Consider the following 56,568-nt stretch of genomic DNA (forward strand, 5'->3'; position numbering starts at 1 on the left):
CGGCGGGGTACGCGTGGGTCTGCGCCGCCTTCACCGCGGCCCAGACCGGCTGGCCGGGGGCCAGTCGCAGCTGCGCGGCGGCGGCCGGCGTGACGTCCGCCGACACCCCGATCGGCCCGTCGAGTTGCACCCGCAGGTCGTCGCCGTGCCGCTGCACGCCGGCCACCGTCGCCGCCCAGGTGTTGCGTGGGCTGCCCTCGGGGCGTGACGGGTGCAGGGCCACCGCCGAAGGCCGGAAGGCGACGAAGACCTCCCCGTCGAGCCGGTCGGCGACGGTGAGGGTCAGCCCGTCGGCGACCCGGACCCGGTGCCCGTCGGCGTGGCCCCGGTGCAGGTTCAGCCCGACGAGCCGGGCTACGTAGTCGGTGCGCGGCCGCGCCGTGACGCTCGCGGCGTCGCCCTCCTGCACCACCCGGCCCTCCTCGACGACGACGAGCCGGTCGGCCAGCACCAGCGCGTCCAGCGGATCGTGGGTGACCAGCAGCGTGGCCCCCGGGTGCGCGGCGAGGTGCCGGTGCAGCTCGGCCCGGGTGTCCAGCCGGGTACGCGCGTCGAGCGCGGCGAGCGGCTCGTCCAGCAGCAGCAGCGCCGGCTCGACGGCGAGCGCGCGGGCCAGCGCGACCCGCTGCGCCTGCCCGCCGGAGAGCTGCCGGGGACGGCGGTCGGCGTGCTCGGCCAAGCCGACCCGCGCGAGCCAGTCGTGGGCGGTCCGGCGGGCGGCGCGCCGGTCCGCGCCGTGGCGCCGGGGCCCGAAGGCCACGTTCTCCAGCGCGCTCAGGTGCGGGAAGAGCAGATAGTCCTGGAAGACCACGCCGATCGGCCGGTGCTCGGTGGGCGTCCAGGCGCGGCTTCGCGGCCGGTCCAGGTCGACGCCGCCGAGGGTGAGGTGCCCGGCGGTCAGCGGGAGCAGGCCGGCGAGCGCGCGCAGCGCGGTGGTCTTGCCCGCCCCGTTGGGGCCGAGCAGCGCGACCACCTCGCCGGCGGCGACGCGCAGCGGCACGTCGAGGCGGAAGGCGTCGCGCTGCACCACGAGGTGCGCGTCGAGCAGGGGCGCGTTCACGGGCTGGTGATCCAGCGGTCGCGCAGCCCGGCGAGGATGGCCACCGAGACGGTGAGCAGCACGAGGCTGAGCACCACGGCGGCCTGCACGTCCGTCTCCAGCGCCAGGTAGACCGCCAGCGGCATGGTCTGCGTACGCCCCGGATAGTTGCCGGCGAAGGTGATGGTGGCGCCGAACTCGCCGAGCGCCCGGGCCCAGCACAGCACCGCCCCGGCGGCCAGACCGGGAGCCACCAGGGGCAGGGTGACGTGCGTGAACGTCGTCCAGCGGCCCGCCCCGAGGGTCGCTGCCGCCTCCTCGTACCGGCCGTCGGCTCCGCGCAGCGCCCCCTCCACGGCGATCACCAGGAACGGCATCGCCACGAACGCCTCCGCCAGCACCACCCCGGCGGTGGTGAACGGCAGGCTGATCCCGAAGGTCGCGTCCAGCCAGCCGCCGAGCAGGCCGCGCCGGCCGAAGACGAGCAGCAGCGCCACCCCGCCGACGACGGGCGGCAGCACCAGCGGCACGGTGACGAGGGCGCGTACCAGGCGTCGGCCGGGAAACTCGACGCGGGCCAGCAGCCAGGCCAGCGGCACCCCGAGCAGCAGGCAGAGCAGCGTGGCCAGCGTGGCGGTCAGCAGGGACAGCCGCAGCGCGGTGAGCACGCCCGGCGCGGCGAGCCGCTGCGGCAGGTCGGCCCACGGCGTACGGGCCAGCAGCCCGACCAGCGGCAGGACGAGGAAGACCAGGCCCAGCACGGCCGGCAGCAGCAGCGCGACGGGCACCCCGGCGCCCCGCCGGCGCAGGCGCCCGCCGTGGGTACGCGTCACGGGGCCTGGAACCCGGCCCCGGTGAGCACCGCGCGCCCCCGCTCCGAGCGGACGTACGCGACGAAGGCCCGCGCGCCGTCGGGGTTGGGCGCGTCCCGCAGCGCGACGATCGGGTAGTCGTTGACGGCGCGGGCGGACTCGGGGAACTCGACGGCCGTCACGTCGGCCGCGGCGGCCAGGGCGTCCGTGCGGTAGACGAGGGCCGCGTCGACCTCGCCGAGCCGCACCTTGGACAGCGCGCCCCGCACGTCCTGCTCCAGGGTGACCGGGGTGAGGGCGATTGAGGCGGCGTCGAGCGCCGTCCGCGCCGCCGCCCCGCAGGGCACCTGCTCCGCGCAGAGCGCGACCTTCACGCCCGGGCGGGCCAGGTCGGCCAGCCCGGCGATGCCCCGCGGGTTGCCCTTCGGCACGGCGACGACGAGCTGGTTGCGGACGAAGACCACCGGGTCGCCGTCGGCGTTGCCGGCCTCGGCGACGGTGGTCATGGTGCGCGTCGCCGCCGAGGCGAACACGTCGGCCGGGGCGCCCTGGTTGAGCTGGGCGGCCAGCGCGGCGCTGCCGGCGAAGTTGAGGACCACGGTCGTGCCCGGGTGGGCCGCCTCGAAGTCCCGGCCGATCCGGGTGAACGACTCGGTCAGCGAGGCCGCGGCGAACACGGTCACCGTGGCGTCCATCGACCCGCCATCGGCGGTGGTGCCCGTGCCGCATCCGGCCAGGGCCACCAGGGCGGTGATCGCCGCCGCCGCCGCGACCGTCCGCGCCCGCCCCGCCGCTCTCACGACCCCTGCCTCCCCCGGGAGGCCCCGGACGGGGAGGCGCGTTCCACCACCACCGTGGTCGACTTGATCACCGCGACGGCCAACGAACCGACGCGCAGGTCCAGCTCGTCGACCGCCTCCCGGCTCATCAGCGAGACGATCCGGAACGGCCCGGCCTGGATGTCGACCTGCGCCATCACGGTGTCCTTGACGACGTTGACCACGATGCCGCGCAGCCGGTTGCGGGCCGAGGAGGCGCCCGACCGGTCATCCGGCTCGGCGGCCTGTCCCCGGGCGAACGCGGCCAGCTCGACCCCGTCGATGGCCCGGTGCCCGTGCTCGTCGCGGCCGGCGGCGAGCCGCCCGGCGTCGACCCACCGGCGCACGGTGTCGGCGCTGACGCCGAGCAACTCGGCGGCCTCCCCGATGCGGAACGTCGTCACCGGGCCAGCCTAGCGGCCGGCAGATGCGAGGAGAAGAGTGGCCAAGCCGTCGCGGATGCGGCCCGGAGAGGGTCATGTTCCTCGTGTCCGCGCGGCGGAGGCCGCCGCGACACGGCCAGCCGTCCGGATGCTGTCGTGACCTGGCGTGATGGACCACAATGGAGGGCTCGGGCGGGGGACGGCGACCGGGAGGGCCGAGTTGGGTCAGGACGACGAGGGCGGCGGCAACCCGCCGGCGCCGGAATCCGTGGTGGCCGACACCGCCCGCCGGTCGAGGTCCCGGCAGGTGCGCCTGGCGGCCCTGCTGCTCCTGCTGGTGGTGGTCGTGGCGGCCACGGTGCGGGTGGTCGTGGCGACCGGCCCGCCCACCTGGGACGAGCTGCGCGAGCGGGCGGGGCTGACCAACCGGGACAGGCTGGTCATCGGGGTCAAGGACGACCAGCCGGGCGTGGCGCAGAAGCTGGAGAACGGTGCGTTCGAGGGCTTCGACATCGAGATCGCGTACATGATCGCCGAGGACCTGGGGTTCGACGCGCCGGAGGTGACGCTGCTGGCGATCGAGAGCGAGGACCGGGCCCGCCGGCAGGCCCGCGACGCCGGCGGCAGCTTCGTCACCGTCGACCTGGTGGTCGCCTCCTACAGCATCACCGAGCAGCGCCAGGGGCAGGGCGTGGTCTTCTCCTTCCCCTACCTGGAGACGGAGCAGTCGGTGGTGACGCTCGCGTCCGACAGCCGTAAGGTCGCCAGCCTGCGCGACCTCGACCGGGCGAAGGTCTGCACGCTGGGCACGTCCACCTCGGAGCGGCGCCTGCGGGACGCCGGCGCGAGCCCGATCGGCCGCAACCGGATCAGCGAGTGCATCCAGGCGCTCTACGACAGGCAGGTCGACGCGGTCACCACCGACGCGGCGATCCTGGCCGGCTTCGTGGGCCCCCGCCCGCCGGGTGAGCTGCCGCCGGCGGTGAAGCTGCGGGGGCGCCAGGAGTTGCAGCACTGGGACATCGGCGAGGAGGCGGCGGAGAAGTGGGGCGTGAACACCGGCCCCAATCCGGCGATGCGGGACTTGGTCAACCTCTCCCTGCAGCAGTCGGCGGAGGGGCCCGACGGCTACCGGTGGAAGGCGGCGTTCGACCGGTACCTGGCCTCGGAGCAGCAGTACAGCAACCTGCAGCAGGTGGCGGTCGGCCGGCAGCCGGAGCCCGAGGAGAAGGTGGAGGTGCGGCAGTGGCCGTGGGAGAGATGGGCCCTGCCGTCTCCGAGCCGGCCGCGATCGGGCGCGCCGACCGTCGCCCGGGCACCAAGCAGGCGCAACAGGCGCAGCAGTGGCTGCTGACGCTGCTGCCCGCGTTCCCGGTGCTGCTGCTGGTGCTGCGGCTCTGGCGGCTCAGCCGGCAGGACATGCCGACGATGCTGCTGCTGGTGCAGTACGTCAGCCCGCTCGGGCTGCTCAGCGCCCTGCTGATCGCGCTGGTGTGGGCGTTCCCGCTGGTGGTGCTGGTGCTGACCGTCCTCGGCCGGCTGCTCCAGGTCAGCGCGCCTGACCGGTTCGACCCGGATCGTTCGCTGCTCGCCTACGGCACCGTGCGTACCCCCGGTTGGGTGCTGGTGGCAGCGACCGCGCTGGCGGCGCTCACCTGGCAGCTGCGGTTCCTGCCGCTGCTGATGATGCTCGCCCTCTGGCTGCTGGCGCTGCGGACCCGGCTTCGGTACCCGGACCGACGCCGCCTGCTCCTGGTCACCACCCTGGTGCTGCCGGTCGTGGCGGCGACCGCGAGCTATGCCTGGCTGGCGCCCGCCTTGCCGGCCGCGATCCGCGACGGCGAACTGGCCACGGCCCTGCTGCTGGTCGTGCCCCCGCTGGGAGCGGTGGTGCTCACCGGCCCGGTGCCGCGCCCGGTCGCCCCGGCGCTGACCCACAGCCTCGCCTACGCGGTGGCGGCGGTGGTGCCGCTGGTGACGGGGGTGGTCTTCCTGCGGGTGCCGCTGCTGCCCGCGGTCGCCGTCGAGGTCGGCCCGGAGGCGGGCCCGGTGCGGGAGGTGGTACGCGGCCAGGCGGTCACGGTGACCGACCGGATGACGATCGTGCTCGACGGGCGGGGCGAGGTGCGCTTCCTGCCCAACGACCAGGTACGTGGGCAGCTCCTCTGCCCCGACCCGGGGCGGATCCCGGTCACCCGCGTGGACGTGTACGGCTGGCACGTGGAGGAGACGGCGCTGGACTGGATGATCCCCCGGCAACCGGTGGGGCGGGCCGACCCGCGCTGCCTGGGCCGGGTGCCGGCCGGGGACCCCGCCGAACCGTCCGCACCGCAGTCGCCCGAGCCAGCCGAACCGGCCGCGCCGCCGTCGCCCGGGTCCGCCGGGTCGTCCGCGCCACCGTCCTCCGGCCCCCGCTGACGGCCGGCGGGCGGGGCGGGCCCTCGACGCCCCGTCCCGCCCGCCGACCGCATCCGTCGGGGTCAGCAGTTGCCATCCGTGGCCGGCGTCGGGGGAAGCGACGGATGTGGTCAGCCCCGCCGTGCGGGGGAGGCGACGGGAGCGGTCAGCCCTGTCGCGCGGTGCGGCCCTTGAGGTGGCGGCCCAGCTCCCGGGCGATCTCCCGCTCGGCGTCGCGCTCGGCGAGCGCCTGCCGCTTGTCGTACGACTTCCTGCCCTTGGCCAGGGCCAGCTCGACCTTCGCCCAGCCGCCCGAGAAGTACATCGACAGGGGCACCAGGGTCAGGCCGCCCTCGCGGGTCCGCTCCAGGATCCGGGCGATCTCGACCCGGCGCAGCAGCAGCTTGCGGGTGCGCCGGGGCGCGTGGTTCGTCCAGCTGCCGAAGCCGTACTCGGCGATGTGCAGCCCGTAGAGCATCAGCTCGCCGTCGCGCTCCTGGGCGAAGGCGTCGACCAGCGACGCCCGACCCTCGCGCAGCGACTTGACCTCGGTGCCGGCCAGCACGATGCCCGCCTCGTAGGTCTTGAGGATCGTGTAGTCGTGCCGCGCCTTCTTGTTGGAGGCGATCAGCCTGCGCTCGGTCTGCCGGGCCGCGTTCACCCGGTCGAGGATATCGGCTGCCGGCCGGGGCTGGCCGGCCCGGCGCCGATGCGGCGGCCGGGTCCGGCCGAATCCGATGGCGCCCGCGGTGCCCGGCGGGGGAGACTCCGCCAATGGATCACCGGGCGATGGTGCGGCTGAGCAAGCGGATGTCCCTGGCGTTGCGGCACGAGCCCGCCCGGTTCGGCCTCGCGCCCGACCGGGCCGGCTGGGTGTCGGTCGACGACCTGCTCGCCGCGCTCGGGATCGACCGCGTCGACCTGGACGCCGTGGTGGCCGACAACGACAAGCAGCGCTTCGCCGTGGAACGCGGTGCCGACGGCGTCGAGCGGATCCGGGCCAACCAGGGGCACTCGATCCCGGTCGACCTGGAACTGGCGCCCAGCCCGCCGCCGGCGCGGCTCTACCACGGCACCAGCCGCGTCGCGCTCGACTCGATCCGGGCCGCCGGCCTGCACCGGGCCGGCCGGCACCACGTCCACCTGTCGCCGGATCTGGCGACCGCCCGACGGGTCGGTGCCCGCCGGCCGGGCGAGCTGGTGGTGCTGACCGTGGACGCGGCGGCGATGGCCCGCGACGGGCACGCCTTCTATCGCAGCGCCAACGGCGTCTGGCTCACCGACGCGGTGCCCGCCCAATACCTGGCCGACTGAGCCGTCCGGCTCAGCGCGCGTGCCGGGCGAGGAATTCGGCGAGCACCCGGGTGTGGGTGGAGAAGGCCAGCTCCGTCGGCTCGGTGAGCACCAGCCACTCGGTGGCCTCCTCTGTCGGCGCCGACGGCGGCAGCGCCTCGGCCCGTCGCTCGGGCAGCTCGCCGAAGACCATGATCGTGCCGCCGGCCGGGGCGCCGTGCACCGCGAGGAGCCGGGCGTCGGCGGCCTCGGCACGCAGGCCGGTCTCCTCCCACAACTCCCGGACCAGCGCCTCCTGCCACTCCTCGCCGTACTCGATGAAGCCACCCGGCAGCGCGAGCTGGCCGCGGGCGGGCTCGATGTCGCGGCGGACGGCCACCACCCCGAGGCCCCGGGCCGTGCGGACCGGCAGCACCGCCACCGCGACGGGCAGCGGGTTACGCCAGACCGTCCCGCCGCAGGCCGCGCAGACCCGCGGCCAACCGGCCGCCGCCGGATAGGCGGCGCCGCAGAAGGAACAGTGGGAGTACGCCACGGCGGTCATGCCGCAGCACGTTACCCGGCGCACCGGTGGCCGCCGCGACCTGCCGCCCGGGGCGTGCGGCGGCGGCTCCCGGCGGTCACGGGCGGCCCGCGCGAAGTGCGTCCCGGGCCGCCATGAGGGCGAAGCCGAGCAGGTTCGCGCCCTGCCAGCGCGCCGGATCGTCCGCGCGCGGGTCGTCGGCGGCCAGGCCGATGCCCCAGACGCGGTCGAGCGGGCTGGCCTCCACGAGCACCCGTTCGCCGGTGCCGAGCAGGTACGCCCGCAGGTCGTCGTGCTGGTCGAACTTGGCGACGCTGCCCGCCACCACGACCTCGAAGCGCCGGGCCTCCCAGGTCGCCTGGTCGAAGCCCCGCACCTCGCGGCCGAGCGACTTGGCGCGTTGGGGGTGCCCGGCCGCCAGGATCCGTTCGGCGACCGCCGCGTCGCCGAACAGCATCGCCTTGTGCCACATCATCCAGTGCTCGGCGGTGGCGTACGTCCGCTCGCCGTCGGTGAACGGGGCCGGCCACCACTGGCTCAGGCAGCCGGGCCCGACGCTGCCGTCACGCTGCGGTCGGTGACCCCAGAAGCGCAGGTAGCGGATCTTCTCGCCGGCGTGGACGGCGGCGACGAGCTCGGTGACGGATCGCGGCGACATGGCGGCGAGTCTGCCCGAGGGGTCCGACGGAACGCGCGTGCTTTTCCGGCCGGCCGCCGGCGCGGGCGTCGGGGCCGCCGCGCCGCGCGGTCGGGTGCGCGGGGCGGTCGGTGCCCGCCGCGCCGGGCGGGGCGGTCAGGCCGGCGGCGCCCCGGTGTAGAAGGCGGTGGTGCGCTCCGCGGCGCCCCGGGCGGCCTCGGCGTCGGTGCCGTCGGCGACGCTCGCCTCGCCCCACCGCTCGCTGCTCGCCGTCACGAACTGCCGGCCCTGCTCGGACACCGACCAGGCCTCGCCCTCCTCCGGCGTGACCCCACTGCCGTCGGCGGCCAGGTACGAGGCCAGGCCGAGCAGCGCCAGGTCCCAGCCGACCCCGACCGCGCCCGGACCGAACTGGTCCCAGCGTTCCTGGTCGACGTGCGCGACGTGCTCCAGCTCGAACCGGGTCCGGTCGTCCCCGACCGGCGTCAGCCGCACCTCGATCCAGCTCACCTCGCCGCCGAACTCCCAGGTGGCGGCGAAGGCCTTCGGCGGGTCGCAGCGTTCGATCGTGCCGCCGGCGTTGCCCTCCAGTTGGTAGCGGCCGTCCAGCCGCAGGTCACCGGAGATCGGCATGAACCAGCGGGGGATCCGTTCCGCGTTGGTGCAGGCGTCCCAGAGGTCCTCCAGCGGCGCGTCGTACGTCTGGCTGATGGTCATCACCCGGGCCTCGCCGGCCTCCAGCACCCGCCGGCCGAGCTGGCGGCGTACGGCGTTGATCTGCTCGGTCGCGTCGATCATCGGTCTCTCCCGTGGTCGGTCGTGTCGTCTGTCGTGGGCGGCTGCTCGCGCAGCCGCCGTTCGCGCTTGCCTCGGGCCAGCTCGGTGGCGAGGGCGTGCAGGGGCGGCGTCCAGAACCGGCGGAAGTTCTCGAGCCAGCGGTCGACCTCCCGCAGCGGCCGGGGATCGACGGCGTAGAGACGCCGGGTCCCCTCCGCCCGCACGGTGGCGAAGCCGTTGTCCCGCAGCACCTTCAGGTGCTGGGAGACGGCCGGCTGGGAGATCCCGAACTCCCGCCGGATCACGTCGCACAGCCCGCCGGCGGTCGTCTCGCCGTCGGTGAGCAGTTCGAGGATGCGGCGCCGCACCGGGTCACCGAGTACGTCGAAGGCGTGCACGGAACCCTTTATATCAGTCACCCCTTATTTAAGCGACCCATGATGGGTCGGCGTGTCGCCGACGCCCGCGCGGAAGCGTCGGGGATACGACTCTCCACGGGTCGGTGCGAAGATCCGCACGACGCTACCCTGGCATCGACGGACATATACTTTCCGTACGATCGTGGAACCCGTGAGCGGAGGCGGGCGTGCCACTCTTCTTCCTGAGCTACGCCCATGAGGACAACCGCAACGGCCAGGTGCAGGAGTTCTTCGGCGATCTCAGCGAGGCGGTGGCCCGACTGGCCGGCGTGGGCTGGGACCAGGCGGGATTCGTCGACGGGCAGATGCCGCTCGGCGCGACCTGGTCGCAGGAGCTGGCCGACGCCCTCGCCACCAGTTCCTGCCTGGTGGCGCTGACCTCCCCCCGCTACGTGGTCAGTGACTACTGCGGGCGCGAGTTCCGGGTCTTCGCCGACCGGGTCGACGCGCACGAGCGGGAGTTCCGTCACCGTCCCCCCGCCGTGCTGCCGATCCGCTGGATCCCCTGCGACCGCGTGCCCGGGGCGCTGACCGGCTTCCAGCACAAGAACTTCCCGGCCGGCGCCGTGTACGCCCAGGACGGGCTGCTCACCCTCAAGCAGCGCCGCCGGCACCACGACGAGTACCAGGACTTCGTCGACGCGCTGGCCAAGCACATCGTGCAGACCGACCGCGACCACCGCCTGCTCCGGCCCGCCCGACGGCCGGTGCTCGCCCAGGTCACCAGCGCCTTCGAGACCACCCGCCGGCGGCCGGCTCCCGGGTCGTCCGCCGCCCGGTCGCCCCGCTCGACCAGCGCCCGGCACGTCTGGTTCGTCCTGGCCGCCGGCAGCGCGGCGGAGCTGGCCGGCACCCGCAGCGGGGCGGAGGAGCGCTACGGCGCGCTGGCCCGGGACTGGCGGCCGTACCGCCCCGAGCTGGAGGCGCCGATCGGCAGCTACGCCGGGGCGGTCGCCACCACCAAGAGCTACGGCTGGACGGTCGAGGACGCCGTCGACCTCGTCGAGGTGCGGGAGTGGGCCCGGGCGCACAACCAGATCGTCGTGCTCGTGGTGGACGTCTGGTCGGCCGGCCTGCCGCGCTACGAGCTGACCCTCGTCGGCTACGACCGCGACCCCGACACCACCACCCCGGTGCTGGTGCCCTGGACGGCCGCCGACGACGCGGCGGCCGACGGCAACCAGCGGCTCTGGGAGACCCTGGCGCGCGTCCTGTCGCACCACGTGGTGCGCAACGATCCCGCGATGTGGCGACCGGAGATCGCCACCGCCGGCCGCTTCCACGCCGAGCTGGAGGACGCGCTGGTCGTGGCCCAGAGCCGCATCTACCGTACGGGCACGGTCTACCAGGAGCCGCCGTCGGACGGCCCGGTGCACCGCCCGATCCTCGAAGGTCCCTGATGGAGGCGGGCAGCCGATGGCGGTGAACGACACGGCACGCGGACAGATCGTCACGTTCTACTCGTACAAGGGCGGCACGGGACGCACGATGGCGCTGGCCAACGTGGCCTGGATCCTGGCCAGCCAGGGGCTCCAGGTGCTCGTGGTGGACTGGGACCTGGAGTCGCCCGGCCTGCACCGCTACTTCCATCCGTTCCTGCGCGACTCCGAGTTGCGCGCCACCCCCGGGGTCATCGAGATGATCTGGGATTACTCGATGGCCACGATGCAGCGCAACCCCGGCGACGACCCGCAGGAGCTGCTCGCCGGGCACGCCAAGATCCAGCGGCGGGCGGTCTCGCTGAACTGGGAGTTCCCGCACGGCGGCGTGATCGACTTCGTGGCGGCCGGCCAGCAGGACTCGGCGTACTCGCGGCTGGTGAGCACCTTCGACTGGTCGAACTTCTACGAACGCCAGGGCGGGGCGGCCTTCTTCGACGCGGTCCGCGCGCAGATGCGCGCCGAGTACGACATCGTGCTGATCGACAGCCGTACGGGCCTGAGCGACGTCGCCGGCATCTGCACCGTGCAACTGCCCGACACCGTCGTCAACTGCTTCACCATGTCGACGCAGAGCATCCGGGGCGCGTCGGCCGTGGCCCGCTCGATCCGCGCCCAGCGCCCGGACGACCCGCCGCTGCTGGTGCCCGTGCCGACCCGGGTGGAGGACGCCGAGCTGCGCAAGCTGGAGACCGGCCGGGACCTGGTCCGGGCCGAGTTCGCGTCGTTCCTCGACCACCTCTCCGACGCCGCGCGGGCCCGCTACTGGAACACCATCGAGGTGCCCTACCGCGCGTTCTACGCCTACGAGGAGATCCTCGCCGCGTTCGGTGACCGTCCAGAGCAGGCGGGCACCCTGCTGGCGGCGTACGAGCAGCTCGCGTCGGTGGTGACCGGCGGCCGGGTCACCCGGCTGGAGCCGATGCCGGAGGAGGAGCGGCGCCGCTCGCTGACCGCGTTCGAGCGGTCCCGGCTCACCGCCGAGCAGACCGTGCTGGTCGGCTACGCCTCGATGGACCGGCTCTGGGCGGAGTGGATCAGCGACCAGCTCGAGGAGGCCGGGCTGCGGGTGGACCGCCGCGCGGTCGACGTGCCGGTGCGCGCGGGTGGCCGCACCGAGTTCGACCGGGCGCTCGCCGCCGCCAGCCGGGTGCTGGTCGTGCTGACCCGGCACTTCGCGGCCACGCCGCTGGCGGGGGAGGCGTGGAAGGCCGCCGCCAGCCGGGACCAGGTCGCCGGCACCGGCGTGCTGGTGCCGCTGCGGGTCGACGAGTCCCGGCTCGCCCTGCCCTACACCGACCGCACCCCGGTCGACCTCAGCGACGTCGACGCCGGCACCGCCCGGACCCTGCTGCTCGAGGAGGTGGGCGCACCCGCGCACACCGTGACCGGGCGGGCGGTCGGCCGGTTCCCCGGAACGTTCCCGGCGGTGTGGAACGTGCGCCAGCACGGCACCACCTTCGTCGGCCGGGCGGCGCAGCTGGAGGCGCTGCGCGACCGGCTGACCGCCTCGCCCGCCTCAGGGGTGCAGGTGATCCACGGTCTCGGCGGGGTCGGCAAGACCCAGCTCGCCGCCGAGTACGCGCTCCGCTTCGCCCGCGACTACGACGTGGTCTGGTGGATCCCCGCCGACAGCGAGGAACGGATCCGGGGCGGGCTGGCCGACCTCGCCGAGGCGATGGGGCTCGGCGCCGGCGGCGGTGGCGAGGCGGTCCGGCGGGTGCTCGACGCGCTGCGCCGGGGCGGCCCCGGCCGGCGCTGGCTGATCGTCATGGACAACGCCGACGAGCCGTCGCGGGCCACCCGGGCGCTGCTGCCGCAGGGCCCCGGGCACGTCCTGCTCACCACGCGCGACCAGACCTGGAGCGAGTACGCGGGCGCCACCGAGCTGACCGTCTTCGACCGGATGGAGAGCGTCCAGCTGCTGCGCGACCGCGTCCGCGGCCTCACCCAGGAGGAGGCGACCCAGGTCGCGGAGAAGCTCGGCGACCTGCCGCTGGCGGTGGAACAGGGCGCCGCCTACCTGCGGGCCACGGCGCTGCCGGTGCAGCAGTACCTCGCCTCGCTGGACACCCCCGGCCTGCTGCGCATCCTGGAGGGCCGGCAGTCGGCCGGATACTCCAAGACGCTCGCCGCGACCTGGCTGGTGACCCTGCGCCAGCTGCGGCAGGAGAAGCCCGCCGCCGCGCGCCTGCTGGAGCTGTGCTCGTACTACGCGCCGGAGCCGATCCCGGTCGCGATGCTCACCGGCGAGCGGTTCGCCGTCTTCATGGCCCCGTTCGACCCCACCCTCACCGACCCGATCCTGCAGGGGCTGGTCACCGCCGAACTGGGCCGCTACGGCCTCGCCCAGGTCGACGCGGAGAACAACACCGTGCGCATCCACCGGCTGGTGCAGCTCGTCATCAAGGACCAGCTCGACGACCCCGCCGAGACCCGTCGCGAGGCCCAGTCGCTACTCGCCGCCGCCAGCCCCCGCGATCCGGACAAGCCGGCCAACTGGCCGCGCTACGCCGAGCTGTGGCCGCACGTACGTCCCTCGGCGCTGCACGAGTCGACGGCCGAGGAGGCCCGCCAGCTCGTCGCCGACACCGTGCGCTACCTCTACCGGCGCGGGGACTACGAGTCCGCACGCTCGCTGGCCGAGGACGCGTTGGAGCGGTGGCGCGACACCGACGACGACGACCCCACCAAGCTGCGGATGCGGTTCCACCTGGCCAACGTCCTGCGCGCGCAGAGCCTCTTCGACCGGGCCTTCGAGATCGACCAGGACGTCTACGACCGGCAGCGGCGGATCTTCGGCGAGCACCACCTCTACACCCTGATGACGGCCCGCAGCCTCGGGGCCGACCTGCGCGCCCAGGGCCGCTACCACGACGCCGAGCAGCGCGACCGGCGCACCCTGGAGCTGAGCGTCCGCAGCTTCGGCGAGGACAGCGGCCGTACGCTGACCGCCGAGAACAACCTCGCCGTGTCGCTGCGGCTCGTCGGCCACTTCCGGGAGGCGGCCCAGCTCGACCAGCACATCTACGAGCGGCGCCGGGAACGCTTCGGCGACGAGGACCCGTCCACCCTCGCCTCCGCCAGCAACTACGGCCGAGGGCTGCGCGACACCGGGGAGCTGTGGCGCTCGCACAGCGTCCTGCAACGCACCTCCGCCAACCAGCAGAAGATCATCGGCCCCGACCACCCGGAGACCCTGCGTACCGCCAAGGAGCTGGCGCTGACCCTGCGCCAGCTCGGCCGCTTCGCCGACGCGCACCGGGTGCTGGAACGCACGGTGGTGCGCTACCAGCGCACCCTCGGCGGCGAGCACGCCGACACCCTCTCCTGCGAGATGGCGCTGGCGACCACCTGGTCGGCGGTGGGCGACAACCCGACCGCGCTGCGGATGGCGCGGCGGCTGCGTGACGCGTACACCGAGGTCCTCGGCGCCGACCACGCCATCACCCTGGCCTGCCTCAACAACCTCGGCGTGTTCCTGCGCAAGGGCGGCGAACACCCCCAGGCGCTCGACCTCGCCCAGCGGGTCCGCGACCAGCTTCTCGCCAGCCTCGGCGAGCGGCACCCGCACACCCTGCTCGCCACGCTCAACCTCGCCAACGACCTGTTCGCGCTCGGCGAGCGCGACGCCGCCCTGCTGCTGGACACCACCGCGTACGTCGAGCTGATCCGGGCCCTCGGCGCCGAGCACCCGGACAGCGTCTCGGCGGCGCTCAACCTCGCGGTCAGCAGGATCGCCACCGAGAGCGAGGCCGACGCCGGCCGCGCCCTCTACGACGACGCGTTCGGCCAGCTGGTGCAGCTGTTCGGTGGCGACAACCCGCGGGTGGTCCAGGCCCGCCAGCGCGACCGGTTCAACGGCTACATCGAGCCCGCCCTGCTCTGAGCGCCGGTCTGGTCCGGGCGCCCGCCCTGCGCCGGGCCCGGTCGGGAGGGCGCGCTAGTCGGGGCCGTCGGCCAGCCAGGTCGCGACCGCCAGCGGGTCGGCGCCGGGCAGCCGCCGGCACAGCGCCCGGACCAGGTCGGGGCGGGTGGTCAGCACCCGCGCGGCGGCGGTACGCCCCAGCCGCCCGGCGGCCAGCGCGACGCCGACCAGCGCGTCGGCGTCCCCGGGGTCCCCGGCGAGCCGGCGGCGGTATCCGGCCAGCGCGCCGCTGGCGTCCCCCGCCGCGTACGCCCGGTCGGCGCGGTCCACCTGCCCCGTCGCGTCCGCCCCGCCGCTGCCCGTGCCGCTGTGCTGCGTCGTCGCCAGCAGCCGCCGCCGCACCGCCGCCTCCGCGCCGGTGTCGCCGGTCGACGCGGGCCGGGCCGGGCCGGGCACGACGGCGGGTGCGGCGATCGGTGGCGGCGGCCGACCCCGCCGCCAGGCGTACGCCACCTCCGCCACGCCGTCGTCGTCGGGGACCAGGTTGGCCAGCGCCCAGCGCACCGCCCCGCCGTCCGCGACGTCGCGCGCCGCCGCCTCGACCCGCGCGTCGCCGGTGGGCTGCCAGCCGCGCAGGGTGCCGGCCATGCCCGCCACGAAGGCCCGCCCGTCGTCGGTCAGCTCCGCGCTACCGGCGAGCTGCGCGACGGCCCGCGCGGTCTGCACCCGCCAGTACGCGTACTCGAACGCGCAGCGGACGTCCTCGTGTCGTCGGCAGCGCCACACCTCGGCCACCCCGAGGTGCGCGTACGCGCCCTGCAACAGCGCGCCGACGGGGCGGGGGTCTGATCGCCACGGCGCCCGGTAGCGGGCCGGGCCGCCCGGCGCGTGCAGCGGCAGCAGGTCCAGCAGCGCGCCCAGCTTGGTGTGCTGCAACTCGTGCACCAGCAGCAGCGCGAGCGTCTGCGGGTCGGCCGGCACGGAGAGCGCGATGGCACCCAGTGCGGTACGGCTGGTGGCGCTGACCGGGTGCCCGGACGGCGGCGGCGTGAGCGGCACCAGCGTACGCAGCAGCGCTGCCAGCCCCCGGGCGTGCGCCGGCAGCCGGTCGGTCAGCCAGTGCCACGCCTGCCCGGCCAGCCGGTCGAGGCGGTCCGCCGTGGCGTCGTCCAGGCGGTTCGTCGGCGGCCGGTGGTAGCGGCTCCGGTGCGGATCCTGGTCGTCGACGAGCACCTCGGTCGGGGGCGCGTCGGGGCCCGGGGTGAGCCGGCGGCTCGGCAGCCACCCGCGTGCCGGGGCGTGCCCGTCGCCCGACCCGTCGGTGGCGTGCACGGCGCCGGCCGGCCCGTGCACCGACAGCCCCGGCGGCGGTCGCCCGTCGCCGGCCGCGCCGGGGTCGTAGCGCCGACCCGTGCCGCGGACGATCGCGGTGCCGGCGCCGAGCCCGACCGCGCCGCCCACCGTGGGCAGCAGCAGCACGCCTTGCGGGCAGGGCACGGCGAGCGTGAAGGCAAGGCCCGCGCGCAGCGCGGCGGCCCCCGCCAGCCCGGCCAGGTAGGCCGCGTCGGGGCGGCCGTGCAGGGCGTCGGTGGCCCAGCCGGTGACCGGCGGGTGGGCCAGGACGTGGGCGACGGCCGCCGGATCCGCCCGCTCGGCGCGGGTGAGCAGGGCGAGGCACCGCGCGGCCGGCGAACCGGTCCCGCCCGCGCGGGCGGCGGCGACGGTCAGCAGCCGCCGCCGTCCGAGCTGACCGGCGCGCAGCACCTCGAGCGTGGCGTCGTCGCCGTGGCCCGCGGCGAGGCCGGCGAGCTGGGCGGGGGAGAGCAGCACCGACTCACCGCCGCCGGGCCGGGGCGGCGGCGGGCGGAGCGGCCAGGGCGCGGCGGCGCAGTGCGTCGACGTCCGCGGCCACCACCCGTCGTACGTGGTCGATCAGCCGGTAGAGGTCGGGGCAGTAGACCGACGGGTGCGCGAAGCCGGCGCCGGCGTGGAAGCGGTGCGCGTACAGGCCGCCACCGCAGGCGCTGAGCACGGGGCAGGCCCGGCACGCGGGGGCCAGGGCGGCCGGACCGGTCGGCCGGCCCGCCAGCGACGGGTGCCGCAGCGCCTCGTCGAAGGAGTGGCGGAAGACGTCGAGGCCGGTACGCATCGACGCGTCGTCGGTGGTCTTCAGGGTGTCGGTGCCCTCGATGGTGCCGTCGGTCTCGATCGTCATGACGTCCGGCTCGGCGAAGCCCACCGCACGGGTGCCGCTGCGGCCGCCGAGCACCAGCGCGATCAGCGACTCGAACAACCGGATCCCGGTGCGGCGGGGCGTCGTGGCGTACCAGCGGTCGAAGACGGCCACCAGCCAGTCGCCGTACGGGGTGTCGGTGCCGCCCGGCCGGCGCCCGGGCGGGGGAGTGCTCCAGTTGCCGTGCGGCAGCAGCAGGTCCAGGCGGGGCGGGTCGTACGCGAGCAGCGACTCGTAGACGCCCACCGGGTCGTTGGCCAGGTCGACCGTGCAGAGCAGTCCCGCCCAGCGGGACCGGTGCCGTGGGCGGCCGAGCAGTCGCAGCGCGGCGGCCACGTCGGCGAAACTGCCCCGTCCGTCGGGGTAGCGGCGGTGCAGGTCGTTGGCGGCCCGGCCGCCGTCGAGGCTCACCCCGACGTCGATGTCGTGGCGGTGGCACAGCGCCAGGAACTCCTCGTCCAGCAGCACGCCGTTGGTCTGCACGCCGACGTCGAGCGCCGCGCCCGGGGGCAGTGCCGCCCGCAGGGTGCGTACGGTCCGGTCGAGGGTCGCCGGACCGGCCAGCAGCGGCTCGCCGCCGTGCAGCACGACGCGTACCCGGTCGGGGCCGTGCCGTGCCAGGTGCTCGCCGAGGCGCCGCGCGACCTGGGCCACGGTGCCCGGCGCGATCACCCGGGGCCGCTCCCGCCACCGCTGGTCGGCGCTGCGGTAGACGTAGCAGTGGTCGCACGCCAGGTTGCAGCGGCTGTGCACCTTGAGCACGAGCTGCCGGACCCGGGCCGGCGGCGCCGCTTCGGCCACCGGGGCGGGCCCGCAGGACCCCGCCGCCAGCGCCAGGGGGCCGTGCCGCGTCGGCGGATCGGCGTGGTCAGGGTGGGGCGGGGCGGCCGACGTCGGGGCGTCGGCGGACACGTCAGAAGCTCGACTCGAACGCCGACACGTCGAGCTGCCGGCCCGGCTCGTCGCCGGCCACGAGCGTGGCCAGCACGTGGGCCAGCACGCCGTCGCCGGCGCCGGCGAGCAGGTCGGCCAGCGGTATGTCCCCCAGCCGCACCAGGGCGGCCCCCGCGTCCACCGACGGTGGCGGCAGCTCGGTCTCAGCCACGGTGGACCGTCCGGCGACCGTGTGTCCTGCCGCGCGTCATCGCTGCGCTCACCCCGCCTTTTCTACACCATCGGGTGCCTGCCCCGACGGCCCGACACCGCACCCCGGGGTGGGCGTCGGCGGCATCCCGACGGCCCCGGCCGAGTGACCCGCCGCCGGTGTGTCCGGTGACCGGGACGCGTCCGGCAGCGCGCGGTGACAGGTGGTGGACCCGGGTGGCACCGGCACTGCCCGGGACCGCGATGACCGGTGACATCCCGCCTCCCGTCGGCGTCGGTGTCCGAAGCATAGGGGCGCGGCGGCCTCCGCAGCGACCACCCTCCGTAAACCCGACTCAGGGTCTGTCGTACCCGTGGTCCATGATCCTTGTCGTCACAGCGACGCCGGCGACCCCTCCGGCGTGCGGATGGTCATGGGCGGCGCCGGCAGCGGCGGACGGGAGGTCGGACAGTGGCTGACGCGGAACGGACCGCGTGGCGACGGCGCAGCACGGTGCGGGTGGTGCCGCCGGCGCGGCCCCGCAAGCTGGCCAAGGTGCCCTTCCTGGAGCTGGCCGACGGGCGGTTGCAGGGCGTGGTCTCCAGCGGGTCGGACGTCGACCGGGTCTACGTCTCGTCGATCGCCTCCGGCACCCACGCCTACCACTGCAGCACCAACAACAACCGCCCCTGCGGCGGGCTGCGCGGCGTGCCGTGCAAGCACCTGCACGCCCTGGCCGACGAGGCGCTGCTCCAGTACGGCGCCGACCGGGTCGCCCGCTACCTGCGGGTCGACGTCGGAGCGGGAGTGGCCACGGCCCGGGAGCTGCTGGCCGCCCTCGACGGGCGGCACGAGCCGACCCCCGCCGCCGTCGTGTTCAGTCGCTTCCTGCGCCACCTGTCCTACCTGGAGCTGCCCGGCAGCGCGGTCCCCCTGCCCGAGCTGCACTGGTTCCCGGCCACCGGGGCGGGCCGCTGATGCTCGGCACGCAGCTCGCCGTCCTGCGCGACGGCACCCCGACCGGCCTGTCCGACGCCCTCGACCTGGTCGCCGGCCTCGACGACGCCCTGCTGCGCGGCCTCGCCCGGGTGGGTGAGGACGACGCCGCCGCGCTGGCCGCCCTGGCCGGCGCGCTGACCGCCACCCCGCTCGGCGACCGGCTCGCCGAGGCGGTGGCCAAGGTGACCGCCGGCTCGGTGGCCGAGGAACACCTCCTCGCCCTCGCCGGCGCCCGGTGCGCGCTGCTCGGCGCCGCCCACGACGCGCTGCTCGGGCAGCTCGACACTGCGCTGGGCCGAGCCCGAGCCCCCTGGGCTCCCGGCACGGCCGAGCCCTCGGGCGCCGGGTCCGCGGCCAGCGCCGGCGCCCGCGCCTGGCTGCACGAGGTGGCGGTGACCGGCTGGGGCGGCGTCGACCACGAGCTGGTGGCCGCCGCGGGGGCGCCGGTCGAGGCCGCCCTCGCCGAGCCCCGCCTGCGCCGGCTGGCGGTGCTGCTCGACGGGCTCGCCGCCGAGCTGCGCGCCTGCGTGCCGGTCGCCACGATGGCGCAGCCGCCGCTGCGGCGCTGGGCCGACCTCTGGGCCCGGGGCGTGCTGCTCGCCCAGGACACGGCGGCCGCGTCCGTCCCGACCGCCGTCGAGGAGGTCTCCGGGCGGCTGCTCGTGCTCGGCGTCGACGTGCACGAGCACGACACCGCCGTGCAGGCGCAGGTGCACGCGATCCTCGAACCGGCCGACGGCGGACCGCCGCGCCTGGTCCGCTGCGCGGTCGGCGCGGTCAAGGTGGAGACGATCGTCGGGCCCGCGCTGTGGCGGCTGCTGGACGCCCATCCCGTGCTGCTGGCCGCGCTGGCCGAGCGGCGCAGCCTCACGGTCACCGGTCTGCCGCTGCACGGGGCGGACCTGCTCTGGCACGACGACCGGGTGCGACCCGGCGAGCCGGCCGACCCGTTCGCCACCGCCCGGGTCCTGATGCCGACGGCCGTCGCGGCGGCGTCGGCGCCCCTGGAGCGGCACCCCGTCGGGGTCGCCGAGCCCGTGCTGGTGGAGGGCTACACCGTGCGCGACGACGACGGCACGACGACCTTCGAGATCGACGGCCAGCCGATCGCCGTCGAGGTCGACCGGCTGCCGTCCTGCGGCCCGCTCACCCCCGAGCTGGTGGCCGCCTCGTCCGCGTGCCTCGGCCTGATCCGGTGGGACGACGGGCGGTGGTCGCTGCAACCCCTGGCGGTGCGGGCCACCGTCAAACGCCGACCGATCGAGGCGCACACCGGCGACTGGGCGGGCGGGGTCACCGACCCGAAGATCGCCAAGGCCGAGGCCAAGGCGGGCGACGCCGTGGCGGTGCTGCGCGAGCGCGCGGGACGGTTGCTGCGCCGATGAGCGACTCCCCGACCCCCGCGGACCTCGCCGACGCCAACCGACGCCAGGTGCTCTACTGGCGGCTGCTGGCCCGGCTCTTCGACCCCGACGAGCAGCCCACCCTGGAGTCGGCCAGCATGGCGGTCGTCGAGGACCTCGGGCTGCCGGCCGCCCTGCTGGATCCGGCGGTGTCGGTGGACACCGTCGTCCAGCGCTTCCCGGCCGTCGCCGACGAGCTGCGCGGCCTGCTCAGCCCGACGCCCGACGCGCCTGCGGCCGCCGACCTTCCCGACGCGCCGGCTGCCGGCCTTCCCGCCGAGCCAGCTTCCGGGGCCGCCGCGTCGGCTCCCGAGCCGCCTGACGGGCCCGCGCCCGGCGTCGCCAGCGCGTCGGCACCCGGCGAGGCCGCCGCGCCGGGCGCCGACCCGGCCACCGAGCCTGCTGCGGGTGGCGACGGGCCGCCGGGTGCGTCGGGTGCGCCCGGCGGTGCCGAGGTACGCCGCGCCGCGCTGGTGTCGAAGCTGCTGCTCAACGTGTTCGCCACCGGCCACGGGGCGGTCGACGCCGGCCAGCTGGCCCGGTGGCAGTCCGACGCCGGCTGGTTCGAGCAGGCCCTCGGGATGGAGCCCGGCGGGCTGCGCCGGCAGGGCGGCGGTGACGGCCTCGGCGGGGTGCTGGCCGGCATCGAGGGCGACCTGGTCCGCCGGATGCACCTGCGGGAGGTGCTGGCCGACCCGGTGCTGGCCAGCCGGCTGACGCCCAGCATGTCGCTGATCGAGCAGCTGCTGCGGGACAAGGCCAACCTCTCCGGGGTGGCCCTGGCCAACGCCAAGGCGCTCATCCGCCGGTTCGTCGACGAGGTCGCCGAGGTGCTGCGTACCCAGGTCGCGCAGACCAGCGTCGGCGTCGTCGACCGGTCCGTGCCGCCGAAACGGGTCTACCGCAACCTCGACCTCGACCGCACCATCTGGCAGAACCTGACCAACTGGAGCCCGGAGGACGAGCGCCTCTACGTCGACCGGCTCTACTACCGGCAGACCGCCCGCCGGGCCACGCCGGCCCGGCTGATCGTGGTGGTGGACCAGTCGGGCTCGATGGTCGACTCGATGGTCAACTGCACGATCCTCGCGTCGATCTTCGCCGGCCTGCCCAAGGTGGACGTGCACCTGATCGCGTACGACACGCGGGCGCTGGACCTCACGCCGTGGGTGCACGACCCGTTCGAGGTGCTGTTGCGTACCAAGCTGGGCGGCGGCAACGACGGCCCGGTCGCGATGGCGCTGGCCCGCCCCAAGATCGTCGAGCCGAGGAACACGGTCATGGTGTGGATCTCGGACTTCTACGAGTTCAACCGCTCCCAGCCGCTGTTCGACGGCATCGAGGCGGTGCACCGCTCCGGGGTGCGGTTCATCCCGGTCGGCTCGGTCAACAGCTCGGGCCAGCAGAGCGTCAACCCCTGGTTCCGGCAACGCTTGAAGGACCTGGGCACGCCGGTCATCTCCGGTCACATCCGCAAACTCGTCTTCGAGCTCAAGAGCTTCCTCACCTAGGAGAACAACCCCTCATGTCCGAGATGCTCCGTGCCCCCGCCGAGGTCAAGTACGCCGAGGAACTCGACTTCCTGGAGTCGGTCGACACCGATCCGAAGCCGTTCTCGTGGCGGCTGAGCCCGCGGATGGTCCGCCTGTTCATCCTCGGCTCGGAACGGGCCGACGGGCTCGACCGAGAGATCCCGCAGAAGTGGTTCGGCGACCGTACGTTCGTCGAACGCAGCATCGTGACCCTGGCGTCGGACCGGGGCCTGCTGCTGATCGGCGACCCGGGCACCGGCAAGAGCTGGCTGGCCGAGCTGCTGTCCGCCGCCGTCTGCCGCAACTCGACCCTGGTGGTCCAGGGCACCGCCGGCACCACCGAGGACCACATCAAGTACTCGTGGAACGTCTCCATGGTCATCGCGCGGGGCCAGTCCCGGGAGTCGATGATCCCCTCGCCCATCATGACGGCGATGGAGCAGGGCACCGTCGGCCGGTTCGAGGAGCTGACCCGTTCCACCAGCGACGTGCAGGACGCGCTGATCTCGATCCTGTCGGAGAAGTACGTCTCCATCCCGGAGCTGGACCACGACAACATCGTCTTCGCCAAGCCCGGCTTCTCGATCATCGCCACCGCGAACAGCCGGGACCGGGGCGTGAACGACCTCTCCTCCGCGCTCAAGCGGCGGTTCAACTTCGTCCGGATCCCGGTGGTGACCAACAAGCGCAGCGAGGCCGAGATCGTCCGCTTCCGCACCGAGGAGCTGCTGCGCCGCCACCAGATCACGCTGGACGTGCCGCCCACCCTGCTCGACATCCTGTTGCAGAGCTTCGCCGACCTGCGCGCCGCCGCCACCTCGGCGACCAGCGACGACGAGAAGCTGGAGTCGGCGCTGTCCACCGCCGAACAGATCGGCGTCCTGGAGGACGCCATCCTGCACAGCCAGTTCTTCGGCGACCGCACCCTGCGCGCCGCGACGCTGGCCGGGTCGCTGGTCGGCTCGCTGGCCCGGCGCAGCCCGGAGGATCTGGCGATCCTCAACAAGTACCTGCACGGGGTGGTCGAGCCGCGCGCCAAGCAGGACGGCGGCTGGGAGGGCTTCCTCGACGGTGGCCGCCAGGCGATCGCCGCCCTGTCGTGACCGCCCCCACCACCGCCGGGCCGTTCGGCGCGCTGCGCGAGCAGCTCACGGCCGCCGCGGGCGCCTTCGCCGGCAGCTCGGGCGCCGTCGCGGAGATCCTGGCCGGCATCGTCGACGACGTCGACCGCGCCCTCGGCGAGGAACTGGAGATCTTCCCGGTCTGCCACCACTCCCCGGCGTCCGCGCTGGCCATGGTCCGCAGGCTGCGCGCGAAGCAGCCGAAGGTGATCTACCTGGAGCTCTGCGAGGACCTCCAGCCGCTGCTGGGCGAGCTGCGCAACTGCAGTCTCCCGGTGGCCGTGCAGGCCTTCGCCTCGCAGCTGGACGGCTTCCCGGCCGACTGGGGACCGCTCAGCGTGGTCGCGCCGATCACCGAGGCCAGCGCCGAATACCAGGCCATCGCGTACGCGCTGGAGACGCCGGGCGTCGAGCTGGTGCTGGTGGACCGCTCCACCGACCACGTCTTCCAGTGGTCGCCGCGCCGCCCCGCCGACGAGGCCCCGGCCGGCGGGGACGTCGAGGCCGCCGCGCCGGCGGGGGAGGAGGCTGCCCTGCACGGCGACGCGGTCGGCGTCGAGATCGGCGACCTGCGGCCCCGCTTCGCGGAGCTGGAGGCGTACCTCCTGCACCACGGCAAGGTCCGGCACTGGTCGGAGTGGTGGGACCAGTACGTCGAGCAGCCGCTGGCCGACGCCGACCACGACACCTACCGGCAGGTGATGGTGCTGATCGGCAGCCTGTTCCGGCGGCTGCGCCCAGCCGGGGCGGAGCGGCAGGACCGCGACGAGGACCGCGAGCGCTACATGTGGACCCGGATGCGGCAGCACCTCGCCGCCTCCGGGGCCGACCCCGCCGACTGCCTCTACGTCTGCGGCGCGTTCCACGCCGCCAGCCGGGTGGAGCAGTTCGGGTTGCGGGCCGACGCCCCCTTCGAGATCGGCCCGCGCACCGGCACCCGGTGGCACTACGGGCTCATCCCGTCCAGCCACTCCGCCATCGAGGCGCAGTTCGGCCTCGCGCCCGGATCGGTGTCGATCGCCTCCGCCACCTGGACGAGGGCGGTCGCCCGCACCAAGCTGAGCCCGTTCCGGCTGGAGGGGCAGCGGGGCGGCCGGACCCGCACCGGTGGCCGCCGCCGCGCCACCCCGGCGCCCGCACCCGCCGCCGAAGTCGCCGACCGGCTCTCCGGCTACCTGGCGCAGCCGCCGGCGACGCAGGGCCTGGACGAGGCGGAGCTGCGCGGCTGGTGCGTCGACATCGTCCGGCTGGCCCGGCGCAACGGCTACCTGGCCAGCACCGCCGACGCGATCGCCGTCTTCGAGACCTCGATCCTCCTCGCCGGCCTGCGCAACCGCGCGCGCCCCACGCCGTACGACTTCGCCGACGCGGCGGTCACCTGCATCGAGAAGGACGTCGTCCCGGGCCGCCGGGACGTCCGCCGGCTCTGCGAGATCCTGTTCGGCGGCGACCGGGTCGGTCAGGTGGGCTACGAGGCCCTTCCGCCGCTCGCCCGCGACGTCCACGACCGGCTCGCCCCGCTCGGGCTGGACCTGGAGAAGCGCACGATCCAGCGGGCCCTGGTGGACCTGCGGGCCAACCCCGAGCTGGCGCCCTGCTCGGATCTGCTGTGGCGGCTGCGGCACCTGCTGCCCCGCGACGCGGTCCGGCCCATCATGGGCGAGCGCCGGTTGGGGCAGCGCTCGATCCAGGAGAGCTGGGACCTGGCCCTCGGCCGCAGCCAGCGGGCGCTGATCGAGCTGGGCTACGAGGGGGTGACCGTCGAGCAGGTGCTGGAGCAGCGCCTGCGTCGCGCCGTGCGGGGCCCGGAGGCGACGGCCTCGGTCGCGCTGGGGGCCGTCGAGGACGCCATCCGGCTGCTCGACAGCCCGCGCCTGGTCGACGAGCTCGGCGCCCGGGCGGTGGAGCTGCTCGCCGCCGAACGCACCGTCGACGACGCCCCCGAGGTGCTGCGCCGGATCCGGCGGCTGCTGGCCCACCACCGTGCCACCGGGCCGCTGCCGGCCTGGTGCGAGGCGTTCGTGACCACCGGGTACGCGCACTACTGCACCCTGCTGCCCACCGCGTTCCTCGACGAGGAGAGCGGCGTGCGTCAGGTCGGCGCCATGCTGGGCTTCCTGTTCGGCATGGAGAGCCTGGCGCTCTCCCTGGGCTGCGACCGGTCCCAGCTCGAACTCGCGGTCGCGCAGTCCCATCCGGAGGCGCCGGCCAAGGTGGCGCTGCTCTGGGCCGTCCGGCACCAGTTGGGCCTGCTGCCCTTGGCCGAGTTGCGCGAGCGGTGCGCCGCGCTGCTCGCCAACCCGCTGGTGGTGCCCGCCTTCCCGCAGTACCTCAGCGGCTTCGTGCAGGCCCTGGAGCCGGTGCCGGGGCTCGCGCCGTTCGTCGTGGAGGTGATGTCGTCCGCGTTCGCCCGGTTGCCCGACCCGGTCCTGCTGCCGTGGCTGCCCACCCTGATCACCACGCTGCGCGAGCACGGCGCGGAGCTGGTGCCGCTGCTGGTGCGGGAGGCGGGGCGTACGTTCCCCGGCTCGCTGGCCGCGCTGGACGCCTGGGTGCCGCCGTGGTCGGCCTCGCCGCCGCCGTCGACGCCGGCGGTCCCCGCCACCGTGTCCGGGCCGGTCGCCGCCCTGCTGGCGGCCCACCCGCAGAGCGTGGACGCCGTCGCCGCGCTGCTCGGTTGCGACGGCGGCTGGCGCGAGGTGGACGCCGCCACCACCGCCGTTCCCGCCGGCCTGACCGCGCTGCTGGCCGCGCATCCGGAGACCGTCGACGCCGTGGCCGGCCTGCTGGCGGCCACCCCGCGCTGACCGACGCCGGCCGTCGACGGACCAATTTCCGGCGGGTTGTCGATCCTGGCCCGCCCCGTTCGTGTGGAGGATGAGAGGCCGGCGGCGCCGCCGGCCGCCGACGCGAGGAGGGGCCATGAAGCAGTACCTGCTCAGCATCCACCAGCCCGACGGTGACGGGCTGCCGGACCCGGAGTTCCTGGCCGGGGTGATGCGTGAGCTGGGCGCCATCCGGGAGGAGCTGGAGGCGTCCGGCTGCTGGGTGTTCGGCCAGGGGCTGCACGCGCCCGACACGGCGACCGTGCTGCGGCCGTCCGACGGCGAGGTGCTGGTCACCGACGGGCCGTTCGTCGAGGGCAAGGAACACCTCGGCGGGATCACCATCCTCCGGGCGCCCGACCTCGACGCCGCGCTGGCGTGGGGCCGCCGGTACGCGCTGGCCACCACCCTGCCGATCGAGGTGCGCCCCTTCCAGGGCGAGAGCTGACCATGCCCGACGTGGAGGCGGTGTTCCGCGCGGAGTACGGCCGCGCGGTCGCCGTCCTGGTCCGCCTCCTCGGCGACATCGACCTCGCCGAGGAGGCGGTGCAGGAGGCGTTCACGGTGGCGGTGGCACGGTGGCCCGAGAACGGGCCGCCGCCCAGCCCGGCCGGCTGGATCATCACCACCGCCCGGAACCGGGCCGTCGACCGGCTGCGCCGGGAGGCCTCCCGCGCCGACCGGCACGCCCAGGCCGCCCTGCTGCACGTCCGCGACGTACCGGCCGAGGAGGGACCCGTGCGCGACGACCGGCTCCGCCTCATCTTCACCTGCTGCCATCCGGCGCTCGGCCCCGCCGCCCGGGTCGCGTTGACCCTGCGGCTGCTGGGCGGGCTGGGCACCGCCGAGATCGCCCGGGCGTTCCTGGTGCCGGAGGCGACCATGGCCCAGCGGATCGTCCGGGCCAAGGCCAAGATCCGCGACGCCGGGATCCCGTACCGGGTGCCCGGCGACGCCGACCTGCCGGACCGGCTCCCCGCCGTGCTGGCCGTGCTCTACCTGATCTTCACCGAGGGGCACACCGCCAGCTCCGGCGACCGGCTGGTCCGCGACGACCTGTGCGGCGAGGCGATCCGGCTCGGCCGGCTGCTGGTGCGGCTCATGCCGGACGAGCCCGAGGCGCTGGGGCTGCTGGCGCTGATGCTGCTCACCGAGGCGCGCCGCCCCGCCCGCACCACGGCCGACGGCGCGCTGGTGCCGCTGCCCGAGCAGGACCGCCGCCGGTGGGACGCCGGGCTCGTCGGCGAGGGGCAGGCCCTGGTCCGCCGCTGCCTGCGCCGCGACCGGCCGGGGCCGTACCAGATCCAGGCCGCGATCGCCGCCGTGCACAGCGACGCGCCCGGCGCCGCCGGCACCGACTGGGCGCAGATCCTCCGGCTGTACGACCAGCTCACCGCGTACGCCCCGGGGCCGGTGGTGGCGCTGAACCGGGCCGTCGCGCTCGCCGAGGTGGCCGGGCCGGCAGCGGGGCTGGCGGCCGTCGAGCGGCTCGACCTGGCTGGGTACCACGTGTTCCACGCCGTCCGGGCGGACCTGCTGCGGCGGCTCGGCCGGGCGGGGGAGGCGGCGCGGGCGTACCGGACGGCCGCCGAGCGGACGGACAACGCGGCCGAACGCGCCTTCCTGGACAGCCGGGCGAGCTCGGTACTGACGGGCGGATGACGCCCTCGCCCCGCGCGTTTGCCCAGGCAGCGGGCCGGGAACTCGGGTCGTCCGGCAGCGCGGCGCCCGGCGCGTCGCCCGACGAACGGACGCGAGCGCCCATGACGTACCGTCCGGCACTTGCCACCGCTTCCGACCAGACCACGCTGACGCTCGGGGTCGAGGAGGAGTACCTCCTGCTCGATCCGCAGACCGGGGAGAGCCTGCCGGTCGCCGACCGGGTGCTCACCGCCCTGTCCGGCAGCGCGCGGGACCAGAGCCGGCAGGAGTTCCGGCACAGCATGGTGGAGATGGTCACGCCGGTCACCGCCGACCTGGCCGAGCTGCGCGCGCACCTGGTGGCGCTGCGCCGCTCCGTCGGCGACGCGGCCGAGGCCGCCGGGGCGCGGCTCGTCGCGGTCGGTGCCACGCCCGTGCACGAGCCGCACCGGACGGTGCCGGACAAACCGCGCTACCACGCCATGTCCCGGCGGTTCGGGCCGGTGGCGCACGACCCCGCCGTCTGCGGCTGCCACGTGCACGTCGGGATGCCCGACCGCGAACTGGCCATCCAGGTCTGCAACCACCTGCGCCCCTGGCTGCCGGTGGTGCAGGCGATCACCGCCAACTCGCCGCTGCACGACGGGCGCGACACCGGGCACGCCAGTTGGCGCTCCATGCAGCTGGAACGCTGGCCCAGCATCGGGCCGACCCCGCACTTCGAGTCGGTCGCCGACTACGACGCGACGGTGGCGGAGCTGATCGACGCCGGGATCATGCTCGACGCGGCGATGGTCTACTGGTACGCGCGCCCGTCGGCCGCGTACCCCACCGTGGAGGTGCGGGTGGGCGACGTCTGCCCGGCGGTGGACGACACCGTGCTGGTCGCCGGGCTGGTCCGTGCGCTCGTCGCGACGATGGCCGACGACGCCCGCGCCGGGGTCCCCGCCCGACGGATCCGGGACTGCCTGGTCTCCGCCGCGCACTGGCGGGCCGCCCACGACGGGCTGGAGGGCGACCTGATCGACCTGCGCGCCGGCGTCGCCCGTCCCGCCTGGGACCTGGTCGGTGAGCTCGTCGACACGGTCGCGCCGGCGCTGGTCCGCCACGGCGACCTCGACTACGTACGCGACCAGCTGGTCCGGCTGCGGCGCGACGGCAACGGCGCCACCCGGCAGCGCCGGGTCATGGCCCGCACCGGCGACGACGTGCGCGCCGTCCTGGACCACCTGGCCGCCGAGACCCGCGCCGCCTGACCCGCGCCGCCCTGACCTGCGCCGCCCTGACCTGCGCCGCCCTGACCTGCGCTGCGTGACCTGCGCCGCCTGACCCCGCGCCGCTTGAGCTGTGCCGCCTGACCCGTCCCGCCCGGCGCGAGCCGCAACCCGGTGGCGTCAGCAACCCGGTGGCGTCAGCTGGCCGGTGGCGGCAGCGGGCCGGTGGAACACCACGGGTGTCACCGGGCGGTGGAGAGACCCGTGGTGTTCCACTCGTGGGCTCGACGGCGTCGCCGCAACCGGCGACCGCGGTGCGCGTCGGCCGGGAGGCGGTCAGCGGATGTCGTGGGACTGGAGCCAGAGTTCCAGCAGGCCGAGCTGCCACAACTTGTTGCTGCCGGCGGCGGCCTGCGCCCGGTCCGGCTCGGCGAGCAGCTCGGCGACGTACTCGCGGCGGAACAGGCGGCGCTCGCGGGCGGCGGGCGCGGCGAGGGCCTCGGCGACGAGCTGCCGCACCGGCCCGTCGACGTTGCGCAGCGCCGGCACCGGGAAGTAGCCCTTCGGCCGGTCGACCACCTCGACGGGCAGCACCTGGCGGGCCACCTCCTTGAGTACGCCCTTGCCACCGTCGGCCACCTTGTGCTCGGGTGGGCAGGCCGCAGCCAGGGCCACCAGGTCCTGGTCCAGGAACGGGGTGCGCACCTCCAGCCCCCACGCCATGCTCATGCTGTCCACCCGCTTGACCGGGTCGTCGGGCAGCATCAGGTGGGTGTCCATGCGCAGCACCGCGTCCAGCGCCGTCTGCGCGCCCGGCGCGGCCAGGTCCGCCGCGAGCAGTTCGCGGCTGGCGTCGCGGTCGCAGGCGTACGCCGGGTCCACCACCCGGCTCAGCTCGGCGTGGTCCCGGTCGAAGAACGCGTCGGCGAAGGTGGCCGCCGCGTCGTCGCGGGGCACCCGCGTGAGGGGCTGGTGGTAGCCGTAGCCGGCGAAGACCTCGTCGGCGCCCTGGCCGGACTGGGCCACCTTGACGTGTCGGGCGACCTGCTCGGAGAGCAGGTGGAAGGCGACCACGTCGTGGCTGCCCATCGGCTCGGTCATCGCGTGCACGGTCCGCCGTACCGCCGGGACCAGGTCGTCGTCGGCGAGCCGGATGCGGTGGTGGTCGGTACCGAACGTGCGGGCGACCAGGTCGGAGTAGTGGAACTCGTCGCCGGCCTCGCCGCCGCGGCTGTCGAAGCCGATGCTGAAGGTCTGCAGGTGCCGCTGCCCGGCCTCGGCCAGCAGCGCCACGATCATGCTGGAGTCCAGGCCGCCGGAGAGCAGCACGCCGACGGGGACGTCGGCGACGAGCCGCCGCCGTACCGCTTCGCGCAGCGCCTCCCCGACGGCGGCCCGCCAGTCCCCGGCGTCCATGCCGGCGTGGGCGGGGTCCCGCGCGTAGTCGGGCCGCCAGTAGACGTGCTGGCGGCTGCGCCCGTCGGCCTCGACGACGCGTACGGTGGCCGGGGGGAGCTTGCGGATGCCGCGCAGGACGGTGCGGGGCGCCGGGACGATGGAGTGCCAGGAGAGGTAGTGGTGCAGCGCCACCGGGTCGATCGAGGTGTCCACGTCGCCGGCGCGCAGCAGCGCCGGCAGGGTGGAGGCGAACCGCAGCCGGCCGGATGATTCGGCGAGGTAGAGCGGCTTGATGCCGAGCCGGTCGCGGGCCAGCACGAGCCGGCGCCGCCGCCGGTCCACCAGCACGACGGCGAACATGCCGACCAGGTGGTCGACGAAGTGCTCGCCCCACTGCGCGTACGCCACCAGGACGACCTCGGTGTCGCTGGTGGAGTGGAACGTGTGCCCGGCGCCGCGAAGCTCCTCGCGCAGCTGGGGATAGTTGTAGACGCAGCCGTTGAAGACCAGCGCCAGCCCCAGGTCGTCGCGGACCATCGGCTGGGAGCCGGCCTCGGTGAGGTCGATGATGGTGAGCCGGCGGTGCCCGAGGATCACCCAGCCGTCGTCGAAGAGGCCCTCCCCGTCGGGGCCCCGGGAGCGCATCGCCTCGGTCATCCGGGTCACCGCGCCGGCGTCCGGCGTCGACCCGTCGAACCTCGCCTCGCCACTGATGCCGCACATCGTCAGCGGTCACCGGGCTTCCGGGGCATCCGACCCACCGTGATCACTCCTGTCGGCGTCGCAGGTGTGCCGGGCCGCCCGCTCGGGGGACCCGGTCCCGTCGGCAGGACGGGTGGCTGGGCTACCCGCCGCCGGGGGCGGCAAACCCCGGTGCCGCGCGCGTCGGGCGGTCAGTCGCGCAGCGTACGCAGGATGCGGGCGAGCTGTTCCCGGTCGGCGGGTGCGAGGCGGCCGAACAGGTCCTCGGCGGCGGCCCGGCGGGCGGCGTGGATGGCGGCGCCGGCGCGCGTGCCCTCCTCGGTCGGCGCGACCAGGGTGGCGCGCCGGTCCGCCGGATCGGGCCGGCGCCGCACGAGCCCGCGCGCCTCGAGGTCGTCGACGACCTCGGTGGCCGAGCGCGGGGCGATGCGCAGGTGCTCGGCGAGCGCGCTGAGCCGCAGCGAGTCGTGCCGCATCAGCATGCCGAGCGCCCGGGACTGCCCGGGCGTGACGTCCCAGGGCGCGAGCGCCTCGCGGGTGCGGTGGCGCAGCCGCCGGGTCACCGCCCAGAACGCCTCGGCGAGGCCGTCCCCGGCGTCGTCCGTGTCTGCCGTCACGGGGAATACGGTAGCAGCAGGAGCTGTTGTTCCCTCATGTTGAGGCAACCTCAGCATCTCCTACGTGAGGAAGTATCCCTTGGAACCCGTCCCCTCCGGCCGCGACCGCGGCCCCCGCAAGGTCAGCGCCGCCGAGAAGGCGCAGGCCCGCCAGGTGTCCCTGCGGCGCATCGGCGCGCTCTTCGCCCGGCACCGGGCGGCGCTCGCCACCGTCACCGCGATCATCGTGGTCTCCTCGGTGCTCGCCATGGCCTCGCCCTTCCTGCTCCGCGCCGTGATCGACCGGGCCCTGCCCGAGCGTGACCTGCCGCTGTTGGGCTGGCTGGTGGCCGGCATGGTCGCCGTCGCCGCCGTGACCTCGGTGCTCGGCGTGCTCCAGACCTGGATCTCCACCCGGGTCGGCCAGCAGGTCATGCACCGGCTGCGCACCGACGTCTTCACCCATCTGCAACGGCAGTCCCTGGCGTTCTTCACCCGCACCCGCACCGGCGAGGTGCAGTCCCGCATCACCAACGACATCGGCGGCATGCAGAGCGTGGTCACCTCGACCGCCACCTCGATCGCGGCCAACCTGACCACCGTCGTCGCGACGGCGGCGGCGATGGTCGCGCTCTCCTGGCGGCTCTCGCTGGTCTCGCTCGTCGTGCTGCCGCCGGCCATCTGGCTGACCCGACGCGTCGCCCACCTGCGCCGCGAGATCACCGCGCAACGCCAGCGCGAACTCGCCGACCTCAACGTCACCGTCGAGGAGGGGCTGTCCGTCAGCGGCGTGCACCTGGCCAAGACGCTGGGCACCGGCCCCGCCCTGGCCGCCCGCTTCGCCGCCTCGTCGGACCGCCTGGTGGACCTGGAACTGCGCTCCGAACTCGCCGGCCGCTGGCGGATGGCCACCATGAGCGTCGTCTTCGCCGCCATCCCGGCGGTCATCTACCTCAGCGCCGGGCTGCCCGGCGCCGCCGGCACGCTCAGCATCGGCACCCTGGTCGCCTTCACCGCGTTGCAGGGCGGGCTGTTCCGCCCCCTGATGGGCCTGCTCAACGTGGGCGTCTCCGTGACCGCCTCGCTGGCGCTGTTCGCCCGGATCTTCGAGTACCTGGACCTGCCGGTCGAGGTGGACGACCCCGCCGAGCCGGTCGACGTCGACCCGCGCCGGATCCGGGGCGAGCTGCGCCTGAGCGACGTCACCTTCCGCTACCCGGGCAGCGACACCGCCGCCGTCGCCGGGATCACCCTCGACGTGCCGGCCGGCAGCGGCCTGGCACTGGTCGGCGAGACCGGCTCCGGCAAGAGCACCCTGGCCGCGCTGATCAGCCGCCTGCACGACCCGACGAGCGGCCGGATCACCGTCGACGGCGTCGACCTGCGCGACCTGCGCCTGGCCGATCTGGCCGCGATCGTCGGCGTGGTCAGCCAGGAGACGTACCTGCTGCACACCACCGTGCGGGAGAACCTGCGCTACGCCCGGCCGGACGCCACCGACGCCGAGATCGAGGCCGCCGCCCGCGCCGCCCAGATCCACGACCTGATCGCCGGGCTGCCCGACGGCTACGACACCATGGTCGGCTCGCGGGGACACCGCTTCTCCGGCGGCGAGAAGCAGCGCCTCGCGATCGCCCGTACGCTGCTGCGCGACCCGCGCATCCTGATCCTCGACGAGGCCACCAGCGCGCTGGACACCGAGACCGAGCGCGCGGTGCAGCGGGCGTTCGACGAGGTGGCCCGGGGGCGTACCACCATCACCATCGCGCACCGGCTCTCCACGGTGCGCAACGCGGACCGGATCGCGGTGCTCGACCACGGCCGGATCGTCGAGTCCGGCAGCCACGACGGCCTGCTGGAGCGCGCCGGCCGCTACGCCACCCTGGCCGCCTGACGTGTCAGAGTCCGACTCCTGTGCACGCCAGAGGTGTGCCCCGCCGGTGGGCTGACCGGCGGGCGCGCTGCCGTCAAGCCATTGCGGGAAGGATGACCCGTGCCAGCACCGTGAGCGGGGTCCGCCACTGGTCGGGGTCGTCGTAGTTGCCGGCGGTGATGGCCACGGTGAGGTCCAGGTCGGGCAGGACGAACAGGCGTTGGCCGCCGTTGCCCATGCCCGCCACCAGCCGATGGCCCTCGATGGATTCGATGTACCACTGGTAGCCGTACCGCGCGCCCCAGCTGGTCTGCAGGCGTGGCTGGAGCATCGTGTGGATCCAGTCGGCGGGGACGATCCGCTGACCGTCCCAGGTCCCCCCGGCCAGCACCAGCTCGCCGATCCGGGCCAGGTCGCGGGGCGCGAGTCGCAGCCCGGACGCGGCGGAGGCCACTGCGTCCGCGCCGGTCATCCAGTCGAAGCTGCCGATGCCCAGCGGCGCGAACAGCACGGCCTGCGCGTACTGCGGCAGCGACTGCCCGGTGCCGTCGGCGATCAGTCGGCCGAGCAGAGCCGTGGCACCGCCGCAGTAGGTCCATCGGGTGCCGGGCGGCTCGAGGATCGGCCGCTCCAGGATGTACCGGTACCGGTCCGGCGCCAGCTCCATCGCGATCTCGGCGTTGGCCGGGCTGTTGTACGGGAGGTCTTCGCACCATTCCACGCCCAACGACATCGTCAGTGCGTGCTCGACGGTGAGCCGGGCACGCCAGGGGTCGGCCGCCAGGTCGGGGTACTGCGGGAACCGCTGCAGGAGCGGCTCCGCCGGCGGCGGGACCAGCCCTTCGCCGAGCGCGATGCCGTACAACAGGACGGTCACGCTCTTGGTGACGGACCGGATGTCGTGCAGGACCCCGGGCCCGAACTCGACGACGCCCAGCGAGTCGCCCCAGGCGAAGTCCTCACCGGCCCCGTAGTACTCCAGCACGGTGTGACCACCGCGAACCGCCGCGACGGTGTGCAGACCGTCGACCTGGCCAGCTCGAAGTATGTCGTCGAGACGGTCACGCAACTGCGTCGTCATGGCACTCCGAGGGGGGCGATGCCGGCCAGCGGAACAGCATGCTCGTTATACCGGAGTTTCCGCTTTTGCAGCGACCCGGTTGGGAGGGCCAAGCCCGGCCCGCCGCGCGTCCGCAGCTGCCGTTGATCCGCTCGATCTGTTCGCGGCGCCAGTCCACTGAAGTGAACTCGGGTACCCACTCCGAACGGTTCCAATCCACTGTGGACATAAGCTACGCTCTCCGCCGGGCCTACCGACTCGATCGGTAGGTGTGGCAGAGGCAGCCACCGGAAACGGTGGCCGACGCCGTACGCAACCCGGGTGACCTGCGCGATCCGCGGACCCCGGGGCCGCTCTCAGGTGGGTCTTCCGCCGCTGCTACCTGCGCCGCCACCGCCACACCAACGAAGGATCGATTCAGTTGTACGACGCGATCGTCATCGGCGCCCGCTGTTCGGGTGCGTCCACCGCCCTGTTGCTCGCCCAGCGCGGACACCGGGTGCTCGTGGTGGACCGCTCCTCGTTTCCCAGCGACGTCATCTCGACGCACTTCCTCTGGCCGCACGGGATGTCCTACCTGAACCGGTGGGGACTGCTGGACGAGGTCCTGGCGGTCACACCGGCGCACACCACGGTCGAGGTGGTCAACGACGGCATCTCGCTGACCGGCTCGGTGCCGACCGAACTGCTGCGCGAGTACTTCCGGGACCTGCACGGCGACGACTCGGGCGTGGTGCAGAGCTATGCGTCCGTGCGGCGCCGGGTGCTCGACGAGATCCTGGTCGGCGCGGCCGCCAAGGCCGGCGCCGAGGTGCGGACCAACTTCACCGTTCGTGAGCTGATTGTCGAGAACGGGCAGGTCGTCGGTATCCGGGGGCGTGCGGTCGACGGAGAGCTGGTCGAAGAGCGGGCCCGGATCGTGGTCGGTGCCGACGGCCGGAACTCGTTCGTCGCCCGCACCCTCGCGTTGCCGAAGTACGACGAGCGGCCCCGCTGCACGTTCGCCTACTGGAGCTACTGGTCCGGCTTCGACCTGGGCCCGGCACAACTGCACCGGCGCGGCCGGTTGGCCTGCGCGGTGGCGCCGACCAACTTCGACCAGAACATGGTCCTGGTCTGGGGGCCGAGTGAGTGGTCGCGGGAGTTTCGCGGTGACGTGCCGGGCAACTACCAGAAGGCGTTGGACTTCGTCAGTCCGGAGCTGGGCGACGTGGTGCGCACCAAGGGGACCAGGGAGGAACGCATCTACGGCACCCTGGACCAGTCGGCCTTTCTCCGGCCGCTGCACGGGCCCGGGTGGGTGCTCGTCGGTGACGCCGAGTCGGCCAAGGACCAGTGCACCGCGATCGGCATCACCCACGCCTTCCGTGACGCCGAGCTGGTCAGCGCCGCACTCGACCGGTGGCTCCGCGGCGACGCGTCGATCGACGAGGCGATGACCGCCTACGGGGACCGCCGCCGGAGCCAGAACGCTGCCGCCTACCACGACTACGTCTGCACCCTTGCCGAGATGCGTCCGTACCGGCACGACGAGTTGCAACTGTTCGTCGCGTTGCGGGGCAACCAGCAGGAGACCGACCGGTTCATCGCCACCCACGCCGACGTCGCGCCGGTGTCGGAGTTCTTCCAGGCCTCCAACCTCTTCCTGCTCAACGACGCCGCGAAGGAGTCCTCCGCAGACCACGCGGTCTTCGAGGACTTCGCGGAGACCTCCCGCAGCTACCAGCAGAACCTCTTCGCCTGATGATCCACCAGGGAGACGACACCGTGACCACCGAGCTGGACCAGCGTGAAGACGGCGAACTGATCGGGATCATCCTCAAGGCGGCACACTGCCGGGACTTCGAGACCATGGCGCGCACCGCGACCGAGGTCTCCGAGATGACCCGTAACTGGGCCACCCACATCCCGTGGGACGACCTCGCGTCGCTCGAGGGCGCCGACGACGAGCTGGCCCAGGTGGTCGCCGACCTCACCGAAATGTGGGAGCCGGCCCACCTGCGCAACCCCGTCGACCCCGACGAGGAGTACGCCCTGGACAAGAACGCGTACGACTTCTACCGACCCGCCGGCCGCAACCTGCTGACCCGCACCGGGGACTTCTACGGCTGGGTGCAGGCCCGTCGACGCACGGAGACGTGGCAGTACTCCCGGGTGCTGGAGGCGGCACCGGACAGCGTCGCCCAGATCACCAACGACCTGGGCCGGCGGGCCCGCGGCATCAACTTCAACTCGCAGGACTACCTGTCGTTCAACACCCACCCGGCGATCCGGGAGGCGGCGGCCAAGGCGATGCACGACTACGGGCCGCACAGCGCCGGCTCGCCGATGGTGCTCGGCAACACCCGCATCTCCGACGATCTGGAGGCTGCCCTCGGCGATCTGGTCGGGCTCGACCATGTGACGCTCTTTCCGACCGGCTGGGCGGCCGGCTTCGGCGCGGTCGTCGGTCTGGTCCGGCAGTCCGACCACATCCTGATCGACCGGCTGGCCCACTCCTGCCTCCAGCAGGGGGCACGGGCGGCCACCCGGAACGTGGTCCGCTACGAGCACCTCAACGTCGAGGCGGTACGCCGCCACCTGACCGAGATCCGGGCCACGGACACCCGCAACGGCATCCTGGTCGTCACCGACGGGCTCTTCTCGGTGGACGCGGACTGGCCGGACCTCGTTACCCTGCAACGCGTCTGCCGGGAACACGACGCCACGCTGCTGGTCGACGTGGCGCACGACCTCGGCTCGATGGGGCCCGGTGGCACGGGCGTGCTGGGGATGCAGGACCTGCTCGGCAGCGTCGACATCGTGATGGGCGCCTTCTCCAAGACGTTCTGCTCCAACGGTGGCTTCGTCGCATCCAACTCGCCGGCGTTGAAGCAGTACATCAAGATGTTCGGCGGCTCGCACTTCTTCTCCAACGCGCTGTCGCCCGTGCAGACCGCGGTGGTGCGGGAGGCCACCAGGATCATCCGGTCGGCCGAGGGGGACGCGCTGCGGGCCCGGCTCTTCACCGCGATCCACGCCCTGCGCGACGAGCTGACCGGCCGGGGTCTGACCTGCATGGGTGAGCCGTCACCGATCGTGCCGCTACTGATCGGCAACGAGAAGCTGGCGCGGACGGCGAACCGCCTGCTCTTCGACCGGGGGGTGCTGGCGTTCATGGTCGAGTTCCCGGTGACCCCGACCGGCTCGTCCCGGTTCCGGCTTCAGGTGCAGGCCGGGCACCGGCCCGAGGAGGCCCGCGAGGCGGCCCGGATCATCGAGGGCGCCATCGCCGACTCCCGGGCGTACCTCTCCAGCGCCTTCGGCAGCGCTCCCCGCTGAGAGAACGTCTCGTAACGCGATGAAGGCGAGATGCCCGGCGCCCGGACTGGACCGTCAGCCGGCGGATGCCCGTTCCGGTCTGTGAGCCGTTCAATGCGGTGATCGGATCCCGGTACCGCCCACCATCGGATCAACGCAGAGGAGGCACCCTCGGATGAGGGTGCCTCCTGCTGCTCGCTCCGCCTTGCGCGGGAGACACGGGGCGGCCCCGTTCTCAAAACCGTCGCAGAATCAGTCTCATTATTTGGCGGCGGCCGGGTCGAGGTGACGGTAGACGGTGGCCCGCGAGACCCCGAGCGCGGCGGCGATCTCGTCCGCCGAGTGGTCGCCCCCGGCGTGCATCCGCCGGGCCGCCTCGACCTGCTCCGGGCTCATCGCCCGAGGCCGACCGGGCCGGCGTCTGCCCTTCGCCGCCCCACCGCCGGAGGTCGGTGCACCCGCGCCACCGCCGGCCGCCCGCGTGTCCCTGCCGACTCCGGCCGCCGCCGTGCCCACGCCGCCCCCGGCCGCCCGCGTGTCCGTGCCGACGCCTGCCGCCGGCGTGCTCGTGCCGGCCGGCGTGCCCATGTCGCCCGGCGTGCCCATGTCGCCCGGCGTGTCCGTGCCGTCAGCCGGGCCGGGCTCGACCGGGTCGCCGAGCAGGCGGCGCACGCCGTCCAGCATGTCCGCCCGCAGCACCGCGTCCGGCACGTCGACGAAGAAGACGACCGGATCGCTGCACGCGGCGACCGCCTGCACTGCTCGGACCCGCTCCCGGCGCCCCGCGTCGGGCCCGGCGATCAGGTCGTTGGCGCGCATCGCGATCCGTATCAGGCGGTGGTACGTGTCGCCCCGGCCGACGAGCGCGATGTCGTGGAAGAGCATGCCGAGTGGTCGGCGGTGGCCCAGGATGATGTCCACCCAGCCTTCCAGCACCGTCCACCGGGCCCGCTCGGCCGGCCCCTGCTCGGCCGCGTCGAGCAGCGCCTCGAAATCGGCCACCATCGGCTCGATCAGGGCGGTGAGCAGGTGCTCCTTGGTGGGGAAGTGGTAGAGGATCGCGGCCTTGGTCAGCCGCAGCCGCTCGGCGATCTGGCGCAGCGGGGTGCGCTGGTAGCCGTGCTCGGCGAACAGGTCGAGCGCGGCGCGCAGGATCCGGGTACGCGTGTCGTCGGGCGCCTCGGCGGTCATGGCGGCAAGCGTAACGGCGTCTGACCGGTGGCAGGCAACGCTGTTGATTCGGCTGACCGCCGGTCAGTACAGTGTGGTCGTCGGCACCGCCAGCGACAGGAGGGCCCATGCCCGTCATCTCCATCGACAACCTGGTCAAGACGTTCGGCAGCGTCCGCGCGCTCGACGGGCTCGACCTGACGGTCGCGGCGGGGGAGGTGCACGGCTTCCTCGGACCCAACGGCTCCGGCAAGTCCACCACCATCCGCGTCCTGCTCGGCCTGCTGCGCCGCGACGCGGGCGACGTGCGGGTCTTCGACGCCGACCCGTGGCGCGACGCGGTCGCCCTGCACCGCCGGCTCGCGTACGTGCCCGGTGACGTGAACCTGTGGCCGAACCTCTCCGGCGGCGAGGCGATCGACCTCTTCGGCCAGCTGCGCGGCGGCCTCGACCGGCGCCGCCGCGACGAGCTGCTGGAGCGCTTCGACCTCGACCCGACGCGCAAGTGCCGCACCTACTCCAAGGGCAACCGGCAGAAGGTCGCCATCGTCGCCGCCTTCGCCTCGGCCGTCGAGCTCTACGTGCTCGACGAGCCGACCTCCGGGCTCGACCCGCTCATGGAGGCCGTGTTCCAGGACGAGGTCCGCCAACTCAAGCGCGACGGCGCCACCGTGCTGCTCTCCAGCCACGTGCTGGCCGAGGTCGAGGCGCTCTGCGACCGGGTCAGCATCATCCGCGAGGGCCGCACCGTCGAGTCCGGCACCCTCACCGAGCTGCGCCACCTCACCCGTACGGCCGTGACGGTCGAGACCGCGCGGCCGGCGACCGGCCTGGCGGCCCTGCCCGGCGTGCACGACGTGCGCGAGGTCGACGGTCGCACCCACCTGGAGGTCGAGCCCGCCCACCTCGACGAGCTGCTCGGGCACCTCGTGCGCTTCGGCGTACGCGCGCTGACCAGCGCCCCGCCCACCCTGGAGGAACTGTTCCTGCGCCACTACGGCGACGAGCGCGCCGCCGTCCCCGCTGGCGCCTCCGCCCCGGCGGCGGGCCCGACCGACGGTGACCGCCCCGACGCCGACCGGCCGGCGGGTGCCCGATGAGCGCGTTCACCGGCACCGGGCGGCTCGCCCGCCTCGTGCTGCGCCGCGACCGGCTCCGGCTGGCGATCTGGGTGCTCGGCACGCCCCTGCTCGGCTACGCCCTCGCCGGCAGCGTCAAGGAGTTCTACCCGGACGAGGCGTCCCGGGTCGGCTATGCCACCACGTCGGCGTCCAGCCTGGTCGCCCGCGCGTTCAACGGGCCGATCGCCGGCACCGACCTCGGCGCGGTGGTGACCGCCGAGACGTACGTGACGCTGGCCCTGCTCGCCGCGCTGCTGAGCACCTTCGCGGTCATCCGGCACACCCGGCAGAACGAGGAGACCGGCCGGGCGGAACTGCTGGGCGCCTCCGTCGTCGGCCGGTACGCGCTGCTCACCGCCGCGCTGCTGGTGATCGTCGCGGCGAACGTGGCCGCCACCGCCCTGCTCGCCGCCGCGCTGGCCGGCGCCGGACTGCCGCTCGCCGGATCGGTCGCCGCGGCCGCCGCCATCGGCGGCGTCGGCCTGGCGTTCACCGGCGTCGCCGCCGTCGCCGCCCAACTGTCGGTCACCTCCCGGGGCGCCAACGCGCTCGCCGCCGCCGCCGTCGGGATCTCCTTCCTGCTCCGCGCCGCCGGTGACGTGCTGGGCGAGCAGACCGACGGCGGGCTGCGGGTGGTCAGCGCCTGGCCGTCCTGGCTCTCCCCGCTTGGCTGGGGCAACCAGGTCCGCGCCTTCGGCGGCGAACGCTGGTGGACGCTGGCGCTGCCCGTCGCGCTGCTGGTCGCCGGGGTGGCGGCGGCCTACGCCCTCGCCGAGCGGCGGGACATCGGCGCCGGGCTCGTCGCGCCCCGGCGCGGGCCGGCCACGGCCGCACCCGGGCTGCTCAGCCCCGCCGGGCTGGCCTGGCGGTTGCAGCGCGGCGCGCTGCTCGGCTGGGCGGTCGGGGTGGCGGTGCTCGGGTTCTCGATGGGCATCGCCGGCGACGAGTTCAACGCCATGATCGAGGAGAACCCGGCCGCCGCCGAGGCGATCAGCGCGATGGGCGGCGGCGCGAAACTCATCGACGCGTACCTGGCAGCGATGCTGGGGCTGTTCGCGCTGACCATCGGGGCGTACGTCGTGCAGGCGCTGCTACGCACACGCAACGACGAGGCCGACGGGCTGCTGGAGGCGGTGCTCGCCACGGCGGTCAGCCGTACCCGCTGGCTCGTCACCCAGGTGGTCGCGGCGACGCTCGGCGCGCTCGCCCTGGTGCTGCTGGGCGGGCTCACCACCGGCCTCGGCTACGGCCTGGTCGCCGGCGACCCCCTCGGCCGGGCCGTCGGGCTGGGCGGGGCGGCGCTGGTACGACTGCCGGCCCTGCTGGTGGTCGCCGGGGTGGTGACGGCGCTGTTCGGCCTGCTGCCCCGCTGGTCGGTCGCGCTGTCCTGGGCGGCACTGATCGTGTTCCTGCTGCTCGGGCAGCTCGGCGCGGTGCTCGACCTGCCGCAGGCGGCGCTGAACCTGTCGCCGTACACCCATGTGCCGTCGGCCCCGGCGGTCGACCCGGCGGCGCTGCCGCTGGTCGTGCTGACGGGGGTGGCGGTGCTCCTGCTGGCGGCCGGGACGGCCGGCTTCCGCCGCCGCGACGTCCCGAGCTGACAGGGGCGCGCCGACGTGTTCTCGGCCGCTTCAACGGGCACCACTTGGCCAGCTTCCCTCGGCAGCACCTGCGGGGCGCAGGCTCCGATGCGGGGTCTGAAGGGCCCGGCTCCGTGCGGTGATGAGACGCGGCGGCGTCGGGACGAACTGTCCCGACGCCGCTGTTCGTCGTTAGGGGTCTGGGAGCGACAGGCCAGAGGTGCCCGGTCGAAGTACGGCGGTCAGGACTTCTTCGGTAGTTCCTCGGGCCACCGCTGGCGGGCGACGCTGTCCTGCCACTCGGCCACCGGGCCCGACCCGCCAGCACGGGCCGCGGCCCGGTCGACGACCGGGAAGTCCGCCCCGCCCACCAGTTGATGTGTCTCGCGCCCCTGCTCCGTCTTCGCCGCCAGCACGTAGGTCGTGCCGGGCCGCAGCAGCGGCTCGCCTTCCACCCGCCAGGTGTCCTTGCCGAGGGTTCCACCAAGCTGGACCACCCGCAGCGTCTTGACCGGCTCGCCCTTGAGGGACTTGTCCACGGTCACCTCGAAGACGGTGTAGGGCGTGTCGTCGCGTTCCTGCACCTCGACGACACGGTCCACCGTCGCGACGACGACGTAGTCGGCGAAACCGGCCACCTTCGTCTCATCCTTCACGTCGAACGCGTAGGACGAGTGCACCGAGTGCGTCTCGCCCGGGCGCAGCGAGTCATAGGCCAACCACCCGCCAGAAGCCACCGCGACTACGGCGGCGCCTGCGACCAGCGGTCGAACAAGGCGCTTCATTGTCAGCACCCCCATACGCTGTGATACGAGCTGATGTCCCACGACTGCAGGTTGTTGTTCATGTTCGGGTTGTAACAGCCCGGGCAGGAGTCCATCACCGCGATCTCCGGCCCGTGGCCAAGCTTGAGGGAATGGCCGAACTCGTGAGTTCCATTGATTCACCGCGTGTGACAGCGAGTTGTTGTACTTGGTGAAGTCGTCGTAGACCAGCTCACCACCATCGACCGACGTGCAGTGATCCAACGGCCCCAAATCGGCCGACGCCGCTGATGCGAAACCCCCCGTGGCAGCCAGCGTCGAGGCCACCCCAGCTATGGCAAGCATCGTCGCGCAGTTGCCCGCTCTCATCGGCGTGCTTATCGGCACCGTCGGCACGATCGTTGCGACCTCCGTGGCCGATCGAGCCCGATGGAAGCGGAACCAGGGTGTCCGCTGGGACGATCGTCGGCTCGACGCGTACGTCGAGTTCGCGCGGGTGATCAAGGAGATCCACGCCGTGGCGGTACGAATGCTCGCCGACGAGCGACCACACTCCCGCGGGCACCGGATCGACCGGGAGGAAGGCCTCGCGCAACTGGCCGACGCGGACGTCCGGCGCACGCTCGCCTGGGAGAGCCTGCTGCTGCTCGGGAACGCCGCGACGGTGTCGGCGGCGCGCGACTGGCGGGATGCCGTGTGGGGGATCGAGATGGTTGCTCGCGGGCTTCGCCAGGGCGACGACCATGCCGACCTGCTACAGCGGGCCAACGAGGCGCGGGACCTCTTCTATCGCGCGGCCCGTGGCGGCCTCGGCGTCCGTGGCGGTTCCGTCGCCCAGGCCAGGGCGCTCGAACCGAGGCTGGACGAGATCCGGGCGAGCCGGACGTCCGAGAGGTCCGCGCAGGCCGCAGGATGACGGTCGAGCGCGACCGGCCGGCATGCGTGGCGAAGGTCGGCTGCCGGCGGGACGGTGGACGACGCGCGGGCGCGACGCCCGGGTGTCAGCCGGGATAGCGGGTCCGCCACCAGGGATCGCACGGCAGGGACCTCTGGATCGTGCCTCTGCACCTACGCTCTCCCTGCGGAGCTGACCGCACCGTCCGAGTAGGAGGAAGCGTGCTGCGACAGCGTGGGTACTGGCGGGAGAACGGCGACCAGATCAGCGCGCAGGAAGCCTGGGACGCCTGGGCCGAGCACGCGTACGACATCCTGGTCGAAGTGGCCCGGGGCTACCACGCGATCATCACCTACGGCGAGTTGAGAGACAGATTCCAAGCCGCCTCGGGCATTCGGACGTCCGCTCTGTTGCAGAACTGGATCGGCAGCGTCCTCAACCGGGTCATCCGCGAGGCCCGCCGTCGGGGTGATCCGCCGCTGAGCGCGCTGGTCGTGCGGGCCGACGACGGGATGGTCGGCCCCGGATACGACGAAGTCCTCCGGATCATCGGGGAACCTCAGGTGGCGGACGAGATGGCCAGGGAGGAGCATGCCGCCCAGGCCCGGCTGGCTTGCTACCACCACTTCGGGGCGGCTCTGCCGGCAGGTGGCGGCGTACCCGCGCTGGCGCCGAAGCTGCGGGAGACCCTGAAGCGCCGACGCGATCAGGCCCCCGAGCCTCGCCGGCCGGTGTGTCCCACCTGCTTCGTCCAGCTTCCAAGGAACGGTGTCTGCGACTGCGGGTAGGGGCCGGCGGGCGGAACGGGCGCCGTGGCGACCACCGGAACGGCGGTCACCGCCACCCGCTGACCTGCCCCTAGGATCTCTGGCATGCAGGAGGGCCGGTGGACGACGATCACGCCGTCGCAGTTCACGCACGAGCGGGAGGCGCTGGCGCACGTCCAAGCGCTGCTGCCCGACACCGAGCCCTACCGCGCCTGGTCGAACTTCACCTTCACCGCGCAGACCGGCCACCCCTACGAGGTTGACCTGCTGGTGGCGGGCCCGGGTGGGCTCTACCTCATCGAGGTCAAGAGCCTGACTGGCCGGCTGACCTCCAGCGGCTCCAACTGGATCCTGTACGGCCCGAACAGCACCCGCACGTTCGACAACCCGTTGCACCTCGCCGACGCCGATGTCGTACGTGCAGCGTCGTCCGTCGGCTACGGCCGCGCCGAGCCGGTGGACGGCGGAGTCGCCGGAGCTGGCGGCAGCGATGCGGGCAGAGGAGCGGCTGACGGGCGCCAGGTCCGCCGGTGGGTTCCGGGCACTGACGGTACGCCTCAACCGGTACGCCCCGGCCCGCGAGGAACTCATCCGGCGTTTCGACGCCCGGCCGGTCAACGTGGCGGCCCGCTTCCTGGACCACCTGCACGCCCTCGTCGACGCGCGCCCGAAGCCGACCTGGGAGACGGTGCTGAGAGCCGACATCGCGGAGCCCGGCTCCCGGCCGGCGATCAAGCTGGGCGAGTACGCCGAGCAGGCGTGGCAGCTCGCCGTGCCCGAGCTGCGCGCGGAGCTGCGGGCCGGGGAGGGGCCGGTGCTGCTGCACGACGCGGCGGTGCTGGCGCGTTACCGGGCGGTGGACCGGCTCTACGCGCTGGCCGACGCGGCGCGGGGCGGGGCGGGGGACGTGTGGCTGCTCTGCCCGATGGAGGATCCGGCGCTGCTGCCCAAACTGGACGGTGCGGTCGTGCGGGTGGGCGACAACGAGTGGATCGCCCTACCGGACGCCTGGGTCGTCAACGCCCACCGCAGCGCAGTCACCGCTTGACGACCGGCCCGTCGGTTGATCAGGCGCGGGTGCGGTGCCGCAGCCGGGTCGAGACGACCGCGCCGACTGCCATGAGGACCGCGACGATCAGGGACGGCAGGGCGTCGGGCCGGTGCAGCAGTTCCCCCGCCGACCCGGCGTTGCCCAGTTGGTAGAGCGTGCCCAGCAGGAGGGTGGGAGCGACGGCAATCAGCAGTCGCTGGTCGGCCGTCGCCACCCACAGGAAGGCGCCTGCACCGACGATCACCATGGTGGCGGCAATGATCTGCGAGCTCATGTCGACCCTGCGGAAGCCTTCCGCGGGGATCAGATGCAGGGCGAGTATGCCGGCGGTGACCAGAATGGCGTTGGCTCGGGGCGCCGGCGGCACGTCCGCCGGACGCCGCAGGCCCACCATGATCAGAGGAGTGGCGACAACCGGTGCCCACCACTGCGGCAGGCCGTTGAGGAACAGGTACTGAGAGATCGCGGTCGGCACCACGACCGCAGCTACCACCAGGACGGCAGCGGTGCGGGTGCGGCCCGTGACGAGCGCCACCAGCGCCGCGATCACCATGACCGCGTGGATGCCCTGATCCCGCAGGACGGCCAGGGGGTCCGCGAATCCGCCGAACTGGAACGCCTCGACGAGGTCGTCCAGGCCGATGAGCGCACCCAGCGCCAGCACCGCCATCGCACCCAGGTGGATGCCCTGCCAGAGCAGCACGGCGGTGGGCCGGGCCGCGGTGCTGCCACCGTGCACCTGTAGGGCGCCCCGGATGAGCGAGGCTGTCTCCCGGATGCTGGGCCAGCGGCGGGTGGTGGATTCCTCGCCGATCAACGTGTCGATCAGTTCGTCGGCACGTTCGCGCCGATAATCGGCCGGATAGGCCCGCAGCAGCATGCGGTAGCGCTTCTCCAGGACATCAGAACTCATGCTGGTCTGATCCTCGCGATAGAAGGTTGATGGGTGCTTCCCTGCGGGAAGCTCTGGTGCGGCAGGCGATCCGTGACCACCCGGGCGGCTCGGGCGAGCCGGTCGGCTTCCTCGGCGAGTACGCGGTAGCCCTCGTCGGTGAGCCGGTAGTAGCGGCGGGCACGCCCGTTGACGATCTCTTCACCATCGGCGGTGATGAGTCCCTCGCCGAGCAGCCGGTCGATCACCGAGTACAGCGAGCCGGCAGCGAGGGTCACCCGCTCATCGGACAGCTCAGTCACCCGCTTGATCACGGCATAGCCGTGGAGAGGGCCACCGAGTAGGGCAGCAAGGACGAAGTACGACGGTTCCCGCAACGCGGGACGCGATGTCGATCGCATGATGCGAATATACAAGTCACTTGAATATCTAGGCAAGATGACCGTACGTCCTGGCCGTCTCACCCGAACGTCCCCACTAGACGGCGCACGCCGGGGCGTCTGGGCCGGCTCGGCAGCTGCCGCGAAAGCGCACTGGGCGGACGACGATCGGCATCCCGCCCGCCGGCACCTTGCCACCCGTCGCGCCGATCGCGTCACCGAGCATCAGCCCGAGCACGCAGCCCCGCGCGGCTGCGAGCTGCTCCGCCGTCACCTTGGTCACCCGGGGAAGCATGGGAGCGGATGGCACGCGGGCGTTGCGGGGTCGGCGGGCTGACGACCGGACGGAGGCCGGCGAGCTGGACGTATATCTCGCGCTTGTCGGTCGCCTCGCCGCGCCGGTTCAGGACGTAGCCGGTCAGCCAGATCCAGCCGGCGTACGTCGGTTGGTCGCAGACCGAGACGACGCGGAAGGTCAGGGCGCGGTCCCCGGCGAACTGCACCGAGGCCCGGCCGTCGACGGCGAGCAGGTCACCGGGGGAGGGGCACGCGGTCACCAGCGGCCGGAGTTGCGGTGGTGCTCCTCCGGCGGCCGGCACTCCCGCGCGTGCATGGTCTGCCAGTCGCGCAGTGCCCGCCTGATCCGGTCGTTCTCCTGGGTGAGCAGCCGTACCGTCTCGTTTAGCATGGCCAGCTCGTCGGCCACCCGGGCCTGGAACTCGCGTACCTCCACCTGGTCGACACCGCGCCGGCGCGCGGCGAACTCGCGGGTCCGCACCTCGTGTGGCGTCAGCCGGCCCGGGTAGCCGGCGGGATGGGGCTGAGCACCTCGGTACACCTGAGCCACGACGATCCTCTCTGCGGGCAGGCGGGAGCGCGGAAGCTCCGCGCGGTGGGTCTGGAAGGGCGGGTCGTCCGCGTGGGGGCCGCGGACGACCCGCCCGCTCGGCCGCCGCAGCCCGATTCAGCGGTACGACAGCAGAGCAGCCGGACAGGGCCGGGACGGGCACGGATACCCGCCCCGACCAGGGGGATGAGCCGAACTCGTTGCCACGCGAGGAGCGGCTCGACGCCAACACTAACGACTTACTCGTGTATGTCAACCACTGGTTGTTGTCGCGCGTGGGCGGTTCGTGATCGAATTGGCGAGCCACGCAAGGAGCGCCATGCCTACAACACCCGATTACATCCGCATCGCCGACGACATCGTCGCTGGTGTCAGGGCCAAGAGGCTCAAGCCTGAGGACAAGCTGCCGCCGATCGCGCAGATGGCGACGGACTACCGGGTCGGCACGTCCACCATCCAGATGGTCTACGTGCGGCTCGAAGCGTTGCGCGTCATCCGCCGGCATCAGGGCAAGGGCATCTTCGTTACAGACCCGAAGACCTGGATGCGGGAGCCGTAGGTAGCGGACCGACAACGGGAACGGGCCCGATGGGTACCCCGTCCCGTCGGCCGTAGAGCTGTCGTCAGGTGATCGACGGGACGCTGCTCTCGTCCGACCTGCGGGAGCAGGCTGAATCGTGCAGCCGCGCCCGCTGACTATCGCTCAGCTCGCCGACGGGTCGCGTCGTGACGACGTGCTCGCCGTCGCCGACCTGTATGCGCCCGGCCAGGATCTCGGCAAGGTGCCGCCGACGAACGCGTGTCGCACCTGGCCGCGCTGAGGTACATGGACTCCGGGCTGGCCGAGCGCGCCGACTGGGAGCACGTGTGGGTCGACCCCGAGTGGGGCGCCTCGCCGGCGGACATCTACGTCGGCTTCCTCGCCGAGACCACCAACCGCCTCCACCTCACCGACGAGGCGCTCACGTCGTGGTGCCCTGCTCGCCGGGGATGGTGCGCGGCTGCCTGCCCGACGACGGCGACACGGCCGAAAGGCACCGGGGTTGCAAGACGAAGGCATGACCGAATGGCTGCCGTCGAGTGTTGGGGATGACCATGCGCGGCCAACTGTCGGGTCGTCAACCTCTCGACGAGATCGCCGACCCGACGCAGCGGTACGACGATGCCTCGATCCGGCTGCGGCCCGATCTCGACCGGCACATGGTGCGGGCGGCCAGGTCGATGCCGCCGACCGGTCTACCTGCCTGGCGTCAGCGAGGAGGCACTCGCTGGCCTCAGGTTCAGCAGCGCCCCGCCCCATCGGCTGGCGGTGGCGGCCCTGGCCGCCGGCCGCGACGTCCCGAGCTGACGGGGGCGCGCGAAGGTGGTCACGGTGCGGCGAGGGGTTCCCGGGACCCGGCGTCGAGCAGTGTGCCCACCCGTGCGATCGCCTCGCGGATCATCGTGCCGTACGCGTTGTCCGGCAGCTCCGCGACGAGGGGCGCCGCGACCGTCAGGTGCTCCCGGGCGCGGGCAACATCGCCGGCACGGCGGTACCCGTCGGCGAGGTTGAGGTGCAGCGACGGCAGCAGGGCGCGGACCCGCAACGACGCGTGGTCGCGCTGGACGCGCTCGTCGCTGAGGTAGGCGACGGCAGCGAGCGCACGGCGGTCCCACGCCACCTCGTCCGTGACCGAATCCTGCAGGTCGGCCAGGTGATGCGCGATGGTGCAGCGGTGCAACGCGTCCCCGGTGTCGCCGACCTGCTCCCAGACCTCGGTGAGGGCCACGCGTGCGGCGGTACGGTCGCCCGCCGCACCCAGGTCCAGGGCGCGGCCGATGCGCGTCATGACGTCGGCGTCGTCGGCGTCGTCGGTGTCCACTGTGCTCCTCGCGGTGGGGCCGGGCAGCCGGCCGTCGGGCTCTCGCCGCACAGGCTGCGGGCTCGACCCACTCGAGGGTCAAGCGCTCGTCGCCGACTGCATCTCTGGAGGTGGGACCAGGCCCTCCGACGGGTGCGCCAGCTGGGGTAGCGGATGACCTGGCCGCGGCGAGGGCCGGAGCCACCGAACGATGCGAGGCCTCGGAGAAGTCCCCGGGATCCGACGCCACGCTCTTCAGCGGCTAGCGCAGCGCGCGCCGAACTCGCGGGTCCGCACTTCGTGCGGCGTCAACCGGCCCGGGTGACCGGCGGATTTCGGTGTCTCGGCGGGTGGCGGGCTTGGGCTCATGATCGTGTGAGTTGGAGCCGGCCACATTGGTAGGTGGCTTCCGGGTGAGCGACAAACGATCACCGGTGCTCTAGCACAACACCGAACGCGAGCGGAGGTCGTCCACAGCGGGGCCGTTGTCCACAGCGCTCGTGTGGGCGAATGGCGGGCGGTGGCCGTGTCCGGCACGGTCGGCGGCGTGAACCCTGTGCTGCGGGCCATGCTCGACCGTAACGGCGGGCTCGTCACCCGACACGCCACCTCGCAGGTGCTCCCGCGCTGGGTGCTGGAGGATGCGTCGCGTTCCGGACGCCTGCTCCGGGTCCTGCCCGGGGTCTACGTGGACGCAGCCCTGGCCGACGGCAGGGGGAGCGCGCCTCCGCTGGCCCGGGTCACCCCGGTCCTGGCCCGGCGGGCGGCCGTGGCCTACACGGGTGGGCGTGGCGCGCTGAGTCATCTCACCGCACTCGAGGTGTGGAAGCTGCGCCGTCAGATGCCCGGCGAGCCGGTACACCTGGATGTGTCGACCCGTGCCGGGCTGCGCAGCGGACCCCACCTGGTCGTACACCATCGGCGGTCCTTCGCCCCGGAGCCACCTCATGTGCTGGTCCGCGACGGCGAGCCGGTCACCCGGTTGGATCGGACGCTCGTCGACGCCTGGCCGTTGCTGCATCCGGCGGACCGGCCGGCGGCCATCATCAGGGCGGTCAACGACCGGCTGACCACCCCGCGACGGATCGCCACAGCGTTGGCGACCGCGCCGAAGCTGGCGGATCGTGCCGCACTTCGAGGGCTGCTGGACCGGCTCGACGCCGGCTGCCGCAGTCCGTTGGAGATCTGGGGGCACGACCGCGTCTTCGTCGGGCCGGGAATGCCGGCGTTCCGACGACAGGTGCGGGCGCGGCTGGGCGGACGGGTGGTCTACCTCGACCTGTTCGCCGAGGCCGAGCTGGTCGACATCGAGCTGGACGGCGCGACGACCCATGGCGACCTGCGGGAACGGGAGATCGACCTGCGACGCGACGCACTGTTGGCGGCCCGGGGCGTTCTCGTGGTCCGCTTCAGCCACCGCCGGCTGCTGCACGAGCCCGACGAGGTGCGTCGCGAGACCCTCGCCATCCTCGCGAACCGCCGCAGGACTCCACGCCCCGACGCCGGACTGGGATGAGCTCAAGTCGAATGAGGGGCATGGGCGGCCGTCTCGGCACGGCTCTGCCGACCATGATCGTTTGATAGGAAACCGGTGGAATCCATCCCCACGCCCCGGTTGGCCATCAACTGATCATGAGAGTGATCGAGACAGATGAGCTGTGCCACCTGTGGAGGCGTCGGCTGTTCGGGGGGTGGCGTGGAGATCGACATGACGGCACGCTTGTCGGCGTGAAGGCCTTTGTGGGGGTTACGGACGAGAAGTGGTACCGCTTCCTGGCCGCCCGTCCCGAGCTGAACGAGGTCAACTTCTGGCGGCCTTCGGGCGGCGGGTTCCGCGCGCTCACCGCAGGCGAGCCGTTCTTCTTCAAAGCCCACCATCCGCTCAACCGCGTCATCGGTGGTGGCTTCTTCAGCGGCTTCACCCAGCTGCGAATCTCGGAGGCATGGGAGCTTTTCGGGGAGGCCAACGGCGCGGCGAGCATCGACGAGATGCGCCGCAGCGTCGGCCGCTACCGCAGGCAGCCGATCGCACCCGACGAGGACCCCGTCATCGGCTGCATCTTCGTGCGTGACGCCAACTTCTTCCCGGACGAATCCACCGTCGGTCCGCCGCCGGAGTTCAAGTCGAATGTGGTGCAGGGCAAGACGTACGACCTTGCGGACGCCGCCTGGGGCGACTACTTCGAACTGCTGATCCATCGCCTGATCGGCACGACTGTCGAACTCGACCTCAGTGAACCCTGGCATCGGCCCGGCCCGGTCTACGGAGATCCACGGCTGGTGCCACAGCGGCTGGGCCAGCAGTCGTTCAAGGCCGTGGTGCTCGGGGCGTACGGCCGACGCTGCGCGATCACCGGCAACAGGGTCCAGCCGGTGTTGCAGGCCGCGCACATCCGACCGTTGCCGAAGGGTGGTGAGCATCGCCTGGACAACGGCCTGCTCCTGAAGTCGGACGTGCACATCCTCTTCGACAAGGGCTACCTGGGCGTGGATCCCAAGTATCGACTCGTGGTCAGCCCTCGGCTTCGCAGCGAGTTCGGCAACGGTGACCAGTTCTATGCCAAGGCGGGCGAGCAGATAGCTGTTCCAGATCGCCGGCCCGACCGCCCGAACGCGGAGTTCCTGGAATGGCACCTCGACACCGTCTACAAGGCGGCCTGACCCACAGCCGGGGTTGAGCGTCAGTCGACGAGGCTGACGTCGTCAGTTCGGGTGGGGTGGTTCGTCGAGGATGGCGCTGAAGCGTTCCTCGGCCAGGTCGAGCTGGCCGAGGATGTGCTCCTTCACCGGCGCCGACAGGGGAGTGTCCGGCCGGGTGACGAGGTCCCGGTAGACCGGCACGAGCGGCCGGTACTTGCGGGCCGACGAGGTCACCTTCGGGCCGACGGTGTGGATGACGCCCACCCCGTTGTCCGTGAAGTCGGAGATCTTGATGACCCGCGCCCACGGCTCCCGGTCCAGGCTGGCCGCCACGTGCTCCCGGTACTGGACGTGCTTGTCGCGCCCCGGGTCGTACGCCGGATTGGTGACCGCGCCGACCAGGCGGGCCACCCTTGGCCCGAACCGCTCCGCGAGCACCGCCAGGGCGGCGGCGGTGACGTCCTCGCCGTCGTGCGCCCCGGCACGTTCGCCGCAGGACGCGGCGGCCAGCTCGTCGGGGTGGTCCTCCACCGCGTCGTGCAGCAGGCCGGCGACGATCACGTCGACGTCGCGGACCTGGTAGTGGTGCATCATCCGGATCGCGACCCGCAGCAGGTGGTTCAGGTAGGGCTCGCGTACCCGCCGGTCGTCGCGGTGCAGCTCGGCGGCCAGGTCGAGGGCCTCGGTGAGCCGTTCCCGGGCGGCCTCGTCGAACGCGCGCAGCTCCAGCCGGAACCGGGCCAGCAGGCCGGGCTCGCCGTGGATTTCGGTGATCGCGTGCATCGGCATGGTGGCCAGGTAGGCGGGAAACTCCATCCGCCACTTATAGCCGATCTTCACCCTTCCGGGGGTCCCTGCCGTCGGCCACCCGACGCGGGACCCCGGCCGATCGTCACCGCGACGCCGGGTCGGACGCGTCCGGTCAGGTGCCGCAGACGCGCTTGACCAGGCGTACGGTGGTGCCGTCGGCGCTGCCGGCGACAGTGGCCTCGTCCATCAACCGGGTCATGATCAGCCGGCCACGGCCGCGCTCGCCGTCGTCCGGGCTGGCGTCCCGCCACCCGCCGGTGTCGCTGACCACCACTTCCAGCCGGTCGGCGCGCAGCCGCCCCCGGACGGTGACCGACGCGTCCGGGGCGAACCGGTAGCCGTGCTCGATCGCGTTGGCGCACGCCTCGCCGGCCGCGATCAGCACCGCGTCGACGTCGGCCTGGCCGATGCCGAGGCCGGTCAGCCACTCCCGCAGCGCCTCCCGCGTGGGCGCGAGCTGCCCGGCGTCGGCGGTCAGCGTCGCGGCGAAGACCGCCGGCTCCCGATGCCGGTAGACCAGCACCGCCACGTCGTCGTTGCGGGTGTCGGGCAGCAGGTCCCGGACCATCCGGTCGGCCAGCGCGCCCTCGGGCAGCTCGCGGCCCTGAGTGAGCGCGGCGACCGCCCGGGAGATGCCGGCGTCGATCAGTTCGCGGCGTCGCTCGATCAGCCCGTCCGTGTAGAGCAGCAGCGTCGAACCGGATTGCAGCCGCGCCCCGGCCTCCGGCCGGCGGGACACCGCGACGCTGGCCAGCGGCACCGAACCGGCGTGGGTCAGCAGGTCGGCGGAGCCGTCCGGGTGCACCAGGATGCCCGGCGGGTGGCCCGCCGAGGAGTAGCGGAGCACGCCCAGCGAGCGGTCGATGATGGCGCAGAAGACGGTGGTGCAGGCGCCGCCGGGCACCATCCGGGCGAAGTCGTCCAGCGCGGACAGCACCTCGGCGGGGCTCTTGGCCTGCAGGAGCAGGGCGCGCGAGGCGCTGCGCAGCTGCCCCATCACGGTGGCGGCGGGCAGGCCCCGCCCCACCACGTCGCCCACCACCACGCCGACGAGGTCGCCGGGAAGCTGGACCACGTCGTACCAGTCGCCGCCCACCTCGAGCGGCGCCACCGCCGGCTGGTAGCGGGTCGCGAACCCGGCCGGCAGGTCGACCGGGCCGAGCATCGCCCGCTGCATAGCCAGGGCCACCGTCCGCTGCGTCTCGAAGGCCCGCGCGCGGACCAGCGCCTGGGCCAGCGCCGCGCAGAGCTGTCGTACGAGCGGCAGGTCCACCGTCTGCACCGACCGGGGCGGGTCCAGCTCCAGCCACACCCCGCCGGGTGCCCCGCCCGGCTCGACGCGTGCCCCGAGCGCGGTCACCCGGCCCGCGTCGTCGACGACCAGCTGCGGCTCGCCCTCGGTGGGCAGCCCGTCGAGCGCCCGCTGCACCTGCGGGGTCAACGTCAGGCCCTGGGTCACCGCCAACGGCGTGCCGGCGGCGTCGGCGCAGACCGCCAGGCCGCGGGTGCCGTCCAGCAGGGTGCACAGCTCGGACAGGCCGGCGTCGAGCACCTCGGCCACGTCGGTGGCGCGGGCGAGCCGGCCGGAGAGCGCGGCCAGGGCGGACTGCCGGGCGGCGGCGCGGACGTCGGCGGTCACGTCGCGCAGGGTGGCGACCCAGAGGCGGCGGCCGGTACGCGGCTCCCGCAGCGAGTTGTAGACCGCCTCGGCCCAGATCCGGTGCCCGTCGGCGTGCCGCAGCGGCAGGGTGGCCCGTCCCCGGCCGGAGCCCCGCGCGGTGCGCAGCACCTCGATCAGCAGGCGCCGGTCGGCGGGCGCGGCGTCGGCCTCGGGCCACCACGGGTGCGGTGGCGCGACCGGCGTCGCCAGCTGGGCGGTGCCGACCAGGCGGCAGAACGCCTCGTTCGCCTCGACCAGCGCGCCGCCGGCGTCGACCACGGCGAACGCGTCCTGCAAGGACTCGATCAGGGCCGCCCGCCAGGTCGCCTCCTCGTTGCGCAACCGGGCCAGCTCCAGGTGCGCGCCCACCCGGGCCAGCAGCTCCTCCGACGAGAAGGGCTTCGCCAGGTAGTCGTCGGCCCCGGTCCGTAGCCCCTCCACCGCCGCCTCCTCACCGGCGCGCGCGGAGAGCACGATGATCGGCAGCCCGGCGGTACGCCGGTCGGCGCGCAGCGCCCGGACCAGCCCGAAGCCGTCCAGGCGGGGCATCATCACGTCGGTCAGCACCAGATCGGGCACCCGCTCGGCGATCCGGTCGAGCGCCTCCCGGCCGTCGGCCGCGACGACCACCCGGTGGTGGGGTGCGAGCAGGCTCGCGAGGAACGCGCGCAGGTCGGCGTTGTCGTCCACCACCAGCACCGTCGCGGCGTCCCGGGCGTCGTCGTCGGTCGCGTCCGCCTGGGCGGGCGCGGCCTCCGGCAGCCAGTGCAGGGCCTCGGCGACGTACGTCTCGTGGGCCGGCTCGTGGGCCCGCTCGCGGCGCGTGGCCGAAATGGTGGGCCGGCCGTACGGCAGGCGGACGGTGAACGTCGAGCCCTCGCCCTCGACCGAGCGCACGCTGACCTCGCCGCCGTGCAGGTGGACCATCTCCTGCACCAGCGCCAACCCGATGCCGGTGCCCTCGTGCGACCGGCCGCCGGTGCCGCGTACGCGGTGGAAGCGGTGGAACAGCAGCGACTGCTGGTCGGCGGGGACGCCCACGCCGGTGTCGTCGACGGTCAGCGTGACGTGCGCGTCGTCGCCCCGCAGCCGCAGCCGCACCGCGCCGGCCAGGGTGTACTTCAGGGCGTTGGAGAGCAGGTTGACGACCACCTTCTCCCACATGTCGCGGTCCACGTACGCGGTGCGCGGCAGCGTCTCGACGTCGACGCGGTAGGTCAGCTCGGCCTGGCGCATCGCGTACGCGAACGACTCGGCGACCCCGACGGTGAGCGCCGGCAGGTCGGTCTCCACCCGTTCGGGGTCCAGCCGGCCGCCCTCCAGGCGGGCGAAGTCGAGCATGTCGTCGACCAGCTTGCGCAGCCGGCCGGTGTTGCGGTGCACCAGCTCCAGGCGTTCGCGCTGGCCCGCGGGGAGCGGCTCGCGCCGGTCGGTGAGGCTCTCCCGGACCGGCCCGGCGATCAGCGTCAGCGGGGTGCGCAGCTCGTGGCTGACGTCGGTGAAGAACTCCGTCTTCGCCGCGTCCAGCTCGGCCAGCGCGGCGGCGCGACGCCGCTGTGCCTCGTACGCCAGCACGTCGCCCAGCGCCGTCGAGACCCGGCTGGCCACCAGGTCGAGGAAGCCGCGGTACGCCTCGTCCAGCTTCCGGAAGGGGCTGATGCCGACGACCAGCACGCCGGCCGGGTGGGTCTGCCCGGTGGCCAGCAGGGGCAGCACCACCACCTCGTCCACGGGCACCCCGACGACCGCCCCGGCCCTGGCGCGGGGGCCGCCGGGCAGGGCCACTCCCCGGATCCGTGCGGGGCGGCCCGTGCGCGCGACCTCGCCGATCTGCGGCAGCCACCCGGGACCCGCGGCGGCGTCGTCCTCGGCCACGCCGACCGAGGCGGCCAGGACCAGGTCGTCCGCGTCGGCCCCTCGGCTGCCGCCCGGCCCGGGGCCGGTGAGGTGGCCGTCGTCCGGCGCCACGCCCCCGGGACGTAGGTAGATCATCGCGGCGGGCAGGTCGGCGGGGCTGCCGGTGAGGACCCGGGCCGCCGCCCGGACGGCGTCGCGGGTGGTGTCCGCCGCCGCGATGGAGATCGAGCCCAGCTCGCGCAGCGTCTCCAGCCGCCGGTCACCCAGCACCCGGGCCGTGACGTCCGTGGTGGCCACGAAGACGCCGGGAACCCGGCCGTGCCCGGCGCGTACGGGGCTGTAGGAGAAGGTCCAGTACGTCTCCTCGAGGTAGCCGTGCCGGTCGAGCAGGAGCAGCTGGTTCTGCGCGTAGGTGGCACCGTGGCCGGCGAGCACGTGGTCGGTGAGCGGGCCCAGCTCGGCCCAGACCTCCGGCCAGCACCGCGCGCCCGGCTGACCGATGGCGGCCGGGTACTTGTCGCCGAGGAGCGGGGTGTACGCGTGGTTGAAGATCTGCACCAGTTCGGTGCCCCACCACAGCAGCATCGGGATCTTCGACGGCAGCACCGTGCGTACCGCCGCGCACAGCTCCGGCGGCCAGGTCTCCACCGGACCCAGGGCGGTGGCAGCCCAGTCGGTGGCCCGGTGCGCGGCGCTGGTCGGGTCGTCGCCGGCGAAGAGGTCATCGACGGACGCACCGGCGCCCGCCGGTCCGACGAGCTGCTTCGAATCCACGTCCCGGCCCCCTGTCCCCGCGCTGGTCTCCGGGTCGCAAGCAGCCGCCGTATCCTGCCCCTCATCGTCCCGCCGGAGTCACTTTCCCCAACCGGTCACGCCCGAACCGTCGATCGACGTGACCCGACCCGCA

At 73.8% G+C, this 56,568-nt stretch carries 48 protein-coding genes and 3 pseudogenes (1 of these 51 only partly in view); 27 read left to right on the top strand and 24 right to left on the bottom strand.

All coding sequences use genetic code 11. The features are described from left to right. The 4 genes in view from ACPXCB_RS21725 to ACPXCB_RS21740 are tightly spaced (each overlapping or abutting the next) and all read right to left on the bottom strand, a layout consistent with a single transcriptional unit that may run on beyond the window. A protein-coding gene (locus tag ACPXCB_RS21725) for an ABC transporter ATP-binding protein (RefSeq protein ID WP_425877398.1) crosses the window boundary here: on the bottom strand, positions 1–1,060 show its 5' portion. It extends 5 nt beyond the left edge of the window; 1,060 of the gene's 1,065 nt are visible here — the first part of the coding sequence; the start codon lies at positions 1,058–1,060; its stop codon lies beyond the left edge, outside the window. After that, positions 1,057–1,872 (bottom strand): ABC transporter permease, encoded by an 816-nt coding sequence (locus tag ACPXCB_RS21730; protein ID WP_425877399.1) that lies wholly within the window; start codon positions 1,870–1,872, stop codon positions 1,057–1,059. Before ACPXCB_RS21730 ends, ACPXCB_RS21725 begins: the two co-directional genes overlap by 4 nt. Next, the gene (gene modA / locus ACPXCB_RS21735) at positions 1,869–2,651 is read right to left on the bottom strand and encodes a molybdate ABC transporter substrate-binding protein (protein WP_425877400.1); all 783 of its coding nucleotides are present in this window, start codon (positions 2,649–2,651) and stop codon (positions 1,869–1,871) included. The genes ACPXCB_RS21730 and modA overlap by 4 nt, the downstream gene beginning before the upstream one ends. Further along, complete coding sequence (locus tag ACPXCB_RS21740; protein ID WP_425877401.1) at positions 2,648–3,073, bottom strand: TOBE domain-containing protein; 426 nt, start codon at positions 3,071–3,073, stop codon at positions 2,648–2,650. The genes modA and ACPXCB_RS21740 overlap by 4 nt, the downstream gene beginning before the upstream one ends. 148 nt (positions 3,074–3,221) lie before the next feature. Between ACPXCB_RS21740 and ACPXCB_RS21745 the strand changes: the two genes are divergently transcribed. Then, positions 3,222–4,406 (top strand): transporter substrate-binding domain-containing protein, encoded by a 1,185-nt coding sequence (locus ACPXCB_RS21745; protein WP_425877402.1) that lies wholly within the window; start codon positions 3,222–3,224, stop codon positions 4,404–4,406. Further along, a complete protein-coding gene (locus ACPXCB_RS21750; RefSeq protein WP_425877456.1) occupies positions 4,313–5,470 on the top strand; it encodes a hypothetical protein in 1,158 nt (385 codons plus the stop codon). The genes ACPXCB_RS21745 and ACPXCB_RS21750 overlap by 94 nt, the downstream gene beginning before the upstream one ends. Before the next feature lie 145 nt (positions 5,471–5,615). Here the strand turns inward: ACPXCB_RS21750 and smpB are convergent, their stop codons facing one another. Then, positions 5,616–6,110, bottom strand: coding sequence for an SsrA-binding protein SmpB (smpB, locus tag ACPXCB_RS21755; RefSeq protein ID WP_425877403.1), 495 nt, complete (start codon positions 6,108–6,110; stop codon positions 5,616–5,618). Positions 6,111–6,223: 113 nt separating this feature from the next. Between smpB and ACPXCB_RS21760 the strand changes: the two genes are divergently transcribed. Then, positions 6,224–6,763 (top strand): RNA 2'-phosphotransferase, encoded by a 540-nt coding sequence (locus ACPXCB_RS21760; RefSeq protein WP_425877404.1) that lies wholly within the window; start codon positions 6,224–6,226, stop codon positions 6,761–6,763. A 10-nt stretch (positions 6,764–6,773) separates the two neighbouring features. Here ACPXCB_RS21760 and ACPXCB_RS21765 read toward each other — a convergent pair whose 3' ends face one another. From ACPXCB_RS21765 to ACPXCB_RS21780, 4 genes are all read right to left on the bottom strand, one after another. Then, positions 6,774–7,286, bottom strand: a complete 513-nt coding sequence (locus tag ACPXCB_RS21765) for an NUDIX domain-containing protein (protein ID WP_425877405.1) — start codon at positions 7,284–7,286, stop codon at positions 6,774–6,776. Positions 7,287–7,362: 76 nt separating this feature from the next. Beyond that, positions 7,363–7,923, bottom strand: a complete 561-nt coding sequence (locus ACPXCB_RS21770; RefSeq protein ID WP_425877406.1) for an NADAR family protein — start codon at positions 7,921–7,923, stop codon at positions 7,363–7,365. 135 nt (positions 7,924–8,058) lie between these two features. After that, on the bottom strand, positions 8,059–8,700 hold the full coding sequence (locus ACPXCB_RS21775) for an SRPBCC family protein (protein WP_425877407.1): 642 nt from the start codon (positions 8,698–8,700) through the stop codon (positions 8,059–8,061). Then, positions 8,697–9,077, bottom strand: coding sequence for an ArsR/SmtB family transcription factor (locus ACPXCB_RS21780; protein WP_366643084.1), 381 nt, complete (start codon positions 9,075–9,077; stop codon positions 8,697–8,699). The genes ACPXCB_RS21775 and ACPXCB_RS21780 overlap by 4 nt, the downstream gene beginning before the upstream one ends. A gap of 188 nt (positions 9,078–9,265) precedes the next feature. Here ACPXCB_RS21780 and ACPXCB_RS21785 point away from each other — a divergent pair, with 188 nt between their 5' ends. Further along, positions 9,266–10,498 (top strand): TIR-like protein FxsC, encoded by a 1,233-nt coding sequence (locus ACPXCB_RS21785; protein ID WP_425877408.1) that lies wholly within the window; start codon positions 9,266–9,268, stop codon positions 10,496–10,498. 16 nt (positions 10,499–10,514) lie between these two features. Then, positions 10,515–14,426 (top strand): FxSxx-COOH system tetratricopeptide repeat protein, encoded by a 3,912-nt coding sequence (fxsT, locus tag ACPXCB_RS21790; protein WP_425877409.1) that lies wholly within the window; start codon positions 10,515–10,517, stop codon positions 14,424–14,426. A 54-nt stretch (positions 14,427–14,480) separates the two neighbouring features. On the opposite strand, the gene ACPXCB_RS21795 is transcribed toward fxsT, so the two are convergent. Genes ACPXCB_RS21795 through fxsA form a run of 3 tightly spaced genes read right to left on the bottom strand, consistent with a single transcriptional unit; the run spans position 14,481 to position 17,743 of the window. Continuing rightward, complete coding sequence (locus tag ACPXCB_RS21795) at positions 14,481–16,235, bottom strand: aKG-HExxH-type peptide beta-hydroxylase (protein WP_425877410.1); 1,755 nt, start codon at positions 16,233–16,235, stop codon at positions 14,481–14,483. Positions 16,236–16,239: 4 nt separating this feature from the next. After that, positions 16,240–17,550: an FxsB family cyclophane-forming radical SAM/SPASM peptide maturase gene (locus ACPXCB_RS21800; protein WP_425877411.1), complete on the bottom strand. Its 1,311-nt coding sequence runs from the start codon at positions 17,548–17,550 to the stop codon at positions 16,240–16,242. Position 17,551: 1 nt separating this feature from the next. Continuing rightward, entirely contained in the window at positions 17,552–17,743 is a 192-nt protein-coding gene (gene fxsA, locus ACPXCB_RS21805; RefSeq protein WP_358119863.1) for an FxSxx-COOH cyclophane-containing RiPP peptide, read from the bottom strand. Positions 17,744–18,193: 450 nt separating this feature from the next. Between fxsA and ACPXCB_RS21810 the strand changes: the two genes are divergently transcribed. The 9 genes and pseudogenes from ACPXCB_RS21810 to ACPXCB_RS21850 all read left to right on the top strand — a co-directional run bounded on the left by ACPXCB_RS21810 (position 18,194) and on the right by ACPXCB_RS21850 (position 28,499). Further along, a complete protein-coding gene (locus ACPXCB_RS21810; protein WP_425877412.1) occupies positions 18,194–18,700 on the top strand; it encodes a hypothetical protein in 507 nt (168 codons plus the stop codon). After that, a complete protein-coding gene (locus tag ACPXCB_RS21815) occupies positions 18,700–20,106 on the top strand; it encodes a hypothetical protein (RefSeq protein WP_425877413.1) in 1,407 nt (468 codons plus the stop codon). Before ACPXCB_RS21810 ends, ACPXCB_RS21815 begins: the two co-directional genes overlap by 1 nt. Then, positions 20,103–20,438: pseudogene (locus tag ACPXCB_RS21820) on the top strand (hypothetical protein); the annotation flags it as partial. The gene ACPXCB_RS21815 and the pseudogene ACPXCB_RS21820, both read left to right, overlap by 4 nt. 114 nt (positions 20,439–20,552) lie before the next feature. Further along, positions 20,553–21,635 (top strand): annotated as a pseudogene (locus ACPXCB_RS21825) (vWA domain-containing protein); the annotation flags it as partial. A 14-nt stretch (positions 21,636–21,649) separates the two neighbouring features. Next, positions 21,650–22,759 (top strand): ATP-binding protein, encoded by a 1,110-nt coding sequence (locus ACPXCB_RS21830; RefSeq protein ID WP_357576343.1) that lies wholly within the window; start codon positions 21,650–21,652, stop codon positions 22,757–22,759. Continuing rightward, entirely contained in the window at positions 22,756–25,584 is a 2,829-nt protein-coding gene (locus ACPXCB_RS21835; RefSeq protein ID WP_425877414.1) for a hypothetical protein, read from the top strand. Before ACPXCB_RS21830 ends, ACPXCB_RS21835 begins: the two co-directional genes overlap by 4 nt. Positions 25,585–25,699: 115 nt before the next feature. Next, entirely contained in the window at positions 25,700–26,050 is a 351-nt protein-coding gene (locus ACPXCB_RS21840; protein WP_151452929.1) for a YciI family protein, read from the top strand. Positions 26,051–26,052: 2 nt separating this feature from the next. Continuing rightward, the gene (locus ACPXCB_RS21845; protein ID WP_425877415.1) at positions 26,053–27,264 is read left to right on the top strand and encodes an RNA polymerase sigma factor; all 1,212 of its coding nucleotides are present in this window, start codon (positions 26,053–26,055) and stop codon (positions 27,262–27,264) included. Between the two features lie 101 nt (positions 27,265–27,365). Next, positions 27,366–28,499, top strand: coding sequence for a carboxylate-amine ligase (locus ACPXCB_RS21850; protein WP_425877416.1), 1,134 nt, complete (start codon positions 27,366–27,368; stop codon positions 28,497–28,499). Positions 28,500–28,793: 294 nt separating this feature from the next. Here ACPXCB_RS21850 and ACPXCB_RS21855 read toward each other — a convergent pair whose 3' ends face one another. Together ACPXCB_RS21855 and ACPXCB_RS21860 are read right to left on the bottom strand one after the other, a co-directional pair. Continuing rightward, complete coding sequence (locus tag ACPXCB_RS21855; RefSeq protein WP_425877417.1) at positions 28,794–30,578, bottom strand: N-acetylglutaminylglutamine amidotransferase; 1,785 nt, start codon at positions 30,576–30,578, stop codon at positions 28,794–28,796. A 170-nt stretch (positions 30,579–30,748) separates the two neighbouring features. After that, a complete protein-coding gene (locus ACPXCB_RS21860) occupies positions 30,749–31,174 on the bottom strand; it encodes a MarR family winged helix-turn-helix transcriptional regulator (RefSeq protein ID WP_425877418.1) in 426 nt (141 codons plus the stop codon). Positions 31,175–31,253: 79 nt separating this feature from the next. Here ACPXCB_RS21860 and ACPXCB_RS21865 point away from each other — a divergent pair, with 79 nt between their 5' ends. After that, positions 31,254–33,047 carry an ABC transporter ATP-binding protein gene (locus tag ACPXCB_RS21865; protein WP_425877457.1) on the top strand — a complete coding sequence of 598 codons (1,794 nt, stop codon included), beginning with the start codon at positions 31,254–31,256 and terminating at the stop codon, positions 33,045–33,047. Between the two features lie 73 nt (positions 33,048–33,120). Here the strand turns inward: ACPXCB_RS21865 and ACPXCB_RS21870 are convergent, their stop codons facing one another. After that, the gene (locus tag ACPXCB_RS21870) at positions 33,121–34,107 is read right to left on the bottom strand and encodes a serine hydrolase domain-containing protein (protein ID WP_425877419.1); all 987 of its coding nucleotides are present in this window, start codon (positions 34,105–34,107) and stop codon (positions 33,121–33,123) included. Between the two features lie 394 nt (positions 34,108–34,501). Between ACPXCB_RS21870 and ACPXCB_RS21875 the strand changes: the two genes are divergently transcribed. Next, complete coding sequence (locus ACPXCB_RS21875; RefSeq protein ID WP_425877458.1) at positions 34,502–35,830, top strand: NAD(P)/FAD-dependent oxidoreductase; 1,329 nt, start codon at positions 34,502–34,504, stop codon at positions 35,828–35,830. Positions 35,831–35,853: 23 nt separating this feature from the next. After that, complete coding sequence (locus ACPXCB_RS21880; RefSeq protein WP_425877420.1) at positions 35,854–37,407, top strand: aminotransferase class I/II-fold pyridoxal phosphate-dependent enzyme; 1,554 nt, start codon at positions 35,854–35,856, stop codon at positions 37,405–37,407. Positions 37,408–37,647: 240 nt separating this feature from the next. Here the strand turns inward: ACPXCB_RS21880 and ACPXCB_RS21885 are convergent, their stop codons facing one another. Beyond that, positions 37,648–38,577, bottom strand: coding sequence for a TetR family transcriptional regulator (locus tag ACPXCB_RS21885; RefSeq protein WP_425877421.1), 930 nt, complete (start codon positions 38,575–38,577; stop codon positions 37,648–37,650). A 107-nt stretch (positions 38,578–38,684) separates the two neighbouring features. Here ACPXCB_RS21885 and ACPXCB_RS21890 point away from each other — a divergent pair, with 107 nt between their 5' ends. Together ACPXCB_RS21890 and ACPXCB_RS21895 are read left to right on the top strand one after the other, a co-directional pair. Next, on the top strand, positions 38,685–39,656 hold the full coding sequence (locus ACPXCB_RS21890; RefSeq protein ID WP_425877422.1) for an ATP-binding cassette domain-containing protein: 972 nt from the start codon (positions 38,685–38,687) through the stop codon (positions 39,654–39,656). Beyond that, positions 39,653–41,278, top strand: coding sequence for an ABC transporter permease (locus tag ACPXCB_RS21895; protein ID WP_425877423.1), 1,626 nt, complete (start codon positions 39,653–39,655; stop codon positions 41,276–41,278). Before ACPXCB_RS21890 ends, ACPXCB_RS21895 begins: the two co-directional genes overlap by 4 nt. Before the next feature lie 221 nt (positions 41,279–41,499). On the opposite strand, the gene ACPXCB_RS21900 is transcribed toward ACPXCB_RS21895, so the two are convergent. Continuing rightward, positions 41,500–42,348: a hypothetical protein gene (locus ACPXCB_RS21900; RefSeq protein WP_425877424.1), complete on the bottom strand. Its 849-nt coding sequence runs from the start codon at positions 42,346–42,348 to the stop codon at positions 41,500–41,502. 7 nt (positions 42,349–42,355) lie between these two features. Here ACPXCB_RS21900 and ACPXCB_RS21905 point away from each other — a divergent pair, with 7 nt between their 5' ends. The 4 genes and pseudogenes from ACPXCB_RS21905 to ACPXCB_RS21920 all read left to right on the top strand — a co-directional run bounded on the left by ACPXCB_RS21905 (position 42,356) and on the right by ACPXCB_RS21920 (position 44,731). Then, on the top strand, positions 42,356–42,937 hold the full coding sequence (locus ACPXCB_RS21905; protein ID WP_425877425.1) for a hypothetical protein: 582 nt from the start codon (positions 42,356–42,358) through the stop codon (positions 42,935–42,937). 200 nt (positions 42,938–43,137) lie between these two features. Then, complete coding sequence (locus ACPXCB_RS21910; protein WP_425877426.1) at positions 43,138–43,704, top strand: hypothetical protein; 567 nt, start codon at positions 43,138–43,140, stop codon at positions 43,702–43,704. Positions 43,705–43,788: 84 nt separating this feature from the next. Beyond that, positions 43,789–44,037: pseudogene (locus ACPXCB_RS21915) on the top strand (NERD domain-containing protein); the annotation flags it as partial. A 55-nt stretch (positions 44,038–44,092) separates the two neighbouring features. Beyond that, entirely contained in the window at positions 44,093–44,731 is a 639-nt protein-coding gene (locus ACPXCB_RS21920) for a hypothetical protein (protein WP_425877427.1), read from the top strand. A gap of 19 nt (positions 44,732–44,750) precedes the next feature. Here ACPXCB_RS21920 and ACPXCB_RS21925 read toward each other — a convergent pair whose 3' ends face one another. The 4 genes from ACPXCB_RS21925 to ACPXCB_RS21940 form a co-directional block, all read right to left on the bottom strand. After that, positions 44,751–45,614: a hypothetical protein gene (locus ACPXCB_RS21925; protein WP_425877428.1), complete on the bottom strand. Its 864-nt coding sequence runs from the start codon at positions 45,612–45,614 to the stop codon at positions 44,751–44,753. A gap of 29 nt (positions 45,615–45,643) precedes the next feature. Beyond that, complete coding sequence (locus ACPXCB_RS21930; protein WP_425877429.1) at positions 45,644–46,027, bottom strand: PadR family transcriptional regulator; 384 nt, start codon at positions 46,025–46,027, stop codon at positions 45,644–45,646. A 194-nt stretch (positions 46,028–46,221) separates the two neighbouring features. Continuing rightward, positions 46,222–46,563, bottom strand: coding sequence for a hypothetical protein (locus ACPXCB_RS21935; protein ID WP_425877430.1), 342 nt, complete (start codon positions 46,561–46,563; stop codon positions 46,222–46,224). After that, positions 46,560–46,853 carry a DivIVA domain-containing protein gene (locus tag ACPXCB_RS21940; RefSeq protein ID WP_425877431.1) on the bottom strand — a complete coding sequence of 98 codons (294 nt, stop codon included), beginning with the start codon at positions 46,851–46,853 and terminating at the stop codon, positions 46,560–46,562. The genes ACPXCB_RS21935 and ACPXCB_RS21940 overlap by 4 nt, the downstream gene beginning before the upstream one ends. Before the next feature lie 319 nt (positions 46,854–47,172). Between ACPXCB_RS21940 and ACPXCB_RS21945 the strand changes: the two genes are divergently transcribed. Both ACPXCB_RS21945 and ACPXCB_RS21950 read left to right on the top strand, forming a co-directional pair. Then, positions 47,173–47,412: a winged helix-turn-helix domain-containing protein gene (locus ACPXCB_RS21945; RefSeq protein WP_425877432.1), complete on the top strand. Its 240-nt coding sequence runs from the start codon at positions 47,173–47,175 to the stop codon at positions 47,410–47,412. Between the two features lie 118 nt (positions 47,413–47,530). Then, positions 47,531–47,674, top strand: a complete 144-nt coding sequence (locus tag ACPXCB_RS21950) for a hypothetical protein (protein ID WP_425877433.1) — start codon at positions 47,531–47,533, stop codon at positions 47,672–47,674. Between the two features lie 546 nt (positions 47,675–48,220). Here ACPXCB_RS21950 and ACPXCB_RS21955 read toward each other — a convergent pair. After that, on the bottom strand, positions 48,221–48,682 hold the full coding sequence (locus ACPXCB_RS21955) for a hypothetical protein (protein WP_425877459.1): 462 nt from the start codon (positions 48,680–48,682) through the stop codon (positions 48,221–48,223). 559 nt (positions 48,683–49,241) lie between these two features. On the opposite strand from ACPXCB_RS21955, the gene ACPXCB_RS21960 reads away from it, so the two are divergent. Together ACPXCB_RS21960 and ACPXCB_RS21965 are read left to right on the top strand one after the other, a co-directional pair. Then, positions 49,242–50,210 carry a DUF559 domain-containing protein gene (locus ACPXCB_RS21960; RefSeq protein WP_425877434.1) on the top strand — a complete coding sequence of 323 codons (969 nt, stop codon included), beginning with the start codon at positions 49,242–49,244 and terminating at the stop codon, positions 50,208–50,210. Between the two features lie 212 nt (positions 50,211–50,422). Further along, positions 50,423–51,355 (top strand): HNH endonuclease, encoded by a 933-nt coding sequence (locus tag ACPXCB_RS21965; protein ID WP_311412635.1) that lies wholly within the window; start codon positions 50,423–50,425, stop codon positions 51,353–51,355. 42 nt (positions 51,356–51,397) lie between these two features. Here ACPXCB_RS21965 and ACPXCB_RS21970 read toward each other — a convergent pair whose 3' ends face one another. Next, complete coding sequence (locus ACPXCB_RS21970) at positions 51,398–52,150, bottom strand: HD domain-containing protein (RefSeq protein ID WP_425877435.1); 753 nt, start codon at positions 52,148–52,150, stop codon at positions 51,398–51,400. Between the two features lie 106 nt (positions 52,151–52,256). Then, complete coding sequence (locus tag ACPXCB_RS21975; protein ID WP_425877436.1) at positions 52,257–56,435, bottom strand: SpoIIE family protein phosphatase; 4,179 nt, start codon at positions 56,433–56,435, stop codon at positions 52,257–52,259. Positions 56,436–56,568 lie beyond the last annotated feature (133 nt).

Origin of the sequence: Micromonospora sp. DT62 (assembly GCF_049847285.1) — a bacterium.
GTDB classification, from domain to species: domain Bacteria; phylum Actinomycetota; class Actinomycetes; order Mycobacteriales; family Micromonosporaceae; genus Micromonospora; species Micromonospora reichwaldensis.

What these genes read in the sequence shown, in the direction of transcription:
- ACPXCB_RS21970 (WP_425877435.1), bottom strand. Translation starts at nt 52,150, where the DNA reads ATGGAGTTTCCCGCCTACCTGGCCACCATGCCGATGCACGCGATCACC.
- ACPXCB_RS21760 (WP_425877404.1), top strand. Translation starts at nt 6,224, where the DNA reads ATGGATCACCGGGCGATGGTGCGGCTGAGCAAGCGGATGTCCCTGGCG.
- ACPXCB_RS21870 (WP_425877419.1), bottom strand. Translation starts at nt 34,107, where the DNA reads ATGACGACGCAGTTGCGTGACCGTCTCGACGACATACTTCGAGCTGGC.
- ACPXCB_RS21885 (WP_425877421.1), bottom strand. Translation starts at nt 38,577, where the DNA reads ATGACCGCCGAGGCGCCCGACGACACGCGTACCCGGATCCTGCGCGCC.
- ACPXCB_RS21895 (WP_425877423.1), top strand. Translation starts at nt 39,653, where the DNA reads ATGAGCGCGTTCACCGGCACCGGGCGGCTCGCCCGCCTCGTGCTGCGC.
- ACPXCB_RS21855 (WP_425877417.1), bottom strand. Translation starts at nt 30,578, where the DNA reads ATGTGCGGCATCAGTGGCGAGGCGAGGTTCGACGGGTCGACGCCGGAC.
- ACPXCB_RS21925 (WP_425877428.1), bottom strand. Translation starts at nt 45,614, where the DNA reads ATGCTGCTGCGGGCCTATCCGGCCGATTATCGGCGCGAACGTGCCGAC.
- ACPXCB_RS21775 (WP_425877407.1), bottom strand. Translation starts at nt 8,700, where the DNA reads ATGATCGACGCGACCGAGCAGATCAACGCCGTACGCCGCCAGCTCGGC.
- ACPXCB_RS21890 (WP_425877422.1), top strand. Translation starts at nt 38,685, where the DNA reads ATGCCCGTCATCTCCATCGACAACCTGGTCAAGACGTTCGGCAGCGTC.
- ACPXCB_RS21830 (WP_357576343.1), top strand. Translation starts at nt 21,650, where the DNA reads ATGTCCGAGATGCTCCGTGCCCCCGCCGAGGTCAAGTACGCCGAGGAA.
- ACPXCB_RS21905 (WP_425877425.1), top strand. Translation starts at nt 42,356, where the DNA reads ATGGCAAGCATCGTCGCGCAGTTGCCCGCTCTCATCGGCGTGCTTATC.
- ACPXCB_RS21845 (WP_425877415.1), top strand. Translation starts at nt 26,053, where the DNA reads ATGCCCGACGTGGAGGCGGTGTTCCGCGCGGAGTACGGCCGCGCGGTC.
- ACPXCB_RS21955 (WP_425877459.1), bottom strand. Translation starts at nt 48,682, where the DNA reads ATGACGCGCATCGGCCGCGCCCTGGACCTGGGTGCGGCGGGCGACCGT.
- ACPXCB_RS21750 (WP_425877456.1), top strand. Translation starts at nt 4,313, where the DNA reads ATGGGCCCTGCCGTCTCCGAGCCGGCCGCGATCGGGCGCGCCGACCGT.
- ACPXCB_RS21815 (WP_425877413.1), top strand. Translation starts at nt 18,700, where the DNA reads ATGCTCGGCACGCAGCTCGCCGTCCTGCGCGACGGCACCCCGACCGGC.
- ACPXCB_RS21765 (WP_425877405.1), bottom strand. Translation starts at nt 7,286, where the DNA reads ATGACCGCCGTGGCGTACTCCCACTGTTCCTTCTGCGGCGCCGCCTAT.
- ACPXCB_RS21770 (WP_425877406.1), bottom strand. Translation starts at nt 7,923, where the DNA reads ATGTCGCCGCGATCCGTCACCGAGCTCGTCGCCGCCGTCCACGCCGGC.
- ACPXCB_RS21920 (WP_425877427.1), top strand. Translation starts at nt 44,093, where the DNA reads ATGTCGTACGTGCAGCGTCGTCCGTCGGCTACGGCCGCGCCGAGCCGG.
- ACPXCB_RS21840 (WP_151452929.1), top strand. Translation starts at nt 25,700, where the DNA reads ATGAAGCAGTACCTGCTCAGCATCCACCAGCCCGACGGTGACGGGCTG.
- ACPXCB_RS21945 (WP_425877432.1), top strand. Translation starts at nt 47,173, where the DNA reads ATGCCTACAACACCCGATTACATCCGCATCGCCGACGACATCGTCGCT.
- ACPXCB_RS21850 (WP_425877416.1), top strand. Translation starts at nt 27,366, where the DNA reads ATGACGTACCGTCCGGCACTTGCCACCGCTTCCGACCAGACCACGCTG.
- fxsT (WP_425877409.1), top strand. Translation starts at nt 10,515, where the DNA reads ATGGCGGTGAACGACACGGCACGCGGACAGATCGTCACGTTCTACTCG.
- ACPXCB_RS21930 (WP_425877429.1), bottom strand. Translation starts at nt 46,027, where the DNA reads ATGCGATCGACATCGCGTCCCGCGTTGCGGGAACCGTCGTACTTCGTC.
- ACPXCB_RS21745 (WP_425877402.1), top strand. Translation starts at nt 3,222, where the DNA reads ATGGACCACAATGGAGGGCTCGGGCGGGGGACGGCGACCGGGAGGGCC.